Consider the following 57671-nt stretch of genomic DNA (forward strand, 5'->3'; position numbering starts at 1 on the left):
GGGGAAACTGGACGTTGTCAGGCGAAACTTCCCCTGACAACGTCCGGTTTCCCCGGATATCCGGGGAAACCTGCGCGCGGCGGCCCTACTTCAGCAACCGACTCATCCGCCGGTCGGCGAGCGGCTTGCCACCGGTCTGACACGTGGCGCAGTACTGCAGGGACGAGTCGGCGAAGCTGACCTCGCGCACGACGTCGCCGCAGACCGGACACGTCTCGCCGGTGCGGCCGTGGACGGCGAGGTTCGACTTCTTCTCGCCCTTCAGCTCGCTGGCGGCAAGGCCGCGGGACCGCTCGACGGCGGCGCCGAGGGTCTCGCGCAGGGCGGTGTAGAGCAGCGCGACCTCGTCGTCGCTCAGCCCGTCGGACGGCTTGAACGGCGACATCCGCGCGGCGTGGAGGATCTCGTCGGAGTACGCGTTGCCGATGCCCGCGATCGTGCCCTGGTGGCGCAGCACGCCCTTGAGCTGCTTGCGGCCCTCGGCGCGCAGGATCGCGGCGAACCGCTCGAGGGTGAAGTCGTCGGTGAGCGGGTCGGGGCCGAGCGAGGCGATGCCGGGGACGTCCTGCGGGTCGCGGACGACGTACGCGGCGAGGCTCTTGCGGGTGCCGGCCTCGGTGACGTCGAGCCCGGCCTGGTCGTCGAGCACCACCCGCAGCGCGAGGGTCGACTTGGTCGAGGGCTTCGGCGGGATCGCCGGCACCTCGTCGCGCCACCGCACCCAGCCGGCCCGCGCGAGGTGCAGGACGAGGTGCAGGCCGGCCGCCTGGACGTCGAGGAACTTGCCGTGCCGGCTGACGCCCTCGACGAGCCCGCCCTCGAGCGCCGAGAGGGGCGGGTCGAAGGTCTTGAGCGCGCTGAACGCGGCGACATGCACCTTCACGAGGGCACGTCCGTCGAGCCGACCGCCGAGATCCAGGGCCAGCGCCTCCACCTCGGGCAGCTCGGGCACGGCGCCATCGTAGGAGCCCGGGGGAGCGCCGCCACGCCCGTTCGGGGCGCGCCAGCCCGATCGCCTTCTCTGCGTGTCTCTAACAAGAAGGCTAGAGAGCCCGATAGCGTCCGATCATGGACCCGATCCGCAACCCGTACGCCCCCGGCGCGGGCCAGCGTCCGCCCGAGCTCGCCGGGCGTGACGACGAGCTGGCGGCCTTCGACGTCGTGCTCGAGCGGGTCGCGCGCGGACGTCCTGAGCGCTCGCTGGTGCTCACCGGGCTGCGCGGCGTCGGCAAGACGGTGCTGCTCAACGCGCTGCGCTCGGCCGCGGTCCGCAAGGGCTGGGGCACCGGCAAGCTCGAGGCGCGGCCCGACCAGTCGCTGCGGCGGCCGCTCGGCAGCGCGCTGCACCAGGCGCTGCGCGAGCTCGCCCACCCCGAGGAGGAGCAGCGGGCGCACGTGCTCGGCGTCCTGCGCTCCTTCGCCGAGCGCGACGCGGGGGCGGGAGCGCGGCTCAAGGACCGCTGGAGCGTGGGCATCGACGTCCCCGCCGTGCGCGGGCGCGCCGACTCCGGCGACATCGAGATCGACCTGGTCGAGCTGCTCTCGGACGTCGGGGGGCTGGCCGCCGACGTCGGCCGCGGCGTCGCGGTCTTCCTTGACGAGATGCAGGACCTCGGCCCCGCCGACGTCTCCGCCCTCTGCGCGGCCTGCCACGAGCTGAGCCAGAGCGGCCTGCCGGTGATCGTCGTCGGCGCCGGCCTGCCGCACCTGCCGGCGGTGCTCTCGGCGAGCAAGTCCTACTCCGAGCGGCTCTTCTCCTACCGCCGCATCGACCGGCTCTCCCGCGAGGCCGCCGACCGCGCGCTGGCGGCCCCGGCGGCCGAGGAGGACGCCGCGTTCACCGAGTCCGCGCTGGCCGCGATGCACGAGGTCACCGGCGGCTACCCGTACTTCATCCAGGCCTACGGCAAGGCGGTCTGGGACCTCGCGCCGCGCTCGCCGATCACCGCGGACGACGTCGCGGTGGCCGTCCCGGAGGCCCAGCGCGAGCTCGCGGTCGGCTTCTTCGGCTCCCGCTTCGAGCGCGCCACCCCGGCCGAGCGCGACTACCTGCGCGCCATGGCCGACGCCGCCGCCGAGCTCGGCAGCGACCCCGTCGGCGCCGTCGCCACCGCCGACGTCGCCGCCGTGCTGGGCAAGAAGCCGCAGTCGCTCTCGCCGGCCCGCGACGCGCTGCTCAAGAAGGGCCTCATCTACTCCGGGGAGCGCGGCCGGATCGCGTTCACCGTGCCCCACTTCGGGCGCTACCTGCGCGAGCACGCCGACTGACGCCGGCTCCGGGGCCGGTCGGATCAGAGGGCCAGCGTCAGGAACACGCTGTGCGGGTCCTCGACGTAGGCGCCGAACGGCCCGCACGGCACGAACCCGTGCCGGCGGTACAGCGCGCGGGCCGGCTCGAAGAACGCCGCGGCGCCGGTCTCGAGCGAGATCCGCTCGACGCCGCGTGCCCGGGCGTCGGCCAACGCGCGCCCCAGCAGCGCGGTGGCGACGCCGCGCCCTCGGAGGGCCGGCTCGGTGCGCATGCTCTTCAGCTCCTCGTGGCACGGCGGCAGGACGTCGGGCGCCGCGAGCGCCGCGGTCCCGACCAGCGCGCCGTCCAGGTGGGCGGTCCACAGCCGGACGTGCGGGGCGCGCAGGGCGTCGAGGTCCAGGGCGTGCCGGCTCTCGGTCGGGGCCGTGGGCGCGAGGTCGTCCAGGTGCGCCTGGAGGAAGACCGCCAGCGCGGGACCGTCGAGGTCGGCGCGCGTCACCATCGGGTAGGACATGGCGCCCAGCATCGCGGGTCACCGCCCCGGAGACCGCGGAAGCCGTCATGATGGTGCGCATGAGCGAGCCCGGCCCGGCCGCGCCGAGGGTGCGGCCCCAGGTCCTCGCGCACCGGGGCGCGAGCTTCGACCACGCCGAGCACACCCTCGGCGCCTACCTGGCCGCGCTCGACGACGGCGCCGAGGGCCTGGAGTGCGACGTCCGGCTCACCGCCGACGGGCACCTCGTGTGCGTCCACGACCGCGACCTGCGCCGCATCGCGTCCAACCGCGGCATCGTCTCGACGATGGAGCTGGCCGAGCTCGCCGAGCTCGACGTCGCCGCCTGGAAGCACCCGTGGGCCGACCTGGACGACGAGCGTCCCGACCGCGACGAGCAGCTCGACACGGTGCTGACGCTGCGCAAGCTCTGCGAGGTCGTCGCCGACTACGACCGGCGGGTCGAGATCGCGATCGAGACCAAGCACCCGACGCGCTACGGCGGCCTGGTCGAGCGCCGGGTCGTCGACCTGCTCGACGACTTCGGCTGGACGCATGCCGGCTCGCCCGCCCGCGTCATGAGCTTCTCCTACACCGCCCTGCAGCGGGTCGAGCGGATGGCGCCGGACCTGCGGCTGGTGATGCTGGTCGAGCACGCCCGCACCTGGCCGATGCTCAGCCGGGTGGTGGGCCGCGACTGGATCCTCGGCCCCGGCATCGCCGAGCTGCGCGAGCACCCGCGCTTCGCCGAGCGGCTGCGGCGCAGCGGCCACGACCTGCACGTGTGGACGGTCAACACCGCCGAGGACCTCGCGCTGTGCCAGGAGCTCGGCGTCCGGGCGGTCATCTCCGACCGCCCCGGCCATGTGCTCGGGCTGCTCGCCGCCCAGGGCTCGGGCGACGGGCACGCGGACGCGGGACCGGTGGGCAGCGTCCACTAGGGTCCGGGCCATGGCGAAGAAGTCCCGAGTCAAGGCCCGCGAGTCCGCCCCCGCCGCCGCCGGCGAGGTCGGCCCCCGGCAGCCCTGCCCCTGCGGCTCGGGCAAGCGCTACAAGGCCTGCCACGGCGCCCCCGGCGGAGCGTCCGCGGCGTTCGTCGCGCGTCCCTTCGAGGGTCTCCCGGGCGAGTGCGACCTCGTCGCGCTGCGCGAGTTCGTGCCCGCCGGCACCGCGACGCTGACCCTCGCCGAGGGCGTGGCCCCCGAGCGCGACGACCGCTCGGTGCTGCTGGCCTCGCTGCTGCCCGGCGCCGCCCCGGCGCTCGTGCGCGAGGACGGCTCGATCTGGCTCGGCCTCCAGGTGCAGCACGCCTTCGGCGACCCCGCCCGCGACCTCGGCGCCGTCCTCGAGCGGTCCCTGGCCCAGGCGGCGTCCGGCGAGCCCGGCACCGTCGGCCTGACGTCCGACCCCGGCCCGGGCGCGCGCCTGCAGGACCTCGTCGCCGACGAGCCGCTGAGCGTCACCGTGCACGACGGCTTCGCCTACTGGGTCTCCGACGTCGAGGAGAGCCCCGAGCTGGTCGCCGCGCTGCAGCAGGCCGACGAGTCGATCTACCCCACCGCCCGGCTCACCACGGTCGAGGCGGCCTACTGGACGAACGTCGGCAGCAAGGAGCACCTGCGCTGGGTGCGCCCCGAGCCCGAGGACGCCCTGCTCACCGCCCTGGCGCGGCTGCACGCGGCCGGTGCCGACCGGCTCGTGCCCGAGGGCCGGTTCGTCGGCATGTTCCGCGCCCGCGGCCTGCTGACGCCGGTGTGGGACCTGCCCGTCGGCACCGGCGCCGAGGCGCTCGAGGAGCCGGTGGCCGCGCTCGACGAGGCCCTGAACGAGGCGCTCGCCGACGAGTCGCCCCTCACGGCCGAGCAGCGCTCGGCGCGCAGCGGCCTGGCGACCCGTCAGGTCACGATCCGCTGACCCGCCGCACCACCCACGGCTCGAGCCGCGAGTAGCCCTTCACCGACACCCGCGGCACCCGCCGGAAGCGGTAGGGGCCGTCGCGGTGGTCCTCGGGCTCGCGCTCGTCGTCGGCCTCGTCCGACGCGCCGGCGTCGGCGTCGTCGGCGCCGCGGGCGCGGCGACGCGGGTCGAGCTCCTCGTGCGCGACCGCGTCGACCAGCACCGTGCCCGGCCGCGCCACCGAGGTGAGCCGGGCGGCGATGTTGACCGTCGGCCCGAACACGTCGCCGAGCCGGGTCACCACGTCGCCCAGCGCGATGCCGGCACGGACGGCGGGGAACGGGTCGTCCTCGTCGGCTCCTCGCGCGGTCATCGTCAGCGCGATCTCGACGGCGCCGGCGACGTCGCCGGCGACGAAGAGCACCTCGTCGCCGATCGTCTTGATCACCTGGCCGCCGTGGTCGAGCACCAGCCCGGACGCGGCGTCCTCGAACCCCTCGATCCAGTCGACCAGCTCGGCGTCGCCCAGCGCCTTGCTGCGGGAGGTGAAGCCGACGATGTCGACGAACCCGACCGCCAGCCGGTGGGTCGGCGCGGTGGGGTCGTCGATCGCGAGCAGCCGGTTCGCGGCGCTGGCCAGGTGCCGGCGCCAGGCGTAGGACTGCAGCTGCTCGACGCGGGGCACCACCTCGGCGGTCAGCAGCGCCAGCTGCTCGGCCGGGCTCGATCCCGGCACCTGCTCCGCCACCCGCGCCAGCAGCGCCGTCTGCCAGTCGGCGAGACGGGCGAACGCCCGACCCCAGGTGCGCACCAGCGCGGCCTGGGAGTCGTCGCTCAGGATGCCCAGCGCCATCAGGTCGTGCGCGAGGCGCAGCGCCTCGACGTCGGCGTCGGCGAACGCGACGTCGTCGTCGGCGGCGTGCGGGAAGCCGAGCTGGCGCCACAGCTCGGTGGCGGAGTCCAGCGGCACGCCCGCGGCGTCGGCCACCTGGGCGCGGGTGAGGTGCGGACGCTGCCCGAGCAGCAGCGACTCGACGCCGTCGGGCCGCTCGTCCGGCGCGGTCGACACCCCCGGATCGCTCACCGGCGCGTCACTGGTCGCCGAAGCGCTCCGCGGCGACGGCCTCGAGGGCCTCGGCGAACTTCGGCATCTCGATCGAGAGGCGGCGGATGGTCTCGTCGGTGAAGTGGATGAGCTCCAGCGGCGTCAGCGCGACGATGCTCGCGGTGCGCAGCGAGCGGCGCACCAGCGCGGCCTCGCCCATGATGTCGCCGGGGCCGAGCTGGGCGATCTCCTCGCCGTGGTGACGCACCGAGACGGTGCCCTTGAGGATGACGTACGCCTTGTCGGCCGGGGTGCTCTCCCAGATCGGCGACCAGCCCTCGGGGAGCGTCACGTTCGTGCCCGCCGAGCTGATCTTGGCGATCTCGGCGGTGGTGAACATGCTGAAGAACGATTCGGCCATCGGGGGCGCCTTCCATGGGGTGCGGACCGCCGGATCGGGCGGACCTGGGCGGAGTCTGGTCAATCGTGACGTGGCTGTAAAGCGATCGCACCCGTCAGTGGACGCGTGTCCCGCGACGGGCTCGCGCCGAGGCCGGGGGTCGGCCCGGGGATCGGCCCGGGATCACTCCGGCAGCGGGTCGCGGACGACCGGGCAGCTCATGCAGCGCGGCCCGCCGCGGCCGGAGCCGAGCTCGGAGCCGGCGATCCGGACGACCTCGATGCCGGCCGCCTCGAGCCGGTCGTTGGTGCCGTCGTTGCGCTCGTAGGCCACCGCGACGCGGGGCGCCAGCGCGAGGGTGTTGTTGCCGTCGTCCCACTGCTCGCGCTCGGCGGTGACGGGGTCGAGGCCGGTGTCGATGCGGCGCAGCGCGTCGATGCCCATGGCCCGCGCGGCGGCGACGAGGAACGGCTCGGCGGGCGCCACCTGCAGCACGAGGTCGGGGTCGCCGGGCTCGGACGCGCACGTCACCGCGTGCGCCTCGAGGGTGTCGGCGACGTTGGGGTACATGACGACGGCGTCGACGTCGACCAGCGTGCAGATCGTGTCGAGGTGCATGGTGGCCCGCTCCTGGGCGATCGGCACCGCGAGCACGGTGTGCGCCAGGCCCGCGTGGAAGACCTGCCGCGCGAACCGCTCGACGCCGGCGGGCGTCGTCCGCTCGCCGACGCCGACGGCCACCACGCCGGGGCCGAGCAGCAGGACGTCGCCGCCCTCGACGTGCTCGGAGGCCCAGCCGTGCAGCTGCCGGGTGCCGGCGAAGCGCGGGTGGTCGGTGTAGATGAGCTCGGTGAGCTGGGTCTCGCGGCGCCGCGCCGGCATGGCCAGGGAGGTGATCGCGACCCGGTCGCGCACCCACACGCTGGAGTCGCGGGTGAACAGCAGGTTCGGCAGCGGGTCGACGAGGAAGTCGTGCGGGTCGAGCAGCGAGGTGACCAGGCCGTGCCCGCCGCGCACCTCGTCGTTGCGGATGCCGGCCGTCAGGTGGGTGGTGAGCTCCTCGGGGCTCGCGTCGGCGAGGAACCGGGCCAGGTAGCCGCGCAGCGTGTCGCCCAGATGCAGGCCGGCCAGCGCGGTGGTGATCGCCCGCAGCCGCGCCTGCTCCGAGGCGAGGGTCTCGGTGAGCAGCTGCGTCAGGCAGAGCACCTCGACGTCGCGGTCGCGCAGCGCCTGCGCGAAGGCGTCGTGCTCCTCCTGGGCGCGCGCCACCCAGGGCAGGCCGTCGAAGAGCAGGCGGTCGTTGTTGCGGGGGGTGAGCCGCTTCAGCTCGTCGCCGGGCCGGTGCAGCATCACCGTCCGCAGGCGTCCGACCTCGCTGTCGGCGAAGTGCGCGGGCCCGGGGGTCGCGGTCGGGGTCGACATGGGCCGAGCCTAGGGGGCCGGGACGACGCCGGGGGCCGACCCACCCGCATCGGGCGGATCGACCCCCGGTGAGTCGGGAGCGGAGCCGTCAGTACGACTTCGGCAGGCCCAGGGAGTGCATGGCGACGAAGTTGAGGATCATCTCCCGGCTCACCGGCGCGATCCGTCCGACGCGGGTGGCCACCAGCAGCGAGGCCAGGCCGTACTCCTGGGACGCGCCGTTGCCGCCGTGCGTCTGGATGGCCCGGTCGACGGCGTCGCACGCGGCCTCGGCGGCGGCGTACTTGGCCATGTTGGCGGCCTCGCCGGCGGCCAGCTCGTCGCCGGCGTCGAAAAGCGCCGCGGCCTTCTGGTTCATCAGCCGGGCCATCTCGATCTCGATGTGGCTCTGCGCCAGCGGGTGCGCGATCGCCTGGTGGGCGCCGATGGGCGTGGAGAAGACCTGGCGCTCCTTGGCGTAGGCCACCGCCTTGTCGAGGGCGTAGCGGGCCAGGCCGAGGTTGAACGCCGCGGCCAGGATGCGCTCGGGGTTGAGGCCGGCGAACAGCTGCACGAGGCCGCCGTCCTCGTCGCCCACCAGCGCGTCGGCCGGCAGCCGGACGTCGTCGATGAACACCTGGAACTGCTTCTCGGGGCTCACCAGCTCCATCGGGATGGCCTTGGCCTCGAAGCCGGGGCTGTCGGTGGGCACCACGAACAGGCACGGCTTGAGCCGGCCGGTCTTGGCGTCCTCGGTGCGCGAGACGACCAGCACGTTGCTGGCCTCGTCGACGCCGGAGATCCAGATCTTGCGGCCGTTGAGCACCCAGCCGTCGCCGTCGCGGCGCGCGGTGGTGGTGATGTTGTGGGTGTTGGTGCCGGCGTCGGGCTCGGTGATGGCGAAGGCCATCGTGCCGGTGCCGTCGCAGATGCCGGGCAGCCAGCGCCTCTTCTGCTCCTCGGTGCCGTAGCGGCTGATGATCGTGCCGCAGATCGCCGGGCTGACGACCATCAGCAGCAGCGGGCAGCCCTGCGCGGCGAGCTCCTCGCAGACCGCGGCGACGTCGCCGATGCCGCCGCCCCCGCCGCCGTACTCCTCGGGCACGTTGACGCCGAGGAAGCCGTGCTGGGCGATGTCGAGCCACAGCTCGGTGGTCTTGCCCCCGCTGCGGGCCTGACCGTCGAAGTACTCGCGCCCGTACTTGGACGCCAGGGCCGTGACGGCCTTGCGGAGCTCCTGACGCTCCTCGGTCTCGGTGTAGGTGGTCATTCCCTCTCCTCCACGACGGCGAGCACCTCTCCGGCGGCGACCTGCGCGCCCGGCTCGACGTTGATCTCGGTGACGACGCCGTCGGTCGGCGCGCTCACGGTGTGCTGCATCTTCATCGCCTCCAGCACCAGCACGGGCTGGCCGGCGACGACCTCCTGGCCGGCCGCGACGCTGACGCCGACGACCGTGCCGGGCATGGGGGCCAGCAGCGAGCCGCTGGCGTGCTGGGCGGCGGGGTCGACGAACCGCGGCACCCGGACGAGGCGCACGTGCCCGCACGGACCGTCGACGTCGACCGTCTCGGCGCCGGTCAGCCCGTGGGCGGCCACCGCGTAGGTGCGGCGGACGCCGTCGAGCTCGAGCGTGACGGCCTCGGCGCCCGCCGCCACGACGCCCACCCCGGCCGGCTCGGCGACGAGGTACCCGTCGCGGCCGCCGTGCCAGGCGACCTCGACCTCCTCGCCCTCCGGCCCGCCGACCGCCAGCCGCGTGCGCTGCGGCTGGCTGACGACGTTGCGCCACGCCACGGGGATGCGGCGCTGGACGGTGCGGGCCGCACGCGCCCGCTCGGCCAGCGCGATCGCCGCGGCGACGTGCGCCCCGGCGTCGGCCTTCGGTGCGGGCAGGCCGGCGACGATCGCGGGCAGCCGGTCGGTGGCGACGTCCCCGGCCAGGAAGCCGGGGTCGCGCAGCACGTGGACGAGCAGGTCGCGGTTGGTCGTCAGGCCGTGGATGCGGGCCCGCGCCAGCACGCCGGCCAGCGTGCGGGCGGCGTCGGCGCGGGTCGGGCCCCAGGCGATCACCTTGGCCAGCATCGCGTCGTAGAACGTCGAGACCGTGCTGCCGGTGGCGAAGCCGGTGTCGACCCGCACGCCCGGCGCCGCCGGGATCTCGAAGGCCGTCAGCAGGCCGCTCTGCGGCTGGTAGTCGGCCGCGGGGTCCTCGGCGTAGAGGCGCACCTCGATCGCGTGGCCGTGCGGCGCCGCGGCCCCGGGCACCGGCGCGCCCTCGGCGGCCGCGATCTGCAGCCGCACCAGGTCGACGTCGTGCACGAGCTCGGTGACGGGGTGCTCCACCTGCAGGCGGGTGTTCATCTCGAGGAAGAAGAACCGCTCGGTGGCGGGGTCGTAGAGGAACTCCACGGTGCCGGCGCCGCGGTAGCCCACGGCCTCGGCGGCCCGGCGGGCGGCGTCGTGCAGGGCGGTGCGGACGGCGTCCGGCAGGCCGGGCGCGGGCGCCTCCTCGACGACCTTCTGGTGGCGGCGCTGCAGCGAGCAGTCGCGCTCCCCGAAGACCGTGGAGCCGACGACCTGCACCTCGACGTGGCGTCCGGACTCCACGTACGGCTCGACGAACACGGTGCCGTCGCCGAACGCGGACGCCGCCTCGGCCTCGGCGCGGGCGATCTCGTCGGCGAGGTCCTCCAGGCGCCGGACGACGCGCATGCCGCGTCCGCCGCCGCCGGCCGAGGCCTTCACCAGCAGCGGCAGGTCGGCCTCGGTGGGCTGCTCGGGCGCCTCCAGCACGGGCACGCCCGCGGCCTTCATCAGCCGCTTGGCCTCGATCTTGGAGCCCATCGCCTCGATCGACTCCGGGCTCGGGCCGATCCAGGCGAGCCCGGCCTCCTCGACCGCCCGGGCGAACGCGGCGTTCTCGGAGAGGAAGCCGTACCCGGGGTGGATCGCGTCGGCGCCGGCTCGGCGGGCGGCGTCGAGCACGAGGTCGGCGCGCAGGTACGTCTCGGCCGGGGTGCTGCCCGCGAGCCGGACGACGTGGTCGGCCTCCCCGACGTAGGGCAGCGCGGCGTCGGCGTCGGAGTGGATCGCGACGGTCTCGATGCCCAGCGCCCGGCAGGTGCGGAAGACGCGGCTGGCGATCTCGGCGCGGTTGGCGACGAGCAGGCGGGTGATCACGGTCGAAAGACTCCGAATCGGTCGGTGCCCTCGAAGGGCCGGTTCTCGATCACCGACAGGCAGATGCCGAGCACCGTGCGGGTGTCGCGGGGGTCGATGACGCCGTCGTCGTAGAGCATCCCGGAGAGGAAGTGCGGCAGCGACTGCTCCTCGACGGAGGCCTCGATGAAGGCGCGCATGCCGGCGTCCTGCTCCTCGTCGTAGACCTGGCCGCGACCCTCGGCGGCCGCGCGCGCGACGATCGAGAGCACGCCGGCCAGCTGCGCGGGACCCATGACGGCGGACTTCGCCGAGGGCCAGGTGAAGAGGAACCGCGGGTCGTACGCGCGGCCGTTCATGCCGTAGTTGCCGGCGCCGTAGGAGGCGCCGAGGATCACCGTCAGGTGCGGGACCGTGGAGTTGGAGATGGCGTTGATCATCATCGCGCCGTGCTTGATGATGCCGCCCTGCTCGTACTGCGCTCCGACCATGTAGCCGGTGGTGTTGTGCAGGAAGAGCAGCGGTGTGTCGGTCTGGTTGGCCAGCTGGACGAACTGCGTCGCCTTCTGCGCCTCCTCGCTGAACAGCACGCCCTGGGCGTTGGCCAGGATGCCGATCGGCCGACCGTGCAGGCGCGCCCAGCCGGTGACCAGCGAGGTGCCGTAGAGCGGCTTGAACTCGTCGAAGACCGCCGCGTTGCCGGCGCTGACGCCGTCGCAGATGCGGGCGATCACCTCGCGGGGGTCGAACGGCTCCTTGAGGTCGCTCGGGACGAGGTCGAGCAGGCCCTCGGGGTCGGCGTCCGGCTCGGCGTAGCCGCCGGGCTCGGGGGTGGCCTTGCGGTGGTTGAGCCGGGCGACGATGCGTCGGCCGATGCGGATCGCGTCGAGCTCGTCCTCGGCCAGGAAGTCGGCCAGGCCCGAGGTGCGCGCGTGCATCTCGGCGCCGCCCAGCGACTCGTCGTCCGACTCCTCGCCGGTGGCCATCTTGACCAGCGGCGGGCCGCCGAGGAACACCTTGGCCTGCTGCTTGACCATGACGACGTGGTCGCTCATGCCGGGCACGTACGCGCCGCCGGCGGTGGAGTTGCCGAAGACCAGCGCGATCGTCGGCTGCTTGGCGGCGGACGAGCGGGTGAGGTCGCGGAACAGCCTCCCGCCGGGGATGAAGATCTCCTTCTGCGTCGGCAGGTCGGCGCCGCCGGACTCCACCAGCGAGATCGTCGGCAGGCCGTTCTCGGCCGCGATCTGCGAGGCGCGGAAGATCTTCCGCACCGTCCACGGGTTCGACGCGCCGCCCTTGACCGTGGGGTCGTTGGCGGTGATCAGGCACTCGACGCCCTCGACCACGCCGATGCCGGTGACGACGCTCGCGCCGACGGTGAAGTCGGAGCCCCAGCCGGCCAGCGGCGAGAGCTCGAGGAACGCCGAGCCCTCGTCGATCAGCAGCTCGATGCGCTCGCGGGGCAGCAGCTTGCCGCGGGCGTGGTGCCGCGCGACCTGCTTCTCGCCGCCACCGGCCACGGCCTTGGCGTGCTCGGCGTCGAGCGCGGCCAGCTTCTCGAGCATGGCCTCGCGGTGCGTGGGGGTGGCCTCGGCGGTGCCGGCGGTCACGACGCGTACCCCAGCAGCTTGGCGGCGAGGTCGGCGAGCACCTCGGACGCGCCGCCGCCGATCGGCAGGATGCGCGCGTCGCGGTAGTGCCGCTCGACCTCGGTGCCGTGCATGTAGCCCATGCCGCCGTGCAGCTGCACCGCGCGGTCGACGACGTGGGTGGAGGTCTGGCAGGCGGTGTCCTTGGCCAGGCAGGCCTCGGCGATGACCGTCTCGCCGGCGTCGTGGCGCCGGGCCACCTCGTGGGTGTAGACCCGGGCGACCTCGATCTGCCGGCGCATCTCGACCAGCTGGTGGCGCACCACCTGGTTGGCGATCAGCGGCTTGCCGAACGTCTCGCGCTCGCGGCACCACTGCGCGGTGAGCTCCAGGCAGCGGGCGGCGATGCCGTAGGCGTGCACCGCGAGCGCGACCCGCTCGACCACGAACTGCTCGGCGATGGCGTAGAAGCCGGCGTTCTCGGCGCCGACGAGGTTCTCCACCGGCACCCGGACGTCGCGGTAGCCGAGCTCGGCGGTGTCGGAGCAGTGCCAGCCCATCTTCTCCAGCTTGCGGTCGACGGTGAAGCCGGGCGTCCCCTTCTCGACGACGAGCAGCGAGACGCCGCCGTGGCCCGGACCGCCGGTGCGCACCGCGGTGGTGACGAAGTCGGCCCGCACGCCGGAGGTGATGTAGGTCTTCGCGCCGTTGACGACGTAGTGGTCGCCCTCGCGCACGGCCGTGGTGCGGATGTTCGCGACGTCGGAGCCGCCGCCCGGCTCGGTGACCGCGAGCGAGCCGATCAGCTCGCCGGCCAGCGTCGGGCGCACGAACCGGTCGATCAGCGAGGCGTCGCCGCTGGAGACGATGTGCGGCAGCGCGATGCCGTGGGTGAAGAGCCCCGCCATCAGGCCGCTGGACGCGCCGGCCTCGTACATCGCCTCCTGCAGGACGACGGTGTCGAGGACGCTGCCGCCCTCGCCGCCGACCTCGGTCGGGAAGCCGACGCCGAGCAGGCCCTGCCGGGCCGCGGCGACGTGCAGGTCGCGCGGGATCTCCCGCTCGTCCTCCCACCGCTGCAGGTGCGGGGCGATCTCCCGCTCGACGAAGGTGCGGCCGAGCTCGCGCAGGGCGTCGTGGTCGACGGCGTCGGCGGCGTCGGCGGGTCGGTCGGTCGTGAGGGTCACAGCAGGTCCTCCTGGATCGGGACGGTGCGCGAGCGCACCCACTCCCCGAGACCCTTGGCCTGGGGGTCGAAGCGGGTCGAGGCGGCCACGCCGAGCCCGAGCAGGCCGTGGACGACGACGTTGACGGCGCCGAGCGAGGGCAGCGGGTGCACCTCGATCTCGAGGTCGGCGGCCTCGGGCACCAGGGCCCGGACGCGCTCGGGTGTGATCGTGCGCAGCAGCCAGGCCACCCGCGCGTCGCGGCGCGGGTCGCCGTCGTGGGCGACCCACAGGCCGATGTTCGCGTCGCCGCCCTTGTCGCCGGAGCGGGCGTGTACGAAGGTGCCGAGCGGCACCCGGCGGACGCGGTGATCGAGCCTGTCGAGATCCCGTGAGGCGCCCTGCGTCGGTGCGGGGGTCTCGACAGGCTCGACCACCGGGGACAGCTCGACCACCGGTGTCGGCTCGACCGCCGTCGGGTCGGGCACGACCTCGCGGCGTCCGTCGGAGTGCACGACGACGTGCTCGACGCGGGCGCGTGCCACGTAGGCGGGCCGGTAGACGCCGTAGGGGCTGGGCGATCCGGGCGGGCCGGTCATGGTGAAGCCGGGGTAGGAGGCGAGCGCGAGCTCGACGGCGGGGCCGGTGAAGCCCTTGCCGACCGGACCGGCCTCGGGGTCGAGCACGGTGCAGCGCAGCAGCACCGAGGCCGACTCCTCGGTGTCGGCGTCGAGCGCGGGTGCGCGCACCTCGCTCCAGTGGACGGTGGCTGCGGTCAGCGCGGGCGTCAGCTGGGCCCGCACCCACTCGGCCTTCGCCTCGACGTCGAGCCCGGTGAGCACCAGCTCCAGGCTGTTGCGCCAGCCGCCGAGCTCGTTGACGCACACCTTCAGCGTCGGCGGCGCGGGCTCGCCGACCACCCCGTGCACGCGCACGCGGTCGGGGCCGTCGGCGTCCAGGCGCACGGTGTCGAGCCGGGTCGTGACGTCGGGGTGCAGGTAGCGCTGCGACTGGATCTCGTAGACCAGCTGCGCGGTGACGGTGTCGACCGTCACCGCCCCGCCGGTGCCGGGGTGCTTGGTGACCACGCACGAGCCGTCGGCGTGCAGCTCGGCCAGCGGGAAGCCGAGCGGACGCGTGGGGTCCATGCCGGCGCGCACCAGGTCGCGGAAGCCGCTGAAGTTGCCGCCCGTGGCCTGGGTGCCGCACTCGAGGACGTGGCCGGCGACCACCGCGCCGGCGAGCGCGTCGAGGTCGTCGGGCGTCCAGCCGAAGTGCGCGACGCCGGGGCCGACGACCAGCGAGGCGTCGGCGACGCGCCCGGTGACGACGACGTCCGCGCCCGCGGCGAGGGCCGCGGCGATGCCGGAGCCGCCGAGGTAGGCGTTGACGGTGAGGGCGGCCGGACCGAGACCCAGCTCGGCGGCGAGCTCGGCGGACCGCGGACGCAGGTCGTCGCCCTCGACGTGCGCCACCGCGACGTCGAGCCCGAGGCCGGCGGCCACCTCGCGCACCCGCGCGGCCAGGCCGGCGGGGTTCAGCCCACCGGCGTTGGAGACGATCCGCACGCCGCGCTCGAGCGCCGTGCCGAGGCACTCCTCGAGCTGGCGCACGTGGGTGCGGGCGTAGCCGAGCGAGGCGTCCTTGAGCTGGTCGCGGCCGAGGATGAGCATCGTCAGCTCGGCCAGGTAGTCGCCGGTGAGCACGTCGAGCGGGCCGCCGTCGAGCATCTCGCGCATCGCGGAGAGCCGGTCGCCGTAGAAGCCCGAGCAGTTGCCGACGCGCAGCACCGCCGCGTCCGAGCCGATTCCGGTTCGAGCGGCGCTCATCGGGCGTCCCGTCCGGCGCCGGCGGGACCGGCGAAGCACTGGGCGATGCCGAGCCAGGCCTCGGCGTCGGGACCCTCGGCGACGAGGTCGGTGTCGGCGCGGTGCACGCGCTGGGTGGCCAGCAGGCACAGGTCCCAGGCGGAGCCGGTGACGCGCTGGGCGGCGTCCTCGGGTCCGTAGGCCCAGGTGTCGCCGGACGGCGCGCGCAGCTCGACGCGGAACGGCTCGGCCGGCGCGGGGCGTCCGTGCACGCCGAAGGCGAAGTCGCGGGTGCGGACGGCCAGGTGCGCGACGTGCCGGAGGCGGTCGTCGGCAGCGGCGCGGCTCTGCGCGGGGGTCTCGCCGAGCGCCTCGGCGACGTCGAGCGCGTGCGCCCAGGTCTCCATGAACCGGGCGGTGGCCATCGAGGTCGGCGACATCGGCGGGCCGAACCACGGCATCCGCTGGCCCGCGGGCACCTCCCGCAGCGCCTCGGCCAGGGCCGGACGCGCGGCGTCCCAGCGAGCCAGGAGGGCGGCCGGGGACTCCGCGCCGATCCGCAGCGCCTCGGCGTCGACGAACCCCTCGGGGTCCTCGAAGGCCTGCAGGACGACGGCGTCCCACGCCTCCTTGCCCTCGGGCGTGTGGGCGCGGGCGGCGAGCGCGGCGACCTCGTCGGTCCAGAGCAGGTGCGCGACCTGGGTGGCGACGTCCCAGCCGGCCGCCGGCGTCGGGGTGCGCCAGGCGGCCTCGCCGAGCGCGGCCACGCGCTCGCGCAGGCGGGCGCCCTCCGCGGCGAGGTCGACGAGCAGGGGCTCGAGCAGGTCGCTCACGCGGGGTCCTCCGGGTGCTGGTCCGTGCCGGTGTCGGCGGGGTCGGCGGGGTCGGCGAGCGCGGCGTCGAGGGTGCGCGCCCACTGGTCGAGGATCCGGCGGCGCCGGCGGGCGTCGTCGGAGATGGTGTTGGCCAGCCCGAGACCGCGGACGAGGTCGAGCGTGGCCTGGATGAGCTCGCGGTGGCCCGGGCGCGACTCGTCGACGCCGAGCAGCTCGACGGTGAGCCGGTGCGCGTCGCGGCCGACCCGCTGCTCCAGCGGGCCGACGGCGGCCAGCAGCTCGGCGTCGGTGCGGGCGGCCACCCACAGCTCGAGCGCGGCGGTGAAGACCGGCGAGGAGAAGTGCTCGCCGAGCATCTCCAGCACGGCCCGCGTGCGGTGCGAGCCGCGCGGCAGCGCCTCGGCGGCGGCCGCGAGGTCGGCGCCGCGCACCAGCGTCAGGTGCTCGACGGCGGCCACGACGAGATCGGCCTTGGTCGGGAAGTGGTGCAGCTGCGCGCCCCGGCTGACCCCGGCGCGCTCCGACACCAGCGTCGTCGACGTGCCCGCGTACCCGCGCTCGATCAGCACCTCGACGCAGGCCTCCAGCAGCCGGGCCCGCATGACGCGGGTGCGCTCCTCCTGCGGCACCCGGGCGGTCGGCGTGGCGGCGGTCACGCGCCCAGCATGGGGGCGTCAGTAACAAACAGTCAAGACTGACTTTTTCTCGCACGGGCCCGGGCCCAGGCCCGGATCGGGCGGATCCCACCCCCCGGACGCAAGCGTGCCCGGACCCCAGTGGGGCCCGGGCACGCGGGTGCGACGGGAGCGGCCTCAGCGGGCCGGCGCCGGACCGAAGATCACGGGGCGGCGCTCACCTCCGTGGCCACGATCGTCGGCGAGACCGCGCCCTCGTAGTCGACCAGGCCCAGGTAGCGGCCCGGCGTCAGGCCCGACCAGGTCAGGTCGTACGACGTCGGCGTGCCGGTGGTCACCGGCAGCGGGTTCGGCGTCGCGGCGAGGCCGCCCTGGGTGGAGGTGCCGTCGACGACGTACTGGTCGAGGCGGTACGGGATCGGCGAGCCGGACGCGCCGGCGGCGTAGCCGGCGACCTCGACCAGATAGGTGCCGGCGTCGGGGGCGAGCAGGTCGACCCGCTCGTCCCCGGTCGGTCCGGCGGACTGGCCGACCAGGGCCGTCGGGGTGGCGTCGCACGACGGCGCGGCGTAGACCGCGAGGTCCAGGTCGGCGTCGGCGTCGGTGGCCGCCAGGTCGAGCCGGGCCAGGCGGGCGCCTGCGGGCACGGTGAGGCAGGTGACCGCCGACTTCCCCTCCGCGACGGACGCCGTGGTGGTGTCGGCCCGGGCGAAGCCCGCCACGTCGAGCGCGAGGTCCCCGGTGACGCCGGGCGTCACGTCGACGGTCGTGCTGCCGGCGCCGGTGGCGTCCGAGGTGCCCGAGACGCCGCGCGGGGCGGCCACGGAGACCGGACGCAGGGCCACCGGGAGCCGCAGCGCGGTCGGGCCGGTGAGCGAGACGTAGCCGCGGGCGTACTGCCCGAGCCGCGCGGTGGTGCGGGTGAAGGTGAACCGGACGGTCACCAGATCGCCCTTGCGCTTGCTGACGATCCGCGTCGGCGAGGTGCGCAGGCTGAACCCGCGCACCCGCGAGCTGACGTCCCAGGTGCCGGCGCGCTGGGCCGAGAAGGTGCGGGTGAAGACGATCGGACCCGTGCCCTCGCCCTCGGCGAACGCCGGCGTGTTGATCTCGTTGGCGTCGATCGGCCGCGCGCCCGTCGGGTAGCCCTGCTGGGCCAGGAAGCCGCGCCACTCCGTGGGCCGCGAGACGACCAGCAGGCCGGGGTCGAGCATCGAGGCCGGCGAGACCTCGCCGGCGCCGTGGGCGAAGACGTCGTCGCTCGGGAAGCCGCCGGGCGTGCGCAGCGGCCGGGCCGTCGTCATCATCGCCGACTTCACCGCCATCGGGCCCCACGTCGGGTGCACGCCCATGAGCAGCGCCGCGAGGCCCGCGATGTGCGGGGAGGCCATCGAGGTGCCGTCGTAGAAGTCGTAGGCGCGCCCCTCGTTCGACGGCGGGGCGACCGCGGCCAGCACCCCGACGCCCGGCGCCGCGATGTCGGGCTTGAGGACGTCTCCCTCGGCCACCTCGGTGGCGCCGCGGGAGGAGAAGTCCGCGATCTGCGGCACGGCGGTGCGTCCGACCAGGTTGCCCAGGCGGATCTCCGCGGTGGCCTTCGTGCCGGCCTTCGCGAGGTAGGCCAGCACCTTCTCGCCGTCGGCGACGTCGAGGTGCACCGTGGGCACCGTGTGGAGGTCGGGCTCGAGGTCGTCGGTGGCCTTCGAGACGTTGATCAGCAGCATGCCGACGCCGCCGGCCCGCTTCACCTCCGCGCTCTTGGCGACGCGGTCGACGACGCCGCGGCGGCAGACCACGATCGTCCCCTTGGCCTTGACGTTCGAGAGGGTGCCGGGGCCGCACAGCGCGGCGTCCTCGCGCTTGACGCCGGCGGCCGCGACGGCGGTGGAGTCGACCAGCGGCGAGCGGGGCACGGCCTTCGAGGCGCGCGAGACGCCGGCCAGACGGGTGCGGTCGCCGAGGACGGCGGTGTTCTCGACGGCGTAGGACGTGGCCGCGCCGACGGTGGTGATCCACGGCGAGGCGTTGTCGAGCGTCGTGGCGCCCGGGCCGGAGTTGCCCGCGGAGGCCGCGACGAAGACGCCGGCCTCGGCGGCGGCCTCGAAGGCCACGTCCGTCGGGTTGAGCTCGGGGCTCGCCGGGCCGCCGATCGAGTAGTTGATGACGTCGGCGCCGTCGGCGATGACGTCGTCGATCGCCGCGAGGCTGTCGCTGGTGGTGCACGCGTCGTCGTCGGGGTTCTTCGCGCTCCAGCAGACCTTGTAGACCGCGATCGACGCGGCGGGCGCCATACCCGAGAGGTCCTTGTAGGTGGTGCCGGCCAGCCGGGTCGAGACGCCGGAGTCGCCGGCCGCCGTGCTGGCGGTGTGCGAGCCGTGGCCCGAGCCGTCACGGGCGGAGAGGAACTCGGTGTCGGAGAGCTTGTCGGCCCCGCCGATGGCCTCGAGGTAGCCCTTCGAGTACGCCCGCGCGCTGACGATCTTCGTGCTGCAGGTCGTGGACGGGAACTCCGGCCCGGCCTGGCACTCGCCGGTGAACAGGCCGCCGTCGCGCTTCTCCATGCGCGTGGTGGTGCCGCTCTGCGAGGCGTCCCACGGTCCCTGCGGCTTCGAGGTCAGCCGGGTGCCCGCGAAGGACGGCGCCTCGGGCCAGATGCCGGAGTCGATCATCGCGACCACGACGCCGGACCCGGCCCGGCGGACGCCGCCCGTGCGCTGCCAGACGCCGCGTCCGCCGGTGAGGCCGAGGGTGTCGGGGGTGGTGCGGTAGCCCTGCGGCTTGAGCAGGCGGTCGGGGGCGACCATGAGGACGCGCTTGTCGCGCGAGAGGCTGGTGGCCTGCGCGCCGGAGAGCCGGGCGCTGAAGCCGTTGAGGCCGATGGTGAACCGCTGCTCGGGCCGCACGCCGTACTCGTCGGCGAGCGAGCTCTGCTGGCTGCGCAGCAGGGTCGTGTACCGCTGGGTCGTGGCGGCCCGCGGGCTGAACGGCAGGCCGGTGGTGGACGGCGAGGTCGGCGCCAGGCCGGCGGTGCCGCCCTTGTAGGCCGCGGCGCCGGGCTGCCGCAGGACGACGACGTAGCGCCCCGCGGTGAGCGGGCCGGACGTCGGCCCGGCGGCGGCGCCCGCCGCGGCGCCGGAGCCGGTGGGGGCGTCGGCCGCCTGGGAGCCGGACGCTCCGACGGCGAGGCCGCCCAGCCCGGTGGCCAGGGCGGTGACCAGCACCGCGCCGGCAGCGCGGCGTCGGCGGGGCCGGGGGGCCGATCGCGATGATCGGGGGGACAGCGACAGCACGAGTGGTTCTCCCTCCACTGGGCCGCGTCCTCCGAGCGACGCGACCGCGAGGGACCCATCCGAGCCCGCCTCCGCCGGGGGCGTCAAGCACCTCAGACGAACTGCTCGGTTGCGATCCGGTGACGGCGCTCGCCCGGCGCAGCCCGACCTGGGATGCCGCGGCACCACGTGGGACGCCAGGGCGCCGCGTCCCGGCGGTTCCTAGGCTCTGGGCCCATGACCTTCCGCCGCACCGTCCTGATCACCGGCGCCTCGTCCGGCCTCGGCGCCGAGATGGCCCGTCAGCTCGCCGCGCTCGGCCACGACCTGGCGCTGTGCGCCCGGCGCACCGAGCGGCTGGAGGAGCTGCGGGCCGAGATCCTCGGCCGCCACGACGTCCGGGTGGCGATCGCGCCGCTCGACGTCACCGACGACGACGCCGTGTTCGCGGCCTTCCGGGCCTTCCGCGACGAGCTCGGCAGCCTCGACCGGGTGGTCGTCAACGCCGGTCTCGGCAAGGGCGCCCCGCTCGGCACCGGGCGCTTCGACGCCAACCGGCAGACCGCGATGACGAACTTCGTCGCCGCGCTCGCCCAGACCGAGGCCGCGATGGAGGCGTTCCGCGCCCAGGGGTCGGGACACCTGGTGATGGTCTCGTCGATGTCGGCCATGCGCGGCCTGCCCAAGACCCTCACCACCTACGCGGCCACCAAGGCCGGCGTCGCCCACCTCGCCGAGGGCCTGCGCACCGAGCTGCACGGCACCACGCTCGGCCGCAGCGTCAAGGTCACCGTGCTCTACCCCGGCTACATCGCCTCGGAGATGAACGACCAGGTCGCGCAGGGCACCCCGCTGATGGCCTCGACCGAGAAGGGGGTGCGGGCCATGGTGGCGGCGATCGAGAAGGAGGTCGACGACGCCTGCGTCCCCGCCCTTCCCTGGGCGCCGCTGTCGGTCGTCATGCGGCATGCGCCGCTGCCGGTGTTGAAGCGGCTGATCTGAGCGGCGGCCGCGCCGGTTTCATCGGTTGACCGATGAAACCGGCACTTGCACGCTGAAGTTTCATCGTCCAAGTGCCAGTTTCGTCGGCTGACCGACGAAACCGCGCGCGCCCCCGTGGCGACGCCCCTCAGCGGTACGTCAGCGTCGCCCCGCCGAGGTGCTCGTGGGCGTTGAACGTCAGCAGCCGGACGCCCGAGGCGCCGACGACGAGCGACGTGACGCCGGTGTTGACGCAGACCGCGTTGAGCCGCTGCCACACGGGACCGACCGGATCGGCCGGGGCAGGGGACGCGGCGAGGTCGACGTCGAGCACCAGCGCGGAGGCGAGCGCCGCGATCACGCCGCCGGAGGTGACGGCGACGACGGTGCGTCCCGGGCCGGCCTGCGCGGCGAGGTCGGCGAGCGCGGCCTGCACCCGGTCGCGGAAGGCGAGGAACGACTCCCCCGCTGCCGCGTCCGCCCCGCCCGCCCGGACCGGACCGCCCGCGCCGCCCGCCACCGGGTCGGAGCCGGCCATCCACAGCGCCGTGGCCTCCTCGAACAGCGCCTGGAACGAGCGACGGTCGAGGTCGGCGCCGCGGGCCGCGAACTCGGGGTGCGAGGCGACGACCGCGAGGTGGTCGAACTCGTCGAGCCGCGCGTCCTCCTCGGCCGCGAGGGTCCAGCCCGCCCCCTCCCCCACGGCGTCGAGCGTCTCCCGGTGCCGCCGCAGCGCGCCCCGCACCAGCAGGTCGGGACGGACGCCGAGCCGGGCCAGGTGGGCGCCGAGCAGGCGTCCCTGCTCCCACCCGACGTCGGAGAGCACGTCGTAGTCGGCCGCGCCGAAGGACGCCTGGCCGTGCCGCACCAGCAGGACGCGCCCCATCAGGCCCCCGCGCCGGAGCCGGACGTCGGGCCGGACGTCGGGCCGGATCCCAGCCCCGCCAGCCGGCGGCACCGCTGCTCCAGGTAGGCCACCACCTGCCCCATGACGGCGTACGACTCGTTGGTGGTCTGCCGGTGGACGTAGCGGTACCAGATCTGCTGGGCGATCACGGCGAGGCGGAACAGCCCGAAGACCTCGAGGAACAGCGCGTGCTCGGGCGTCACGACGCGTCCGGTGGCGGCGGCGTAGCGGTCGACGAGCTCGGCGCGCGTCCACATGCCCGGCAGGTGGGTGGGCTGGCGGCGGAAGAGCTGGAAGAGCTCGTCGTCGTCGCCCTGCACCCAGTAGGCGAGCGTGGAGGAGAGGTCCATCAGCGGGTCGCCGACGGTGGCCAGCTCCCAGTCGAGCACCGCGCGCACCTGCAGGTCCGGCGTCGCGGCGTCGAGCACGAGGTTGTCGAACCGGAAGTCGTTGTGGACGACGACCTGCGTGACGTCGTCGGGCTGGTGCGCGCGCACCCAGGCCAGCACGTCGGACCAGTCGCCGGTGTCGTCGGTGCGGGCGCCGTCGAGGCGCGAGATCCAGCCCGACACCTGGCGCTCGACGTACCCCGGCCCCCGGGACAGCGCCGCGAGGTCGGGAGCCGAGGCCACGTCGACGCCGTGCAGCGCCACCAGCACGTCGAGCGCCTCCTGGCACAGCGCGTCGGCCCGCTCGGGCGTGGCGGGGCCGAGCTCGTCGGGCTCGCCGGGCCACTCGGCGCGCAGGATCACGCCGGGCACGCGCTCCATGACGTAGAACTCCGAGCCGAGCACCGAGGCGTCCGCGCAGTGCCCGACCTGCGGCGCGATCGGCCCGAACACCGGCGCCAGCGCGGCCTGGATGCGGTGCTCGCGACCCATGTCGTGGGCCCCGGCCGCCTTCCGGCCCGCGGGCGGTCGGCGCAGGATCAGCGAGCGGGGACCGGTGGCGGTCGTCGCCTCGAGCGCGTAGGTCAGGTTGGACGCGCCGCCGCGGAACTGGCGCACGTCGTCGATGCGCACGTCGGCGTCGTCGAGCGCCGTGGCGAGCCAGGCCGTCAGGGTGGCGACGTCGAAGGCGTCCTCGTCGCGGACGCGTCCGGCGGGGTTGAGGTCGAGGCTCATGCGCGGCCCTCCAGCTTCGCGGCCTGGGCGCGCAGGAGCGCGTCGTAGGCGGATCGGTCGTCGCGCTTGAGCGCCACGGCGGCGCGGGCCGCGTCGTCGGGGACGATCAGCTCCTCACCGCGGTCGAGTCCGTCGAGCACCGCCGCGGCGATCTCCTCCGCGCCCAGCGGCGCCCGCTCGACCAGGTGCGTCATCACCGAGGCGAGGGCCGTGTCGGCGCCGCGCAGCGAGCTCATCAGGTTGGTGCGGAAGTACGACGGGCACACCGCATGGGCGGTGACGCCGTGGGCGGCCAGCTCGTGGCCGGCGGTCTCGGTGAGCGCGACCACCGCGGCCTTCACCGCGTTGTACGACGCCATGCCGGCGGGGTGGACGAGCCCGGCGAGCGAGGCGACGTTGACGACCCGCCCCGAGCCCTGGGCCTTGAGCAGCGGGACGAACGCGCGCAGCCCGCGCACCGCGCCGAGCAGGTTGACGTCGAGGATCCAGCGCCACTCCTCGAGCTCGGCGACGTCGAGCCGCCCCCCGCCGGCCACGCCGGCGTTGTTCACCAGCACGTCCAGCCCGCCCCAGGTCTCCTCGACCCACGCGCGGGCCGCGGCCCAGTCGTCCTCGGAGGTGATGTCGAGCCGCAGGCGGCGTCCGTCGGGGCCGTCTGCCGAACCGACGGTGCCGGCGTCGAAGGAGACGTCGGTGCGCAGCACGTCGTCCCCGCGCCGCGCGAAGGCGTCCGCCAGCGCGGCTCCGAGGCCGGAGGCGGCGCCGGTGATCAGCACCCGCCGCGGCGCGCTCATCGCCGCGCCCCGTGCTTGCCGAGCTCGAGGCGGGCCACCACGCCGCGGTGCACCTCGTCCGGCCCGTCGGCCAGCCGCAGCGCGCGGGCGGACGTCCAGGCGCCGGCCAGCGGGAAGTCGTCGGAGAGCCCGCCCCCGCCGTGCAGCTGGATGGCCATGTCGATGACGTCCTGCGCCATCCGCGGCACCGCGACCTTGATCTGCGCGACCTCGGAGAGGGCGTTGAGCGGGCCGCCGACGTCGAGCCGCCAGGCGGCGTTGAGCACCAGCAGGCGGGCGGAGTCGATGGCGATGCGGGCCTCGGCGATGCGCTCGCGGTTGCCGCCGAGGTTGACCAGCGGCTTGCCGAACGCCGTGCGCGCCAAGCCGCGGGTGCAGGCCAGCTCCAGCGCCTTCTCGGCCAGGCCGATCAGCCGCATGCAGTGGTGCACGCGCCCCGGCCCGAGGCGTCCCTGCGCGATCGCGAACGCCTCGCCGGGGCCGGAGAGGATGTTCTCGACCGGCACCCGCACGTCGGTGAAGCTCACCTCGCCGTGGCCGAGGGGCTCGTCGTAGAGGCCCATGACCGGCAGCAGCCGCTCGACCCGGACGCCCGGCGCGTCGCGGGGCACCAGCAGCATCGTGTGCCGGTGGTGCCGGTCGATCGCGTCGTCCGCCGCGAGCGCCTCGGGGGTGTCGCGCAGGCCCATGAACACGAACACCGCGCAGTCGGGGTGGCCCACGCCGGTGCTCCACCACTTGCGACCGTTGACGACGACCTCGTCGCCGTCGACCACCGCGGTGGCCTCCATCGTCGTGGCGTCGGAGGACGCGACGCCGGGCTCGGTCATGCCGAACGCCGAGCGGATGCGTCCCTCCAGGAGCGGCTCGAGCCACCGCTCGCGCTGCGCCTCGGTGCCGTAGCGCAGCAGCACCTCCATGTTGCCGGTGTCGGGGGCGTTGCAGTTGAACACCAGCGGGGCGATCGCGGAGGCGCCCATCGCCTCGGCCACCGGCGCGTAGTCGACGTTCGTCAGCCCCACCCCGCCGTCGACGCCGAACCGCGCGGCGTAGGCGTCGCCGTGCTCGGCCGGCAGGAAGAGGTTCCACAGGCCCTGCGCGCGGGCCTTGGCCTTGAGCTCCTCGAGCACCGGCTGCGGCTCCCACGGGCTGGGCACGGACGGGTCGCCCGCCGCGGCCCGTCGCCGCGCCAGCTCGGCGTGGTACGCCGGCTCGATCGGATCGATCTCCTCGGCCACGAAGGCCCGCACGCGGGCGGTGAGATCGGCGGCCCGGGGCGACGGCGCGAAGTCCATGGCCGCGACCCTAGCCCCGGGTCGCGTGCGCGGCGCGGGGCGACCGGCGTCCGCCTCGATCGCAGCGGTCGCGGCATCAGGACAGGCGAAGCCGATCGATGACAGGCAAAACTTCGCCCGTCATCGATCGGTTTCCCCGGTCGACCGGGGAAACCGACGGAGCCCGGCGACCCTCAGCCCGCCGACACCTCCAGCGGCGCGACGTCCACCGAGACCCGCAGGGTGGAGGTCGTCGCCTCGGTGAAGATCACGCCCTTCACCGGCGGCACGTCGCCGTAGTCGCGGCCCCAGGCCAGGGTGACGTAGCGCTCGCCCGCGACCTGGTCGTTGGTGGGGTCGATCGCCAGCCACCCGCCGGAGAGCGGCAGCCACACCGCCACCCAGGCGTGGGAGGCGTCGGCGCCGACGATCCGCTCGCGGCCGGGCGGCGGATCGGTGGCGAGGTAGCCGCTGACGTAGCGCGCCGCGAGCCCGTGGGCGCGCAGGCAGGCGAGCGTGAGGTGGGCGAAGTCCTGGCACACCCCGGCCCGCTTCTCCAGCGTGTCGGCCACGGTCGAGGTGACGGTGGTGGCGGTCTTGTCGTACTCGAAGTCGCGGTGGATGCGGTGCATCAGGTCGAGCACCGCCTCGCCGAGCGGACGCCGGCGGGTCAGCGACTGCGCCCCGTAGGCCGCCGCCCCCCGCGTGGGCTCGGCCAGGCCGGACGGCAGGGCGAAGTCGGTGACCTCCCACGCGTCCGGCAGGTCGGGGTGCACCAGCGGACGCGCCCGCTCCCACGGCATCGCCAGCGCCGCGGCGTCGTGCTCGAGCTCGGCCACGTCGACCTCGCTGACGGCGTCGATCACCAGCCGCCGGTGGGGCGTGGTCACCTGGAACCAGGTCGTGGTGTTGCCGTAGCAGTCGACGTCGTCGCGCGCGTCGGCCGGCACGGGCGCCACCTCGACGCGCGCGGCGCGCACCTCCTGCCAGGGCAGCGAGCGCGGCGTCAGGTAGGCGACGCCGTAGGAGTCGGTGACGTCGTCGTCGTAGCCGTAGGCCGTGCGGTGGGTGACCCGGTAGCGCCTCATCGCGCCTCCCCCTCGGGGTCGTCGGGCCGCTCGGCAGCGGCAGCGCCCTCGTCACCGGCGACGGCAGCGTCAGCGGCGTCCTCGGCCCGCGCCGGCACCAGCTCGGGGCCCTCGGGACGCCCGGGGTCGCCGGGCACCAGCGTGGCGGCGCCGAGCAGGCGCGGGGCGGGACCGGAGGCGAAGTGCACCTCGGCGATCGCGTCGGAGAGCCGGGCCACCGAGGCGGTCATGCGCTCGAGGAACGCCTCGAGGTTGGGCCGGCCGACGCCGCCGATCGCCACCAGCGTCGCGACGTCCTGGGCCCGCACCTGCTCCAGCAGGTCGGCCACGAGCCGCTCGGGACGCGACGAGCCGGTCGAGGCCGGCAGCGCCGCGAGGTGCGCGGCGACCTCGCCGAGGGAGAACGCCAGGGAGCGCGGGTTGTCGGCGTCGAGCACGAGCAGCTCGAAGACGCTGGCCGGACGCACGTAGCCCCGGTAGCGCCGCCGGTGGGTGACGGCGCTCTCCGCGGCCTGCAGCACGCAGCCGAGCACGGTGCGGTCGACGTCGAGCCCGCGTCGCTCGGTGACGGTGGCTCGCAGCAGGTGGCACACCTGCAGTGCGCGCTCGATCGAGCGGCCGGCGCCGATCATGTGCCAGCCGGGGTCGCGCATCATGCTCGCGGTGACGCCCTGGAGGGAGAGGATGCCGGTGAGCGCGCGCCCGGCCGACTCCGCGATCTGGTGGCTGTGGGGGTCGGCGCGCAGGGCGTCGGCGGCGCGGTCGGTGGCGCCGAAGACCCGCCAGATGTCGGGCGAGAGCTGGTCGCGCACCCCGGCGAGCGCCTCCCACATGCCGCCGAGGGCGTGGGCCAGCGAGCCGGAGCGCTCGCCGTCGAGCAGCAGGGAGCGGAACTCGGCGTCGACGTCGTCCTCGTGCCGGCGGCCCGCCAGCCGGGCGGACGCGCCGAGCAGCACCCCGAGGCTGACGGCGCCGGTGGTGCCCGGGCGGGTCTTGTAGTCCTCGGCCACCGCGTGCGTGGTGAGCACCAGCCGGACGAGGTCTTCGGCGCGCTCGGCGTAGCGGCCGAACCAGAACATGTCCTCGAGGATGCGCGGCACCGTCACCGACACCGAGCGGGCGCTGGTGGTGGCGAGCACCTCGGCGAGGTTCTGGTCGGGCTCGCCGGGGGTGCCCTTGAGCACCCAGACGTCCTTGGTCGTGCGGCCGACGGGGTCGTGGAGGTCCTCGCCGTGCACCGTCGCGAGACCGCCGACGAGCGGACGGTACGACGAGCCGTAGCGCAGCGTGAACGCCCGCAGGGTGAGCGAGCGCGGCCGCACCCGCCCGCCGGCCCCGCCGGCGCCCCGGCCGCGCCCCGGGGCCGTGCGCTCCCACGTGGGCGCCTGGGAGAGCGGCAGCCGCTCCTGCCCGACGTAGCGGTGCGGCGCGGCGAGCAGGCGGGCGGTGAGCTCCTCGCGTCCCAGGCCGCGCAGCGCGTCGGCGGCGCCGTCGATCGGCCGGACGCTCAGCTCGGGCAGCCGGTCGAGCACCTGCTCCAGGCCGTCCGGCTCGCCGCACCACCAGGTGTCGACGCTCGGCAGCCGCAGCGGCTCGCCGAGCAGGGCCTCGCAGGCCGCGGGCAGGTAGGGCAGCAGCCCGGGGCTCTCCAGCACGCCCGCGCCCAGGCCGTTGACGACGCGCACCCGCCCGCGTCGCACCGCCTCGGTGAGCCCGACGACGCCGAGCTGCGACTCCCCGCGCAGCTCCAGCGGATCGCTCCAGGCGGCGTCGACGCGGCGCAGGATGACGTCGACCCGCTCGAGGCGTCCGGGCACCCGCAGGTGCACCCAGCCGTCGCGCACCACCAGGTCGCTGCCCTGGACGAGCGGGAAGCCGAGGATCGAGGCGATGAACGCCTGGTCGTAGGCGGTCTCGGAGTGCGTGCCCGGCGAGAGCACGACGACGCGGGGGTCGGCGAGGTCGCCGTTGGCGCTCTGCAGCAGCGCCGAGCGCATGGCCCAGAAGTACGGCTCCATGCGGTGCAGGCCGGCCTCCCGGTACAGCTCCGGCATGACCCGGGAGACGACGCGGCGGTTCTCCATCGCGTAGCCGAGGCCGGACGGGGCCTGCGCGCGGTCCGCCAGCACCCGCCACCGGCCCTGCGCGTCGCGGCCGAGGTCGGCGGCGGCGAAGACCAGCGGACGCCGGTCGACCGCGCCCTCGCGGGCCACCACCCGCACGAAGCCCGGGTGCCCCCGCACCACGGCGGCCGGGACGATCCGCTCGCGCAGCAGCCGCTGCTCGCCGTAGAGGTCGACCAGCACGGCGTTGAGCAGCTCGGCCCGCTGCGCCAGGCCCACCTCGAGCGGCGCCCAGCCGGCGGCGTCGACGATCAGCGGCACGGGGTCGAGGCGCCACGGCTCGGTGCGGCGTCCGGGGGGCGCGTAGGTGACGCCGTCGTCCTCCAGCACGCGGGCGATGTCGCGGTCGACCCGCGCGAGGTCGGCGGGGGTCAGCCCGACGGCGAGCTCGGCCAGGCCCTTCCAGGCCGCCCGCAGCCCGCCGTCGGGCGCGACGACCTCGTCGTACCGCGCCGGCTCGGCGCCGCCCGCGAGGGTCGGCTGGGCGAGGCCGGCGACGTAGTCGCGCAGCGCGGTCACCGGCGGATCACGTCCGGGGCGGGCGCGCCGGCACCCGGCGCAGGTCGAGCGTGCGGGGGTGCTCCGGGCTGGCGGCGCGCAGCGCGGCCTCGCGCAGCGCGGCGACGTCGACGCGTCCGGACGTGTGGCCGTGCGCCTCGAACCGCCGGGCACGCCGCGCCTCGGCCTCGGCGGCGTTGACCGGCGCGGTCGCGTAGGCCCGGCCGCCGGGATGCGTCACGTGGTAGGTCGCGCCGCCGAGGCTGACGCCGGCGTGGACGTCGACCACCTCGAGGTGCAGCGGCGCGTGCACCGCGATCGAGGGGTGCAGCGCCGACCACGGCTGCCACGCGCGGTACCGGACGCCGGCGTAGTGCTCGCCGGGTCGGTCGGTGGCGGTCAGGGGCACCGGCACACCCTGACACGTGACGAGGTGCTGCCGCGGGTCGATCCCACGCACCGTGACCTGCAGCCGCTCGACCGAGGAGTCGACGTAGCGGGCGGTGCCGCCCGCGGTCGCCTCCTCGCCCAGCACGAGCCACGGCTCGATGCCCGCGCGCAGCTCCAGCTCGACGTCGGCGGCCGGCACGCGGGCGACCCCGAGCCGCGGGAACCGGAACTCCAGGAACGGCTCGAGCCAGGCGTCCTCCAGCGCCAGCCCCGCCGAGCGCAGCTCGTCGAGCACCGCCCGGGCGTCGCGGCGGACGCCCTCGTGCAGCAGCAGGTCGTCGTGCAGCCGGGTGCCCCAGCGGACGAGCGGGGCGCGCTCCCCGCGCTCGGCCCGCTCCCAGGTCAGCGCCACCAGCGCGCGGACGAGCAGGGCCTGCACCAGGGCCATCCGCGGGTGCGGCGGCATCTCGAAGCCGCGCAGCTCCAGGAGCCCGAGGCGGCCGCGGCCGGAGTCGGGGGAGTACAGCTTGTCGATGCACAGCTCGCTGCGGTGGGTGTTGCCGGTCAGGTCGGTGAGCAGGTGGCGCAGCGCGCGGTCGACCAGCCAGGGCCGCGGCTCGAGGCCGTCGGCGTCCAGCGCGGCGGTGATGCGATCGATCTCGGCCAGCGCGATCTCCATCTCGCCGACCGCCTCGGGGCGGCCCTCGTCGAAGCGCGGCGCCTGGCTGGTCGGGCCGACGAACCGGCCGGAGAACAGGTACGACAGGCTCGGGTGCCGCTGCCAGGTCGCCACGAGGCCGGCGAGCAGGGCCGGACGCCGCAGCAGCGGGGAGTCGGCCGGCGTCGGGCCGCCGAGCGTCAGGTGGTTGCCGCCGCCGGTGCCGGTGTGGGTGCCGTCGAGGTCGAACTTCTCGGTGGTCAGGCGGGCCAGCCGCGCCTCCTCGTACAGGCCCTCGGCGAGCTCGCGCAGTTCGGCCCAGGAGCCGCTGGGCTGCACGTTGACCTCGACGACGCCGGGGTCGGGGGTCACCGAGAGCACGCGCAGTCGCGGGTCCGGCGGCGGCTGGTAGCCCTCGAGCACCACCGGGACGCCGGCCCGCGCCGCGGCCCGCTCGACCAGGCGCACCAGCGCGACGTAGTCCTCCAGGCGCGCCACCGGCGGCAGGAACACGTGCACGTGTCCGTCGCGGGCCTCGACGGCCACGGCGGTGCGGGCGACGTCGTCCGCCGCGGCCTCGGCGACCGGGGGCGGCTCGGGCGGCTCGGCGCGGAGCGGGGCCGGGGCCAGGGTCGTCGGCTGCGCCTCGGCGGGCGGCGGCGTCCAGGCGATCGCGTCCAGCGGCAGCCGCAGGCCCACGGCGCTGGTGCCCGGCGTCAGCACCAGGCGACCCCGGCGGAACCGCCAGCGCGGCGCCGTCCAGCCCTCCTCGCCGGTGGTGAGCGGCAGGACGTACCCCGCGGGGTCGTGGCCGGCCTGCTGGGCGGCGTCGAGCTCGGCGACCCGCGCCGCGTCGGCGCCCTCGTCGTCGTGCGGGTCCGGCCGCGCGCCGACGGGGCGACGGACCTCCTCGACCAGCGCGGCCAGGGGGTCCTCGTGCGCGGCGAGCAGGTGCTCCTCGGGCAGGTCGAGCTCGGCGAGCAGGGCGACGCCGACGGCGTGCGCGTCGGCGGTCGTGCGGACGCCGTCGGGCGACCACGGGTCGGCCAGCAGACCGGGGTCCTCCCACAGGGGGACGCCGTCCGCGCGCCACTGCAGGGCGATGCTCCAGCGCGGCAGCGGCTCGCCGGGGTACCACTTGCCCTGGCCGCGGTGCACCAGGCCGCCCGTGGCGTGGCGCTCGAAGAGGCGCTGCGCGAGGCGTCCGGCCAGCTCCCGCTTCTGCGCGCCGTCGGCGTCGGTGGCCCACTGCGCGGCGGCGGGATCGGCGGGGTCGACCGGACGGTCCAGCGCCACGAAGGTCGGCTCGCCGCCCATCGTCAGCCGGACGTCGCCGGCCGCGAGCCGGGCGTCGACCGCCTCGCCGACCGCGTCGATGCGCGCCCACTGCTCGTCGGTGTAGGGCAGCGTGACGCGGGGGTCCTCGTGGACGCGGCGCACCTCGTTGCTGAAGGAGAAGGTCACCTCGACCGGCTCGGTGGCGCCCTCGATCGGCGCGGCCGCGCTCGGGTGCGGGGTCGCCGAGAGCGGCAGGTGGCCCTCGCCGGCGAACAGCGCGCTGGTGGGGTCGAGCCCGACCCAGCCCGCGCCGGGCACGAAGACCTCGCACCAGGCGTGCAGGTCGGTGAAGTCCTCGGCCGGCCCGCTCGGCCCGTCCAGCGACTCCTGGTCGGCGGCCAGCTGCACCAGGTAGCCGGAGACGAACCGCGCCGCCAGGCCCAGCTGGCGCAGCAGCGCGACGAGCAGCCACGCGGAGTCGCGGCACGAGCCGACGGCCAGGCGCAGGGTCTCGTCGGGGGTCTGGACGCCCGGCTCCATCCGGACGCTGTAGGCCACCGCCTCGTGCACGGCCCGGTTGACGTCGGCGAGCAGCTGCACGGTCGGCAGGCCGTCGTCCGGCAGGGTGCGCAGGACGGCCAGGCCCTCCCGGAACGCGGCGGCGTCCTCGGCGTCCTCGACCGGGCGCAGGTAGGGGGCGAGGTCGGCGGCGAGCGCCTCGTCGTAGTCGAAGGGGAACCGCTCGGCCGACTCCTCGACGAAGAAGTCGAACGGGTTGATCACCATCAGGTCGGCCACGAGGCCCACCGTGATCTCGAGCCGGTCCGTCGGCTTCGGGAAGACCAGGCGGGCCTGCCAGTTGCCGAACGGGTCCTGCTGCCAGTTCACGAAGTGCTCGGCCGGCTCGACGTGCAGCGCGTACGCCTCGATCGGCGTCCGGCAGTGCGGCGCCGGCCGCAGGCGCACCACGTGGGGCGCCACCGCCACCGGCTCGGCGAACGCGTAGGTGGTGCGGTGCTCGAGGGCCACCTTGATCGACATGCGCCCCAGGGTGGCCGACCCGTGTTGCGGGGAGGTGAAGCGGGTGGGTCCCCCGGTCTCGTCGGTGTGACGTGTCGGGTGGCCCGCACGGCATGTAACGCGGGGTTCGCCGCATCTGTGCACCCTCAATATGGGGCGCACAGAGTGGCTGAACCCCGCGTTACATGCGGCGAGCGGCCCGCACCAGCGCCCCGAGCCCCAGCGCGACCAGCCCGAGCGCCACGCCCAGGCCGGCGCCGGTGGCGTTGTCGATCACGTCCGTGACGTCGCACGCGCGGTCGAGCCGGGCCAGCTCCAGCTGGGTGAGCTCGATGCCCGCGGAGTACACGACCAGCACCACCAGCCCCAGGGGCGCCACGGCCCAGGCCAGCAGCCGCGGCCGCAGGCGTCCGCTCCGTCCGGCGCGCTCGGCCAGCGCCCCTGCCAGCAGGACGACGAGCACGCCGGACGGCACGAACAGCGCCGTGTTCAGCGCCCGCTGGCCGGAGCCGAAGATCCAGAACCCCTGCGGTGCCGGCCCGCCCACGTCGAAGGAGCAGCCGGGCAGGCGCGCGTCCGCGTAGACGACGCCGGGCGCGCCCTGCGCCGGGATCAGGGTCACCAGGCCGACGACCACCAGGCTCCACGCGAGCGCCGCGAGCACGATCGCCAGCGTCGGGCCCAGCCGACGCCGCGCGAGCACGGCGAGCGCCGCCAGCAGGAGCCCCGAGAGGGCCGCCCCGAGCAGCATGACGGGGACGCCACCGACCGGGAACACCCGGGCGAGGCTACGCGAGCACGACCTCCCCGCCGGGCACCCGGGGGAGGTCCCGCCCGAGGGTGACGTCGAGCGGGTTGGTCAGGCACCGGATCGAGCCGCCGCCCAGGTGCAGCTCCGAGACGTCGACCAGCACCACGTCGAAGCCCCACTCCTCGAGCCGGGCGCGCACCCGGTCGGGGCACGCCGGCATGACGACGGTCGCCCGGTCGCCGGGACGCGCGGCGGGGACGACCACGGAGTTGGCGCAGAACGTCGTCAGCGCCTCCTCCTCGGTGAGCACCAGCGGCTCGGGGACGAGGTCGAGCAGCGCGCGGGCCGAGGCGTCGTCGAGCGCGGAGGGGCAGACGAGCGCGCGCCGCTCGTCGAGGGGGCAGAAGGCGAGGTCGAGGTGGTACATGCCGGGGTGGGTGATCCGCAGCCCCCGCACCCGGACGTCGAGGGCCCGCGCGAGCGGCTCGAGGGCGCGCAGCTCGGTGCGCGGTCCGTGCCCGACGACGAGCGCGTCGCCGAAGGCGAACGCGTCGCCGGCCTCCAGGTGGGGCCCGACGCCGTCGCGCCCGAGCTCGTCGCAGTGCCAGCCGGCGGCGCCGAACCAGGCCCGCGCGGAGTCGGTCTCGTGCCGGCGCTCGGCGTAGCGCATGTGCGAGAGCAGCAGACGCGCCTCGCCGTCGGCCCGGCCGCGGTCGACCAGCCCGAGCCCGAGGTTCATCGCGTAGACCATGTCGGGGGAGTCCGAGCGCTGGGGCAGGACGTCGACCCGCGCGCCGAGCCCGCGCAGGGTCGCGACCAGCCGGTGCCACTGCTCGAGGGTGCGCCCCGGGTCGGGCTGCCGGGCGGGGTCCATGAACGGGTTGATGACGTACTCGATGCGGAAGTGCCGCGGCTCGACCATCGCGTAGTGGCGGCCCCAGGCCAGCGGCTCGACGTGCTCCGGCGCCGCGCTCGACGGTGACGGCGTCGGCCTGATGGGCGTGGTGGTCATGACGGGCTCCCTCCGGCAGGTGGCGCCCCGCGGATCGCGCGGATTGCCAGATTGTCCGACAATCCTACAACGGTAGGCTTCGTCCGGTGACCCCCGCCCCCGATGTCTTCGCCGGCCTGCAGGTCGACCTCTCCACGACGGTCGACCGCGTCGCCGAGGAGCTGCGCCGCGCGATCTTCGACGGCGAGCTCGAGTCGGGGACGGCCCTGCGCGAGGTGGCGCTCGCCGGCAGCCTCGGCGTCTCCCGCTCGACGGTCCGCGAGGCGCTGGCCCTGCTCGTCGCCGAGGGCCTGGCGGTCCGCGAGCCCAACCGCGGCGTCAGCGTGGCGATCCCCGACGCCGAGGCCGTCTCCGACCTCTGCCACGCCCGCCTGGTGCTCGAGGGCGCCGGGGTGCGCGCCTGGGCGCAGGCGGACGAGGCCGCGCGGGCCCACGTCCGGGAGCGCCTGGCGGCCTACACCGGCGCGGTCGCGGACGGCGCCGGCTACCGCGAGCTCAACGCCCGGCACCTGGCCTTCCACGTCGCGCTCGTCGAGCTCACCGGCTCGCCCCGCCTGGTCGCGATGCAGGAGAGCCTCGTCCGCGAGCTGCGCCTGGCGCTCGCGCAGGTCGAGCGCATCCGCCGCAACGCCCACGACCAGGCCGACACCCACGCCGAGCTCGTCGCGCTGCTCGACGCCGGCCGCCTCGACGACGCGCTGACCTTCCTCGACGCGCACCTGGCCGGCGCCGAGACCGCGATCCTCGCGGCTCTCGCCCTCGGCGCCTGACGGCGGCCCGGGGAGACCGACGGGGCGCCGGCCCACCCGCCCCTACGGCAGGATCACCCCATGACCCGCCTCGTGTCCCGCTTCGTGCCCACCGTCGTCGCCCTCGCGGTGGCGGCCTGGCTGGTGGCCGGCATCCGCTTCTCCGGCCCGTCGAGCGGCTCGGCGGAGATCGAGCACAAGATCGTCCCGCTGCTGGTCGTGGCGGCGATCCTCACCGTCGTCACCTCCTTCGTGAAGCCGGTGCTGACGCTGCTCTCGATCCCCTTCATCGTCCTCAGCCTCGGGCTGTTCCTGCTGGTCATCAACGCGGCGATGCTGCTGCTCACCTCGGCGGTAGCCGACGCGCTCGACATCGGCTTCCGCGTCGACGGGTTCGGCGCCGCGCTGATCGGGTCGATCCTGATCACGATCGTCACCTGGATCGTCGACGGCTTCGTCGGCGAGGACTGAGCGGTGCCGTCGCCCCTGACGCTCCCCGCCCCGCGCACCCCGGGCCGCTACCGCATCGCGATGGTCTGCCTGGGCAACATCTGCCGCAGCCCGATGGCCGACGTCGTCCTGGCCGAGATGCTCGACGACGCCGGCCTCGCCGCCCGCGTCCAGGTGCGCAGCGGCGGCACCGGCGGCTGGCACGCGGGCGACCCGATGGACCGCCGCGCGGCCGCGACGCTGATCGCCGCGGACCACGATCCCTCGGCGCACCGCGCGCAGCAGGTGCGGCCCGCGTGGCTGGCCGAGGACGACCTCGTGCTGGCCATGGACGCCGACAACCTCGCCGACCTCACCGCCCTGCCGGGCGGCGAGCAGGCCCGCGCCGAGGGCCGGCTGCGGGCCTACCGCGACGCCGACCCGCTCGGCCCCGGCGACGTCCCCGACCCCTACTACGGCGGGCCCGAGGGCTTCGAGCAGGTGCTCGCGATGGTCGAGCGCACCTCGGCCGCGCTGGTCGCGGCGCTCGAGCGGCTCGACCTCGACGCGGTCTGAGCCGAGCGGCACGGGCGCGACTCTCAGACGTCTCAGACGCCGCTCAGTCCCGCCTGGCAGCATGGCCCGCGTGAGTGGTCCCACGTCCGGCGCCCCCGCCGCCAAGCCGCGCGTGCTCGTCGTCGACGACGACCGCGCGGTGCGCGAGTCCCTGCGCCGCTCCCTGGAGTTCAACGGCTACGAGGTCGCGATGGCCTCCGACGGCGCCGAGGCGCTCGCCCGGCTGGGCGCCGGCGGGCAGCACCCCGACGTCGTGATCATGGACGTGATGATGCCGCGGCTCGACGGCATCGAGACCACCAAGGCCCTGCGCCAGGCCGGCCACGACCTGCCGATCCTGGTGCTCACCGCCCGCGACGCCGTCGGCGACCGGGTCGAGGGCCTCGACGCCGGCGCCGACGACTACCTCACCAAGCCCTTCGCGCTGCAGGAGCTGCTGGCCCGGCTGCGCGCCCTGCTGCGTCGCGTCGCGCCGTCGACCGAGGACCCCTCCGAGGTGCTCTCCTTCGCCGACCTCTCCATGGACCTCGCCAGCCGCGAGGTGCATCGCGGCGAGCGGCTGATCGAGCTGACCCGCACCGAGTTCGCGCTGCTCGAGATGTTCCTGCGCCGCCCGCGCCGGGTGCTGGAGCGCTCGTTCATCCTCGAGGAGGTCTGGGGCTACGACTTCCCGACCACCGCCAACTCCCTCGAGGTCTACGTCGGCTACCTGCGCCGCAAGACCGAGGCCGAGGGCGAGGCCCGGCTGCTGCACACGGTGCGCGGCGTCGGGTACGTCCTCAAGGAGACGTGACCCCCGCGCAGGCGGCGCCCGCCGCCCTGGCCCGAGGACGCGCGTGGTGGCGGCGCCGCAGCGACCGCCGGCTCGAGCGCCGCACCCTGGCCGGGCGGGTGATCCTCCTGACCACCGTCGCGGTCGGCTTCGCGGTGACGATCGTCGTCGCCGCCACGTACGCCACCGCCCGCGTGCAGATGTACAACACGCTGGACGACTCGCTGCTCGAGCGCACCCAGGCGGCGGCGTCGGCCGGCTTCGTCGGGGAGTACTCCGTCACCCAGAAGCTGCCGTCGTGGGCGCTGGGCGCGGCCGACGTGCAGATCATCTTCCTCAAGGTCAACGGCAACCGGCTCAACGCCTACAGCGTGGGCGACGGCTCGCCGCTGCCGCAGCCCGACCTGCCGGAGTACCGCGTCGCGATGCGGCAGACGGGGCCGAGCATCCGCACGATCACCGTCGACGGCATCGACTACCGGGTGGCCACGGTGGCCGGCAACCAGGTCGGCCAGGCGCTGATGGTCGCCCAGCCGATGACCGCCACCGAGCGCACGCTGGCCAAGCTCGGCATCGTCGCGCTGGTCGTCGGCGCGCTGGGCGTGCTGGTGGCCGCCGCGGCCGGCTGGGGCGTGGCCCGCAACGGCCTGCGTCCGGTGCGGCTGCTGACGGCCAAGGCCGAGGAGGTCGCCCGCACCGAGGACCTCACGCCGATCCCCGTGCAGGGCGACGACGAGATCGCCCGGCTCTCCGGCGCCTTCAACCAGATGCTGCTCTCGCTGGGCGCCTCCCGCGACCGGCAGCGGCGCCTGGTGGCCGACGCGGGGCACGAGCTGCGCACCCCGCTGACCTCCCTGCGCACCAACCTCGACCTGCTCGACCAGGCCCGCGGCTCGGGCATGACGCTGCCGGAGGAGGCCCGCACCGAGCTGCTCGACGACGTCCGCGCGCAGGTCGAGGAGCTCAGCACGCTGGTCGGCGATCTCGTCGAGCTGGCCCGCGACGAGCCGCTCGCGCAGGTGATCGAGTCGGTGGAGCTCACCGAGGTGCTCGACAGCGCCGTGGCCCGCGTCCGCCGCCGCACGCCGCCCGGCGTCGAGATCGAGGTGCGCTCCGAGCCCTGGGTGGTCGTCGGCGACCCCGCCGCGATCGAGCGCGCGTACACCAACGTGCTCGACAACGCGGTGAAGTGGAGCCCGCCGGAGGCCACCGTGCGGGTCGAGCTGGCCCGCGGCGTCCTCACGGTCGACGACGAGGGCCCGGGCATCGCCGAGGCCGACCGTCAGCGGGTCTTCGAGCGGTTCTGGCGCGCGGAGGAGTCGCGCTCGATGCCCGGCTCGGGGCTGGGCCTCTCGATCGTCGCGCAGACCGCCGCCCGGCACTCCGGCAGCGTCCGGGCCGACCGCTCGCCCGCGGGCGGCGCGCGGCTCGTGCTGGCCCTGCCCGGCGATCCGGCGGAGCCCGGCGAGCGCTAGCCTGCGCCGGTGCCCACCTCCCTCGCCCGGCAGCCCGACGACGCCCAGGCGGGCGAGCCCTTCGCCTTCTTCGCCCCGGACGAGGCCGGCTACCGGCCGCTGTGGCTGGCGCAGAGCAGCTGGAGCGCCGAGCAGGCGCACGGCGTCGCGGTCAGCGGCCTGCTCGCGCACGCCGCCGAGCAGGCGGTGGTCGTCCACGGCCGACGCGAGGAGCTGCGCCCGGCCCGGTGGAGCGTCGACCTGTTCCGTCCCGTCCGCATGACGCCGTGCACCACCCGCGCCGAGGTGCTGCGCTCCGGCGGCCGGCTGCTGCTCGTCGACGTCGTGCTCGAGCAGGACGGCGAGCCGGTGGCCCGCGCCTCGGCGACCTTCCTCAAGCCCACCGAGAACGCGCCCGGACGCACCTGGGCGCCCGACCTCGAGCGTCCCGCCGCGCCGCCGGTCGAGGTGGCCCCGCCGACGACCGACCCGCACGTCCCGTTCTTCCGCAGCGGCGGGGAGTGGAGCCAGCGGTTCAAGGAGCACCAGAACGCCGGCCAGCACAGCCAGTGGACCACCGTGCCCACGGTCGTCGACGGGCAGCCGCGCACGCCGTTCGTCGCCGCCGCAGCCGCCGCCGACGGCGCCAACCTGGTGGCCAACTGGGGCGCCGACGGCGTGCAGCACATCAACGCCGACCTCACCCTCACCCTCGTCCGCGAGCCCGAGGGGGTCTCGCTGGGCCTCACGGTCATCGACCGGCTCGAGGTCGACGGCGTCGTCGTGGCGACCGTGGCTGTCTGCGACCGCCGGGGGCCGCTGGGCAGCGTGGTCGTGACGGGACTGTCGAACCTGCGTCGGGCCATCGACTTCGCGGGCGTGCGCGTCGGCGAGGAGGGGCGCACCGAGCCTGGGGCCTGAGCGCCGGGTCAGAAGCGCAGCGACAGCGCCGAGGCGGCCGCGGCCCAGGCGGGCAGCGAGCCGAGCGCGGCGATCGTCAGGGTCGCCCGGGTGAGCCGGCCCGACGCCGACCAGGCGAGCACGCCGCAGCCGAGGGCGCCGAGCACGGCGCCGGAGCCGAAGAGCGGCAGGTCGTCGCGCACCCGCTCCAGCAGCACCGGCGAGACGCCGATGCCGGTGAGCAGCAGCACCGCGAGCACGACCCACGCCACGCCGACCAGGCCGAGCAGGCCGGCCGAGGCCGCGAGCGAGCGCGCGCGGTCGTCCCGCCGACCACCCGGCAGAACGGGCGGGGTCGGCAGGGTCGAGGCAGCCGCCCCGGCGGGAGCACCGGGACGGCGGGCGGGGAGGAGGGACGACCGCGCGCTCACGTCCCGTTCAACGACGTCCGCCCGCCGAGGTCACGCCCCGCCCGCGATCGCTACTGGGCCATCAGGTTCGGGTCGCGCCACGACCGCTCGAACGGCAGCCGCCAGGCGTGCGGCGCGATCAGCTGGTGGATCGCGTTCGGCCCCCACGAGCCCGGCTGGTAGCTGCGCACCGGCGGCGGGTGCTCGAGCAGCGGCATCGACTTCTCCCACAGCGCCTCGATGCCGGCGGCGCTGACGAACAGCGTGTGGTCGCCGCGCATCGCGTCGTGGATGAGCCGCTCGTAGGCCTCGAGCACCTGCCCGGCGTCCGCGGTGTCGTGGGTCGCGAACTGCATCGACAGCTTGTCGAGCCGCATGCCGGGGCCGGGCCGCTTGCCGTAGAACGACAGCGACATCTTCGACTGGTCGGCGAGGTCGAAGGTGAGGTGGTCGGGCCCCTGCGTGCCGACGTTCGACCCCTTGGGGAACATCGTCAGCGGGGGCTCCTTGAACGCGATGGAGATGATCCGCGCGCCCTCGGCGAGCTTCTTGCCGGTGCGCAGGAAGAACGGGACACCGGCCCAGCGCCAGTTGTCGATCTCGACCTTCAGCGCCACGAACGTCTCGGTGTCGGAGTGGTCGGAGACCGCCTCCTTGCCGCGGTAGCCGGTGTACTGGCCGCGCACCACGTTGCCCGGCTCGAGGGGTCGCATCGAGCGGAAGACCTTGAGCTTCTCGTCGCTGATCGGGCCGGGCGTCAGCGAGGTCGGCGGCTCCATCGCCATGAACGCGAGCACCTGCATGAGGTGCGTGACGACCATGTCGCGGTAGGCGCCGGTGGCCTCGTAGAAGACCGTGCGGCCCTCGAGCCCGAGGGTCTCGGGGACGTCGATCTGCACGTGGTCGATGAAGTTGCGGTTCCAGATCGGCTCGAAGAGGCCGTTGGCGAACCGGAACGCCAGGATGTTCTGCGCCGCCTCCTTGCCGAGGAAGTGGTCGATGCGGAAGACCTGCGACTCGTCGAACACCTCGTGCACGGCGGCGTTGAGCCGGATCGCGGAGGCGAGGTCGGTGCCGAACGGCTTCTCCATGATGATCCGGCTGCGCTCGACCAGCCCGGCCTCGTCGAGCTGGCGGACGACGTCGAGCGCGGCCTTGGGCGGCACGCTCAGGTAGTGCAGGCGGCGCTTGTCGTCCAGGGCGCCCGGCAGCTGCTCCTCGACCCGGCGCACCTCGTCGGCCAGCGCGCCCGGCCCCGCGGCCTGCGGCACGTAGGTGAGCATCTCGCTGAACGCCGCCCAGCCGGCCTCGGTGAGCGCGCCCTTGCCGAACTCCTCGATCGCCGCGCGGGCGATCTTCACGAACGCCTCGGTGTCGACGTCCTCCAGCGAGGTGCCGACGATGCGCGCGTCGTTGAGCAGGCCGGCCTCGTGCAGCCGGAACAGGCCGGGCAGCAGCTTGCGGCGGGCCAGGTCGCCGGTGGCGCCGAAGAGCACGACGACGTGGGGCTTCTCCTCCATGCCGCTCACCGTAGACCGCCGATGTTGCGGCGTGGTGACGCCCGAGGGGAGGGGCGCGGGTCAGGCGTCCGGATCAGGCGTCGTCGAGCACCCGCAGCACGCGGGCGGCCTTGAGCAGCGCCTCGGCGTGCTCGTCGGCGACCTCGGAGAGCACCGTGACGCCCCCGCCCGTCCCGACCTGCCAGGTGCCGTCGCCCGCGGTGGTGAGGCTGCGGATGACCACGCCGAGGTCGGCCCGGCCGTCGGCGCCGATCCAGCCGAAGGCGCCGGAGTAGACGCCGCGGGGGTCGGCCTCGACCTCGGCGATGACGCTCATCGTCCGCAGCTTCGGGGCGCCGGTCATGGAGCCGGCCGGGAAGAGCGCCCGCAGCGCCGCGACGGTCGGGACGTCGCGACGCAGGCGGCCGCGCACGGTGCTGACCAGCTGGTGCACGGTCGCGTAGGTCTCGACCTGCATCAGCGCCGGCACCTCCACGGTGCCGGGCTCGCAGACCAGGGACAGGTCGTTGCGCAGCAGGTCGACGATCATGAGGTTCTCGGCGCGGAACCGCGGTGCGGAGCGCAGCCGCTCCCGCTGCGAGGCGTCCGCGTCGGGCTCGGCGAGCCGGGGCAGGGTGCCCTTGATCGGCTTGGTCTCGAGCCGGCGGGGGCCGTCGGGGGCGGCGGGGTCCTCGGGTCCGATCAGCGCGTACCGCTCGGGGCTGCTGCTGAGCAGCCAGCCGGTGGCGCCCGGCACGGGCGAGCGGTGCTGGAGGAAGCCGGCGTACGGCGCCGGGTTGAGCGCTCGCAGCCGCAGGTAGGCGGAGGCCGGGTCGAGGTCCGCGGCCGCCCGCAGCCGCATCGTCAGGTTCACCTCGTAGGTGTCGCCGGCGTGGAGCCGCTCCTGCACCTGCGCGAACGCCCGCCGGTAGCCCGCCGGGGGAGCCTCGTGCGCGGACCCCGGTGGCGCGGGCTTCGGTCGCGCCGGCTCTGGCGGGACGGCGCGCTGCTCGTCGGGGAGGTGGTCGACTAACCGCAGGTGGGACGGGCGCATCCACACCGCGTCGGGCACGTGCGCGGCGTCCTCGGAGGTCGGGACTCGCGCCGGCAGGTCGGGACGGGACGCGTAGCCGAACCACCCGAGCCAGTGGGCGTCGCGCGGGCCGGCGTCCAGCTCGGCCTGCAGGACGACGAAGGGGTCGTCGCCGACGACCTCGGCGCGCCCGTCCCGATGGCGCAGCACCTCGCGGCGGCCGGCGTCGTAGGTCAGCGAGACGTCGTCGGGCTCGCACCAGGCGAGGATCGAGCGGCGTCCGGACCAGTCGCGGGCGCCGCCGCCGTCGAGCCAGGCGCAGCGGTCGTGGCGGGCCGCGACGTCGGCGAAGGTCCGGGCGAGCGCGTCGGCGTCGAGCCTCACGGCGCCGTCCCGGTGCCGAAGGCGGGGTCGAGGAAGGCCGCGACGATCCGCGCGCCGTGCTCGGAGAGGATCGACTCGGGATGGAACTGCACGCCCGCGATCGGCAGCGTGCGGTGGCGCACGGCCATGGTGAGGCCGGTGAGCCGGTCGACGGCGGTGCGCTCCAGGCAGGACGGCAGGCTCAGCGCGGCGAGCGAGTGGTAGCGGACGGCCGCGAACCCCTGCGGCAGCCCGGCGAACAGGCCGCGGGCGTCGTGCTCGATCTCGGCGAGCACCCCGTGTCCGGGCGCGACCCGTCCGACGGCGCCGCCGAACGTCGTCACGATGCCCTGGAGGCCCAGGCAGACGCCGAGCACCGGACGCGCGCCGGCCTCGAGCACGGCGCGGCCGACGCCGAAGTCGGCGGGGTCGTCGGGCCGGCCCGGTCCGGGGGAGAGCACGACGTGGTCGTGGGCGAGCACCGTCGCGGGGTCGACCTCGTCGTGCTGCACCACCGTCGGGACGACGCCGGTGACGCCGGCGATCAGGTGCACGAGGTTCCAGGTGTAGGAGTCGTGGTGGTCGACCACCACCACGTCCGGCACGTCCGGCCCGGCGCCCCCCACGTCCGCCCCGCGCCGGCTCAGGCGAGCAGGCGCGCGACGATCGCGTGCAGCAGCTCGTCGCCCCGCTCGGTGAGGATCGACTCGGCGTGGAACTGGATGCCGGTGTAGTGCGGGCCGCGCAGCACGTGGACGTCGCCGGTGTCGGGGTCGGCGTCGACCTCGACGCCGTCGGGCAGCCCGCCCTCGCCGACCCGACCGACGAAGGTGTTGTAGAAGCCGACGCGCTCGCGGCGGCCCTCGACGCTCAGCGTCGCCTGGGTGCCCTGGAAGACGATGTCCTTGTAGTGCAGCGGCAGGCCGAGCCGCTCGCAGAGGGTCTGGTGGCCCAGGCAGACGGCCAGGAACGGGGTGCCGGCGGCCAGCAGGGCGTCGACGGCCCGCCGGACGGTGGCGATCTTGGCGTCCTCGCCGTCGCGCGGGTCGCCCGGGCCGGGGCCGACGATCACCAGGTCGTAGCCGTCGAGCACGCCGTCGCGGTAGTCCTCGTGCCGCACGACGTCGGTGGCCAGGCCGAGCACGCCGAGCACGTGGCGCAGCATGTTCACGAAGTCGTCCTCGTTGTCGAGGATCACCACCCGCTTGCCGGCCAGGCGCGGGTCGGGGTCGCCGCCCTCCTGGTCGGTGAGCCAGAAGGTCGAGAGCCGCCGGTTGCGGGCGGCCAGGGCGAGCAGGACGTCCTCGTCGGCGGCGAGCCGCGCGACGTCGGCGGCCGGCACGGTGGGCGCGTCGACCAGGCCGAGGGCGCTGAGGATGCCGCCGGCCTTCGCGTGGGTCTCGGCGACCTCGTAGGCGGGGTCGGAGTCACGCACCAGCGTCGCCCCGGCCGTCACCTTCAGCCGACCGTCGAGGTCGACGTCGGCCGAGCGGATGACGATCGGCGAGTCGACGACGGCGCCGCCCTCGGCGTCGCGCCCCAGCACCGCGAGCGCGGCGCCGTAGTAGCCGCGTCCCTCGGTCTCGTAGCGCTTGATCAGGCGGCAGGCGTTCTCGACCGGGGAGCCGGTGACGGTGGCCGCGAACATCGTGTCGCGCAGCACGGCGCGGGGGTCGCGGTCGGTGCGGCCCGCGAGCAGGTACTCGGTGTGCATGAGGTGGGTCATCGGCTTGAGGAACGGGCCGAGCACCTGGCCGCCCTCGGAGCAGATGTCGCACATCATCTTGAGCTCCTCGTCGACCACCATGAAGAGCTCGTAGACCTCCTTCTCGTCCGCGAGGAACTCCAGGAGGCGGGCCTTGACCTCGGCCTCGGACGGTGCCGGCGCCCCCGCGGCGGCGCGCGGGATGCGGAAGGTGCCGCTGATCGGGTTCATCCGCACGTCGCCCTCGTGGATCGACACGTGCCGCTCGGGGCTGGCGCCGATGAGGTAGCGGTCGCCGGTGAAGAGGACGTAGGTCCAGTACGCGCCGCGCTCGCGCTGGAGCAGCCGGCGCAGCACGGTGAGCGCGACGTCGGCGCTCCAGTCGGCCACCTGCGCGCGGTAGTGCCGGCCGACGACGAGGTTCGCGCCCTCGCCCTGGCCGATCTCGTCGCGGATGATCCGCTCGACGACCTGCGCGTACTCCTCGTCGGAGGTCTCGAACCCGCCGCGGTCGACGAACTCCACCGGCACCGGCTCGATGGCCGCGATGACGTCCTCGACGCTGCACTCGATCTCGACGTCGACGTCGACGACCACCAGCGGCGCGCCGTCGTCGTGCGCCTCGAAGCCCCGCTCGCGCACCTGCCGGAACGGCACCGCCAGCAGCCGGTCGGCCACGCGTCCGGGCTCGGGCGGGCCCTCCTCCAGCGGCACGTCCAGCAGCGACTCGACCACGCTGCGGCGTCCGCCCAGCAGCCCGACGGTGTCGCGATCGCCGGCGCGGGTCGAGCGGCGGATGATCGCCCACGCCTCCTGACCCCGGATCGCCTCGATTCCGTCGCGGGCGCGGGTCACGGGGTCGGTCATGGGGCGCAGCCTAGTGGGGCGCGTGGGTGGCGAGTTTCGTCGGTCAGCCGACGAAACTGTCGCTTGGACGATGAAACTTCACCGTGCAGGCGACAGTTTCATCGGTCAGCCGATGAAACTGCGCGCTCCGCCCCTCCGCTCACCCCACCACGCTCAGCACCTGCGTGGCTCGCGTGAGCACGACGTAGAGCGTGGCGCGTCCGGTGGCGGACTCGTCCTCGATCTCCTGGGGACGCACGACGACGACGCCGTCGAACTCCAGGCCCTTGGTGTCGAGGCCGGTGAGCACGACCACCCGGTCGTCGCCGGACGGCGCGCCGCTGGCGGCGATCGACTCCCGGGCGTGCGGGGCGTCGTCGGCCAGCTCGGGCCACGACGCGAGCCAGGCGTTGGCCTCGGCCCGGCGCGCCACCGGCACGACGACGCCGACGGTGCCCTCGACCCGGCCGGCCAGGTCGACCACCGCGGCCCGGACGGCCGACTCGAGGTCGGGCTCGTCGCTCAGCTCGAGGGGCTCGACGCCGGTGGAACGCACGGCCGTGGGCAGATCGGCGTCCAGCCCGACCCGGCGCGCGTAGGCGGCGGCGTAGGCGTAGATCTCCGAGGAGTTGCGGTAGTTGGTGGAGAGGTGGAAGGCGTGGACGACCTTCTTCTCCAGTGCCTCTGCGCGGGCGGCCTCGGCCTCGGCGGGCACCGGCCAGGACGACTGCGCGGGGTCGCCGACGATCGTCCAGGTGGCGGTGCGGCCGCGGCGACCGACCATCCGCCACTGCATCGGCGTGAGGTCCTGCGCCTCGTCGATGAGGACGTGGGCGAACGGGTCGTCGTCGATCCGGTAGGTCGGCGGGGTCCAGCCGCGCCCCGAGGAGAACTCGCGGTCGGCCGCGGTCATCAGCTCGCTGACGTCGCGGCCGCCGTCGAGCAGGCCGGTGTCGTCGAGCGCGGTGTCGTCCTCCGCGCGCGAGGGCACGTCGCCGAGCGCGTAGCGCAGCTCGTCGAGCAGCGGCACGTCCTCGACCGAGAGGTCGACGTGGCCCTGCTCCCACGACTTCAGCAGCAGCCGCTGCTCCTCGGCGGTCAGGACGCCGTCGGCGACCCGGGCGAGCAGCTCGGGCTCACGGAGCCAGTCGAGCACCTCCCGCGCCTCCAGCGCCGGCCACCAGGCGGCGGCGAACGCGAGGAACCGCTCGTCGGAGCGCAGGTCCTCGTCGAACGCCGCCCGCCCCCGCTCGCGGCCGCGCTCGCTGCGCACCTGCCGCCACAGCTGGTCGAGCAGCGCCTGCGGGACGCGCGGCAGCTGGCGATTGCGGCGCCCCTGCGACATCAGGCTGCGGCGGACGCGGCCGAGCGTGCCGCGGTCGAGCCGCAGCACGTCGTCGCGGTAGAAGACGCGGAACTCGTCGGGGCTGCCGGGGGCCTGCTGGCGGGCGACCCGACGCATGACCTCGGCCATCCGCGCCGAGCCCTTGACGTCGGCGACCGCGGGCTCGTCGCGGCGCACCGCGCGGACGCCGTCGACGACCTCGCCGAGCGAGCGCAGCGCCACCGCCGTCTCGCCGAGCGAGGGCAGCACGCGCTCGATGTAGCGCATGAAGACGCCCGAGGGACCCACGACGAGCACGCCGCCGGACTCGTAGCGTCGCCGGTCGCTGTAGAGCAGGTAGGCGACGCGGTGCAGCGCCACCACGGTCTTGCCGGTGCCCGGGCCGCCCGAGATGGCGACGACGCCCTTCGCGGGCGCGCGGATGGCGCGGTCCTGCTCGGCCTGGATCGTCGCGACGATCGAGTGCATGGAGCGGTCGCGGGCGCGGGAGAGCTGGGCCATCAGCGCGCCCTCGCCGACGATCGGCAGGTCCAGCCCGGACGCCTCCAGCGCCTCGGCGTCGAGCAGCTCGTCCTCGACGCCGAGCACGGTGCGGCCCTTGCTGCGCAGCACCCGGCGGCGCAGCACGCCGTGCGGCTCGGCGGCCGTCGCCTGGTAGAACACCGCGGCCGCGGGCGCGCGCCAATCGATGAGCAGCGAGTCGCGCTCGTCGTCGCGCAGGCCGATGCGACCGATGTAGCGCGGCTCGCCGTCGAGCTCGGGCCGCAGGTCGAGCCGGCCGAACACCAGGCCCTCGTGGGCGGCGTCGAGCTGGGCGATGCGCTTGGCGGCCTGGAAGACCATGGCGTCGCGCTCGACGAGGCCGCCCTCGTGTCCGAGCCGGCCGCGCTCGTGGCCCTCCCGCGCGAGCTGCTGCGCCTGCTGGGTCGACGCCGTCAGCTGGGCGTGCACCCGGTCGACGAACGCCTGCTCGCGGGCGGTCTCCGCCGCCGCCACGTCCTCGGTCATGCCGTGCTGCCTTCCGTGCCCCGTGCGGGTGCCCGCCGGGACGCAGCGCCCCGGCCGGACCGCCCACGACCGCGCGTCGCGGGCACCCGAGATTACGCCGTCGCGCCGCTGTCGGCGCGGCCGGGTGCCGGTGGGCCGCCGGTTTCCCCGGATATCAGGGAGAACTGGACGTTGTCAGGGGAAACTTCGCCTGACAACGTCCGGTTTCCCCGGACATCCGGGGAAACCTGCACACTTGCGGGACGCCCGGGACGCCCGGGACGCCCGGGACGCCCGGGACGGATGGGACTCACCGCCCCCGCGTGAGGAATGCGGTCATCGCGGCCTTGGCCTCGTCGGAGGCGAAGAGTCGGGCGGAGAGGGCGGCGAGGTCGGCGCCGCGAGCGTCGAGGTCGGCGACGATCTCGCGCACCAGCAGCGCCTTGGTCTCGCGCAGGCCCTGGAGCGCGCCGGCGGCGAGGGTCGCGACGACGGCCGCCACCCGCGCGTCGAGCTCGGCGTCGGGCACCACCTCGGTCACCAGGCCCATGGCGGCGGCCTCGCGGGCGCCGAACGGCTCGCCGCCCAGGGCGGTGAGCGCGGCGGCGCGCGAGGTCATCCGCGGCAGGACCGTCAGCGAGATCGCCGCGGGGGCGAGGCCGAGCCGCACCTCGGTGAGCGCGAAGGTCGCCCGCTCGGCGGCGATCGCGACGTCGGCGGCGGCGACGATGCCGGTGCCCCCGGCGCGCACGGCCCCCTGGAGCCGGCACACCACCGGCTTGCCGAGGGTGAGGATCTGCCGCTGCAGGTCGACGATCGCCTGCGCGCCCTCCTCCATCGAGCCCGCGCCGGCCTCGCTCAGGTCGGCCCCGGAGCAGAACACCGAGCCGGTGGCCGCGATCACCACGACCCGGACGGCGTCGTCGGCGTCCGCGCGGCGCAGCGCGTCGACCAGACCGCCGACCAGCGCCCGCGAGAGGGCGTTGCGGTTGTGGGGGGAGTCGAGGGTGACGGTCGCGACCGCGCCGGCCACCTCGTAGTGCACCCGGACGGCGGGCGGGGGGCTGTCGACGGAGGTCTCGTTCACGGGGCCGATCCTGCCGCGTGCGGGCCCCGAGCAGGTGGTCCGCCTCACCCCGGAGGTCGACATCGTCGTCGGACGGGGCCCACCCCATCCGATCGCCCCGTCGGCGGCGAACACCCTGCATGACGTCACGAGACCCCGCACCCGGCACCACCCCGGCAACCGACACCACCCGTGGCGGTCGCGTGCTCGGACGGCTCGGCTTGGGCCTCGCCGGCGTCCTGGCGACGCTGGTCGGCATGGCCGCCGGTCACCTGGTCGCGAGCCTGCTGATCCCGGCGTCCTCGCCGGTGCTGGCGGTCGGCTCCGCGGTCATCGACGCTACGCCCACGCCGATGAAGGAGTGGGCGATCCGCAACTTCGGCAGCAACGACAAGGTGATCCTGATCGGCTCGGTCATGGTCGTCGTGCTGCTGGTCTCCTCGCTCGCCGGCTTCCTGGCGCGCCGCCGCCTCGCCTACGGCGCGGGCTTCCTGGTGCTGCTGGTGGCCGTGGCGGCCACCGCGGCCCTCACCCGCCCGACCGCGGGCCTCGAGGACGCCGTCCCGAGCCTGGTCGCCGCGATCGCGGGCGTCCTGGCGCTCGGCGTCCTGATCCGCGCCGGCCAAGGGCTGCCCGTCCTCCCGCGTCGCTCGCCCGCCCCGAAGCCCGCCGTCTCGCCCGAGGTCGCCCGCGGACTGCGCGCGCCCGACGAGCCGGCCCCGCAGCCGGCCGGTGCCAGCCGACGCGGCGTGCTCATCGCCGGCGGCGTGCTCGCCGTGCTCGCCGGCGCCATGGGCGGCGTCGGCCGGTTCATCAACTCCTACCGCTCGCGGCCCGAGGACATCGCGCTGCCCACGCCGTCCAGCCCCGCGCCCCCGCTGCCGACCGGCCTGGAGAGCAAGATCAAGGGCATCACGCCCCTGCGCATCGCCAACGCCGACTTCTACCGGGTCGACACCCGGCTCGACACGCCCGTGCTCTCGGCCGGCGACTGGACGCTCACCATCGACGGCGACGTCCGCAACCAGCTGGAGCTCACCTTCGACGACCTGCTCGGCATGGAGCTGATCGAGCGCGACATCACCATGACCTGCGTCTCGAACAGCGTCGGCGGCCCGTACGTCGGCGCCGCCCGCTGGCTCGGCGTCCGGCTCACCGACCTGCTCGACATGGCCGGCGTCGGCGACCAGGCCGACCAGATCCTCTCCACCGACTTCGACGGCATGAAGATCAGCACGCCGCTCGACCTCGCCACCGACGGCCGCGACGCGATGATCGCCATCGGCATGAACGGCACCGCCCTGCCGCGCGAGCACGGCTTCCCGGCGCGGATGATCGTCCCCGGTCTCTACGGCTTCATCTCCGGCACCAAGTGGGTCACCAAGCTCACGCTGACGACCTACGCCGCCGAGACCGCCTACTGGACCGACCGCAAGTGGGCCACCGACGCCCCGATCAAGATCTCCACCCGCATCGACCTGCCCCGCGCGCTGCAGATGCTCCAGCCCGGCAAGCAGACGGTCGGCGGAGTGGCCTGGGCCCAGCAGCGCGGCGGCATCGAGAAGGTGCAGGTGCGCATCGACGGCGGCGCCTGGGAGGACGCCACCATGGGCCCCGACGTCAACAGCGACTACTGGCGTCAGTGGTACTACGAGTGGGACGCCACCTCCGGCCAGCACTCGGTCTCGGCCCGCGCGATCAGCGGCAACGGCGAGGAGCAGTCGGCCGTGCAGATGCTGCCGTTCCCGGAGGGCTCCAGCGGCATCCAGAACATCCTCGTCAACGTCAGCTGACGACGGCACCCTCCCCGCGTCTGCAGCGTCCCGCGAGGCACACAGCGGCGCAGCGACGGCGCAGCGGCCCGTCCCCCGGCACCGGGGACGGGCCGTTGTCGCGTCCGCAGGTAAAAACCCACCCCTTCGACCAATCCGTCCTTGGGGCGGTGGCGAAGACCAGATGTCAGTCCCCGGGATCACTCCCGATCGAAAGCCACACGGAAGGCAAGCCCCATGAAGAGCACCACCCTCCGCCGTACCGGCGCCATCGCCGCCTCCACCGCCGTCCTCGCCCTCGGCCTCGTGGCCTGCGGCAGCGACGACAACGCGTCCGACACCGCCGCCGGTGGCGAGACCTCCGCCGCCGCGTCGCCGTCGGAGTCGGCCGCCGCCGAGGGCGCCGGCGCCCAGGTCTTCGGCCCCGCCTGCTCGGCCGTCCCGACCTCGGGCAAGGGCTCGTTCGACGGCATGGTCAACGACCCGGTCGCGACCGCCGCCAGCAACAACCCGCTGCTCAAGACGCTGGTCAAGGCTGTCGGCATCGCCGGCCTGGGCGACACCCTCAACGGCCTCGAGGCCGCCACCGTGTTCGCGCCCACCGACGACGCGTTCGCCGCCGTCCCCTCGGCCACCCTGAACGCCGTCCTCAAGGACAAGGCGCTCCTCACCAAGGTCCTCACGCACCACGTGCTCCCCGAGAACCTGAACCCGCAGGACGTCATCGGCACCCAGAAGACCGTCAACGGCGACGAGCTCACCGTCGCGGGCGACACCTCGGCCGGCGTGACCGTGAAGGACGCCAAGGTCACCGCCAAGGTCCTCTGCGGCAACATCCCCACCAAGAACGCCACGGTCTACGTCATCGACAAGGTGCTCGTCGGCGCCAAGTGACGTTTGCCTGATCGAGGCAGACCCTAAGAGGATTCAGTCCATGACCGAACCTCGGCAGTCCGTGGCCGGCGTCTCCCCGGAGACGCCGGCCACGGCCCCCGCCGACTCCCACGCCGAGCTCGCCGAGCACCTGCAGCGCTCCGCCCGGGGCGACCAGCAGGCCTTCGGCCGGCTCTACGAGGCGATGTCGGCACGCGTGTACGGCCTGGCCGTGCGCGTGGTCCGCGATCCGGCCCAGGCCGAGGAGGTCGCCCAGGAGGCGTTCCTCGAGATCTGGCGGATGGCCGGCCGGTTCGACCCCGAGCGGGGCAGCCCGCTCGCCTGGATGCTCACCATCGTCCACCGCAAGGCGGTAGACCGGGTGCGCTCCGCCGAGGCCGCGACCCGTCGCGACACCTCGTACCACCAGCACAACCAGCCGGTGGCGCACGACGCCACCGCCGAGGCGGCCCACGCCGGCCTCGAGGCCCGGCGCGTCCGCGCCGCCCTGAACACCCTGACCCCGGTCCAGCGCGAGGCGCTCGAGCTGGCCTACTTCGGGGGATACACGCACACCGAGGTCGCCAGCCTGCTGGGGCTCCCGGTGGGCACCGCCAAGACCCGCATCCGCGATGGACTCATCCGGCTGCGCGACACGATGGGAGTGGGAGGCTGATGAGCGACATCCACGCGCTCTCCGGCGCCTACGCAGTGGACGCGCTCGACGACGTCGAGCGAGCCGGCTTCGAGCGACACCTCGCGACCTGCCCGACCTGCCGCGACGAGGTCGCCTCGCTGGAGGAGGCCGCCAGCCTGCTCATCGAGTCGGCCTCCCCGCTCTCCGCGCCCGACACGCTCCGCGAGCGCGTCATGGCCGAGATCGCCCTCTTCCGTCCGCTCCCGCCGCTCACCGGCCAGGCCGCTCCGGCGCCCGTGGTCCGCGGCGACCACGGCCACGCGGCACCCGAGGCCCGCGACCTCGCGCCCGTCGTCCCGCTCCGCCGTCGCCGCGTGCCGGCGCTGGCCGCCGCCGCGGCCGTCGTCGCCGCCCTCGGGCTGGGCGCGACGGTCGTGCAGCCGCTGGTCGACCGCGGTCGCGACGGCCAGCCGGTCATCACCGAGTCCGGCGTCCAGCGCGTGCTGCAGGCTCCCGACGCCCGCACCCAGACGTACACGATCAAGGGCGGCGCGCGCGCCGTCGTCACCGTGTCCCGCGAGCTCGGCCAGGCCGTGCTCCGCGCCGAGGGCCTCGGCGACCTGCCTCCCGGCATGGTCTACGAGCTGTGGCTCCAGCACGACGAGCGGATGGTCGCCGCCGGGTTCCTGCCCGCCGGCGCCGACGCCACCGTGCTGCTCACCGGCGACGCCTCCACGGCCACCGCCATCGGCATCACCACCGAGCCCGAGGGCGGCTCGCCGCAGCCCAGCCTCGACACCGCCATCCGATTCCCGCTGACCAAGGTCTGATCCCATGTCCTCCGCCCCCACCGGACGACGCGTCGCGGTGGTCGGCTCCGGCGTGGCCGGACTGACCGCCGCCTACGTCGCCTCACGCACCGCGCACGTCACGCTCTACGAGGCCGACGACCGCCTCGGCGGCCACGCCGACACCCATCGCGTGCCCGACCCGTCGGGTCGCGAGCTGCGCATCGACACCGGGTTCATCGTCCACAACCGGCGCACCTACCCCGTGCTGCTGCGGCTCTTCCGCGAGCTCGGCGTGGCCACCCAGCAGTCCGAGATGTCGATGTCGATCAGCGACGACGAGACCGGCCTGGAGTGGGCCGGCGCGCTCGGCCGGGCGGGCGTCTTCCCGACCCGCCGCCACCTGCGCGACCGCGACTACCTGCGCATGCTCACCGAGGTGCCGCGCTTCCACCGTCAGGCCAAGGCGCTCCTCGCCGTGCCGGGCGACGACGTCACCCTCGGTGACTTCCTCGACCAGCACAGGTTCACCCCGTACTTCCGGCGCCACTTCATGGAGCCGCTGGTCGCGGCCGTGTGGTCGTGCGACCCCGACGTCGCGCTGCAGTACCCCGCGCGGTACCTCTTCGCCTTCCTGCAGCACCACGGCATGCTCGCCGTCTTCGGCTCGCCGACCTGGCGCACGGTCAGCAACGGCTCGCACAGCTACGTCGACGCCGTGGCCGCGCACCTGCACGAGATCCGCACCGGCTCCAAGGTCACCTCGGTGCTCGAGACCGCCGACGGCGTCGAGATCACCGACGGCAACGGCCGCACCGACCGGTTCGACGCGGTGGTCATCGCCGCGCACCCCAGCCAGGCGCTGAGCATGCTCGCCGAGCCGACGCCGCTGCACCGCGAGCTGCTCGGCGCGATGCCGTACTCGCCCAACACCGCGCTGCTCCACACCGACCTCTCGCTGCTGCCCCGCCACCGCAGCACCTGGGCGTCGTGGAACTTTCGCCGGGTCGCGGGCGAGCGCGGCGGCGTCACCGTCACCTACGACCTCACCCGCCTGCAGCGCCTCGACACCGACGTGCACTATCTGGTCACCCTCGGCGGGGAGGACCTCGTCGACCCCGCCACGGTGATCGACCGGATGGAGTACGAGCACCCGCTCTACACCCCCACGTCGGTCGCCGCCCAGGCGCGTCTGCGCGAGCTCGACACCGACCGCGTGGTCTTCGCCGGCGCGTACCACGGCTGGGGCTTCCACGAGGACGGCGCGCGCTCCGGCCTCGCCGCCGCCGAGCGGCTCGGGCTGCCCTGGAGCGAGCCGACGGTCGTCGTCGACGCCCCGGCCCCGGCCGACGTCACCGGCGTGTACGCCACCACGATCCGGCACACGCGGCGGCGCCCGTGGACCCGCTCCTTCGAGCACACGTCCCACACCTGGGTCGTCGACCTCGACGACCTGCCCGACCACCGTCCGCTCGGCCTCGTGCGCGGCACCTTCGAGGCCCGCGACCACCTCGGCAGCCCCGACCGGACGATCCGCGCCAACGTCGAGGCGTTCCTCGCCGCCCACGACATCACCGCCGACGGCCTGATCCTGATGTGCGCCCAGCCGCGAGCGTTCGGCTACTGCTTCAACCCGATCTCGGTGTTCTGGTGCCACGACGCCGCCGGCCGTCGGGTCGCCACCGTCGTCGAGGTGCACAACACCTACGGCGACCGCCACGCCTACCTCGTCCAGCCCGACGAGCAGGGCCGGGCCAGCACGCCGAAGGCCATGTACGTCTCGCCGTTCCACGGCACCGACGGCTCCTACGACCTCGTCGCGCCGACCCCGGCCGACGACGCGCTCACGGTCGCTGTCACCCTGACCACCGACGACGGCGCGCGGTTCTCCGCCTCGATGCACGGACGGCGCGTCACCCACGCGCCGCCGGTGCGTCGGGCCGCGCTCGCGGCGCTGCGCGGATCGCTGCTGATCCGCGCCCACGGCATCTGGCTGTGGCTGCGTCGCCTGCCGGTGCAGTCGCGCCCGTCCCACGCCCAGCCACACGTCCAGGAGAACCGATGACCACCTCACCCGATCGCGACGTCGTCGCGGCCGCCCGTCCGGAGGCGATGCGCTGGGCCGGGCTCGACGTTGTCCCGTCCGGCCCGAAGGCCCGCCTCGGCGGCCCCGTCGCCCGGCGCCTCTTCCTCGGCGCGGTCTCCCGCCTCGACGTCACCGTCGAGTGCGAGGGCCGCACCTACGGCAAGGGCGGCCCGGTGATGCGCATCCACCGGCCCGACGAGTTCTTCGCCCGCATCGGCAGCGACCAGCTGATCGGCTTCGGCGAGGCCTACCTCACCGGCGTCTGGGACACCCCGACGCCGTCGGGCCTCGGCGACTTCCTCGGCGTGCTCGCCGGCGAGATCTCCGACCTCGTCCCGCAGTGGATGCAGCGGCTGCGCGGCGTGGTCGCGAAGCGGCCCCCGAAGCGCCAGGTGTCGAGCAAGCGCAACTCCCGCGCCAACATCGCGCACCACTACGACCTGTCCAACGAGCTCTTCCAGCTCTTCCTCGACCCCACGCTCAGCTACTCCTCGGCCCTCTTCGACGGCATCCCCTCGCCGCTGGACGCCGACGAGCCGCTCGCCGAGGCGCAGGCTCGCAAGATCGAGCGGCTGCTCGACGTCGCCGGCGTGGCCGAGGGCAGCCGGGTGCTCGAGATCGGCTCCGGCTGGGGCGAGCTGGCGATGCGCGCGGCGAAGCGCGGCGCGCAGGTCCTGACCATCACGCTGTCGACCGAGCAGCAGGCGCTGGCCCGCCAGCGCATCGCCGAGGCCGGCCTCACCCACCTCGTCGACGTCGAGCTGTGCGACTACCGCGACGTGCAGGGCAGCTTCGACGCCATCGTCTCCGTCGAGATGATCGAGGCCGTCGGCTACGACTACTGGGACACCTACTTCCAGACCATCGACCGCGTGCTCGCACCCGGCGGCAAGGTCGGCATCCAGGCGATCACCATGCCGCACGACCGCATGCTCGCCACCCGCAACACGTGGACCTGGATCCACAAGTACATCTTCCCGGGGGGGTTCCTGCCCTCCGTCGAGGTGATCGACCAGATCACCCGCGAGCGCACCAGCCTGCGCGTCACCGACCGGCTGCCCTTCGGCAGCCACTACGCCGAGACGCTGCGCCGCTGGGACGCCGCGTTCCTCGGCAACACCGAGAAGGTCCTCGAGCTCGGCTTCGACGAGACCTTCATCCGGATGTGGCACTTCTACCTGGAGTACAGCCGCGCCGGCTTCGCGTCGGGCTACATCGACGTCAACCAGATCCTGCTGACCCGTGAGGACGTCTCGTGAGCTCCGTCACCGCCACCCGCACCCCGTCCGGCCCGTCCACCGACCGTCCGGTCGCCCCCGCGCTCGCCGAGGCCCTGCGGCCCTTCGTCGCCGGCGACCTGCCGGTGCGGCTGATCGCCTGGGACGGCTCGGTCGCGGGCCCCGAGGACGCCCCCGTCGTCGAGCTGCGCAGCCCCGACGCGCTGCGCCGCCTGCTGTGGCACCCGGGCGAGCTCGGGGCCGCGCAGGCCTACGTCACCGGCGAGCTCGACGTGCCGGGCGACCTCGACGCCGCGCTCACCTACGCCTTCGCGGTCGCGAAGGAGCGCGGTCTCTCCGGCCGCCGCCCCTCGCCGCAGGCGATGATCTCCGCGGTGCGCACCGCGCTCGAGCTCGGCGAGGGCCGCCTCGGGCTGCTGGGCCGTCCGCCGGCACCGCCGGCCTCCCAGGCCCGCATCCGCGGACGCCTGCACTCCAAGCTGCGCGACATCCGCTCGATCAGCCACCACTACGACCTCTCCAACGAGTTCTACTCGCTGATCCTCGACCCCTCGATGGCCTACTCGTGCGGCTACCACGCCAGCCCCGACCAGCCGCTCGAGGACGCCCAGTTCGCCAAGCTCTCGCTCATCTGCCGCAAGCTCGGCCTCCAGCCGGGCATGCGCCTGCTCGACGTCGGCTGCGGCTGGGGCTCGCTCTCGCTGCACGCCGCCGAGCACTTCGGCGCGCAGGTCACGGGGGTCACGATCGCGGCCGAGCAGAAGAAGTTCATCGACGCCCGGATCGCCGAGCGCGGCCTGCAGGACCGCGTCACGATCCGGCTCCTCGACTACCGCGACGCCGTGCCGGCCGCCGGCCAGGAGTACGACGCCGTGTCGTCCATCGAGATGGGCGAGCACGTCGGCCAGGACAACTACCCGACCTACGCCACGGTGCTGCACGACTCCGTGCGCCCCGGCGGACGCGTGCTGGTGCAGCAGATGTCGCGCACCGGCAAGTGGCCCGGCGGCGGCCCCTTCATCGAGTCGTTCATCGCGCCCGACATGTACATGCGCCCCGTCGGCGAGACCGTGGCGTTCCTCGAGCGCGGCGGCCTGGAGGTCCGCGACGTCCACGCCCTGCGCGAGCACTACGTGCTGACGGTGGCGGGCTGGATCGAGCGGTTCGAGGCCAACGTCGAGCGGCTCACCGAGCTGGTCGGCGAGGAGGTCGTCCGGGTGTGGCGCCTCTACCTCGTCGGTGGCTCCATGGCCTTCCGCGACGGCCGCATGGGGGTCGACCAGATCCTCATGGTGAAGCCGGGCGCGCCGCACAGCCTGCCGGCCGTGCGGGACTTCTGACCGGTCCGGGACGTCCCGGACCGAACCCCCGAGGAGAAGGAGCGACCCCCATGATCGCCGATCTCGCGCTGGTCTCCGGCGCTGCGCTCGTCACCGCGGCCGTGGTGATGACCCTGGCAGCGCTGCGGGCCCGGCAGCTGGATCGGGTCGCGGTGGTCGACGTCGCCTGGGGACTGGGCTTCGTCGCGGTGGCCGTCGTCTCGACGGCAGTGGGTATCGCGGCGGAGGGTGACGGGCCCCGGCGGTGGTTGGTGCTGGTGATGGTCGGTGCGTGGGGCCTGCGCCTCGCCTGGCACATCCGCCGCCGGGCGCTCGGCGCCCACGCGGGCAAGGAGGACCCCCGGTACGAGCAGCTGCTCGGTGGGCCCCTGCACGAGGTGGGCCTGGGCCTGGCCGTGCGCAAGGTCTTCCTGGTCCAGGGCTTCGCGGTCTGGCTGATCTCGCTGCCGATCCAGGTGGGCGCGGTCTCCGACGTCGCCGCGTGGCCGGTCGTCGTGCTCGGCGTCGTCGTCTGGGCCGTCGGCCTGGTCTTCGAGTCGGTCGGCGACGCCCAGCTGTCCGCCTACAAGGCCGACCCCGACCGCGGTCCGGTGATGGACCGCGGCCTGTGGGCCTGGACGCGCCACCCGAACTACTTCGGCGACGCCTGCATCTGGTGGGGCGTCTTCCTGGTCGGCGGCGCGGCGTCCGGCTGGGGCGGCCTGCTGACGATCGTCAGCCCGCTCGCCATGACCTACTTCCTCGCCTTCGCGACCGGCGCGCGCCTCCTGGAGCGCACGATGATGCAGCGCGAGGGCTACCCCGAGTACGCCGAGCGCACGTCGATGTTCGTGCCGCTGCCCCCGAAGCGGCGCTGACGCGTCCCGTCGTGCCGGCTACTCGCCGGAGCGGCGGCGCAGCCGGGATCGGTACTCCTCCAGCCGCGTGGGCGCGGCGGGGTCCTCGGCGAGC

48 protein-coding genes (1 of these 48 running past the window's edge) are annotated in these 57671 nt (G+C 74.8%); 18 read left to right on the plus strand and 30 right to left on the minus strand.

The features are described 5' to 3' along the window. Positions 1-85 precede the first annotated feature (85 nt). Positions 86-952, minus strand: coding sequence for an Fpg/Nei family DNA glycosylase (locus K8Z61_RS15805; protein ID WP_224130911.1), 867 nt, complete (start codon positions 950-952; stop codon positions 86-88). Positions 953-1068: 116 nt separating this feature from the next. Between K8Z61_RS15805 and K8Z61_RS15810 the strand changes: the two genes are divergently transcribed. Further along, on the plus strand, positions 1069-2268 hold the full coding sequence (locus tag K8Z61_RS15810; RefSeq protein ID WP_224130913.1) for an ATP-binding protein: 1200 nt from the start codon (positions 1069-1071) through the stop codon (positions 2266-2268). Between the two features lie 23 nt (positions 2269-2291). Here K8Z61_RS15810 and K8Z61_RS15815 read toward each other — a convergent pair whose 3' ends face one another. Next, positions 2292-2765 carry a GNAT family N-acetyltransferase gene (locus tag K8Z61_RS15815; RefSeq protein WP_224130915.1) on the minus strand — a complete coding sequence of 158 codons (474 nt, stop codon included), beginning with the start codon at positions 2763-2765 and terminating at the stop codon, positions 2292-2294. 59 nt (positions 2766-2824) lie between these two features. Between K8Z61_RS15815 and K8Z61_RS15820 the strand changes: the two genes are divergently transcribed. After that, positions 2825-3685 carry a glycerophosphodiester phosphodiesterase family protein gene (locus K8Z61_RS15820; protein WP_224130917.1) on the plus strand — a complete coding sequence of 287 codons (861 nt, stop codon included), beginning with the start codon at positions 2825-2827 and terminating at the stop codon, positions 3683-3685. A gap of 10 nt (positions 3686-3695) precedes the next feature. Continuing rightward, the gene (locus tag K8Z61_RS15825; protein ID WP_224130919.1) at positions 3696-4658 is read left to right on the plus strand and encodes a DUF5926 family protein; all 963 of its coding nucleotides are present in this window, start codon (positions 3696-3698) and stop codon (positions 4656-4658) included. Here the strand turns inward: K8Z61_RS15825 and K8Z61_RS15830 are convergent. The 11 genes from K8Z61_RS15830 to K8Z61_RS15880 all read right to left on the minus strand — a co-directional run bounded on the left by K8Z61_RS15830 (position 4645) and on the right by K8Z61_RS15880 (position 19906). Then, complete coding sequence (locus K8Z61_RS15830) at positions 4645-5724, minus strand: adenylate/guanylate cyclase domain-containing protein (RefSeq protein ID WP_224130921.1); 1080 nt, start codon at positions 5722-5724, stop codon at positions 4645-4647. The two genes, K8Z61_RS15825 and K8Z61_RS15830, sit on opposite strands and share 14 nt — an antisense overlap. A 7-nt stretch (positions 5725-5731) precedes the next feature. Beyond that, positions 5732-6106, minus strand: a complete 375-nt coding sequence (locus K8Z61_RS15835) for a Crp/Fnr family transcriptional regulator (RefSeq protein ID WP_224130923.1) — start codon at positions 6104-6106, stop codon at positions 5732-5734. Positions 6107-6268: 162 nt separating this feature from the next. Further along, on the minus strand, positions 6269-7507 hold the full coding sequence (locus tag K8Z61_RS15840; protein WP_224130925.1) for an arginine deiminase: 1239 nt from the start codon (positions 7505-7507) through the stop codon (positions 6269-6271). Between the two features lie 88 nt (positions 7508-7595). Beyond that, the gene (locus tag K8Z61_RS15845) at positions 7596-8756 is read right to left on the minus strand and encodes an acyl-CoA dehydrogenase family protein (RefSeq protein WP_224130926.1); all 1161 of its coding nucleotides are present in this window, start codon (positions 8754-8756) and stop codon (positions 7596-7598) included. Further along, the gene (locus K8Z61_RS15850; RefSeq protein WP_224130927.1) at positions 8753-10669 is read right to left on the minus strand and encodes a biotin carboxylase N-terminal domain-containing protein; all 1917 of its coding nucleotides are present in this window, start codon (positions 10667-10669) and stop codon (positions 8753-8755) included. Before K8Z61_RS15850 ends, K8Z61_RS15845 begins: the two co-directional genes overlap by 4 nt. After that, the gene (locus K8Z61_RS15855; RefSeq protein WP_224131092.1) at positions 10666-12216 is read right to left on the minus strand and encodes an acyl-CoA carboxylase subunit beta; all 1551 of its coding nucleotides are present in this window, start codon (positions 12214-12216) and stop codon (positions 10666-10668) included. The genes K8Z61_RS15850 and K8Z61_RS15855 overlap by 4 nt, the downstream gene beginning before the upstream one ends. Positions 12217-12257: 41 nt before the next feature. Continuing rightward, positions 12258-13427, minus strand: coding sequence for an acyl-CoA dehydrogenase family protein (locus K8Z61_RS15860; RefSeq protein WP_224130928.1), 1170 nt, complete (start codon positions 13425-13427; stop codon positions 12258-12260). Next, positions 13424-15235 carry an acyclic terpene utilization AtuA family protein gene (locus tag K8Z61_RS15865; protein ID WP_224130930.1) on the minus strand — a complete coding sequence of 604 codons (1812 nt, stop codon included), beginning with the start codon at positions 15233-15235 and terminating at the stop codon, positions 13424-13426. Before K8Z61_RS15865 ends, K8Z61_RS15860 begins: the two co-directional genes overlap by 4 nt. Continuing rightward, the gene (locus K8Z61_RS15870; protein ID WP_224130931.1) at positions 15232-16047 is read right to left on the minus strand and encodes a TIGR03084 family metal-binding protein; all 816 of its coding nucleotides are present in this window, start codon (positions 16045-16047) and stop codon (positions 15232-15234) included. Before K8Z61_RS15870 ends, K8Z61_RS15865 begins: the two co-directional genes overlap by 4 nt. Beyond that, positions 16044-16706 carry a TetR/AcrR family transcriptional regulator gene (locus K8Z61_RS15875; protein ID WP_308116791.1) on the minus strand — a complete coding sequence of 221 codons (663 nt, stop codon included), beginning with the start codon at positions 16704-16706 and terminating at the stop codon, positions 16044-16046. The genes K8Z61_RS15870 and K8Z61_RS15875 overlap by 4 nt, the downstream gene beginning before the upstream one ends. A gap of 182 nt (positions 16707-16888) precedes the next feature. Next, complete coding sequence (locus K8Z61_RS15880; RefSeq protein ID WP_224130932.1) at positions 16889-19906, minus strand: S8 family serine peptidase; 3018 nt, start codon at positions 19904-19906, stop codon at positions 16889-16891. 285 nt (positions 19907-20191) lie between these two features. Between K8Z61_RS15880 and K8Z61_RS15885 the strand changes: the two genes are divergently transcribed. After that, positions 20192-20956 carry an SDR family oxidoreductase gene (locus K8Z61_RS15885; protein WP_224130934.1) on the plus strand — a complete coding sequence of 255 codons (765 nt, stop codon included), beginning with the start codon at positions 20192-20194 and terminating at the stop codon, positions 20954-20956. Between the two features lie 127 nt (positions 20957-21083). On the opposite strand, the gene K8Z61_RS15890 is transcribed toward K8Z61_RS15885, so the two are convergent. From K8Z61_RS15890 to K8Z61_RS15930, 9 genes are all read right to left on the minus strand, one after another. Continuing rightward, on the minus strand, positions 21084-21821 hold the full coding sequence (locus K8Z61_RS15890; protein WP_224130935.1) for a histidine phosphatase family protein: 738 nt from the start codon (positions 21819-21821) through the stop codon (positions 21084-21086). Continuing rightward, complete coding sequence (locus K8Z61_RS15895; protein ID WP_224130936.1) at positions 21821-22966, minus strand: phosphotransferase family protein; 1146 nt, start codon at positions 22964-22966, stop codon at positions 21821-21823. The genes K8Z61_RS15890 and K8Z61_RS15895 overlap by 1 nt, the downstream gene beginning before the upstream one ends. Then, entirely contained in the window at positions 22963-23760 is a 798-nt protein-coding gene (locus tag K8Z61_RS15900) for an SDR family NAD(P)-dependent oxidoreductase (RefSeq protein WP_224130938.1), read from the minus strand. The genes K8Z61_RS15895 and K8Z61_RS15900 overlap by 4 nt, the downstream gene beginning before the upstream one ends. Continuing rightward, positions 23757-25055, minus strand: a complete 1299-nt coding sequence (locus tag K8Z61_RS15905; RefSeq protein WP_224130939.1) for an acyl-CoA dehydrogenase family protein — start codon at positions 25053-25055, stop codon at positions 23757-23759. Before K8Z61_RS15905 ends, K8Z61_RS15900 begins: the two co-directional genes overlap by 4 nt. A gap of 173 nt (positions 25056-25228) precedes the next feature. Continuing rightward, positions 25229-26122: a transglutaminase family protein gene (locus tag K8Z61_RS15910; protein ID WP_224130940.1), complete on the minus strand. Its 894-nt coding sequence runs from the start codon at positions 26120-26122 to the stop codon at positions 25229-25231. Continuing rightward, entirely contained in the window at positions 26119-28764 is a 2646-nt protein-coding gene (locus K8Z61_RS15915) for a circularly permuted type 2 ATP-grasp protein (RefSeq protein WP_224130942.1), read from the minus strand. Before K8Z61_RS15915 ends, K8Z61_RS15910 begins: the two co-directional genes overlap by 4 nt. 7 nt (positions 28765-28771) lie before the next feature. Then, entirely contained in the window at positions 28772-32110 is a 3339-nt protein-coding gene (locus K8Z61_RS15920) for a DUF2126 domain-containing protein (protein WP_224130943.1), read from the minus strand. A gap of 160 nt (positions 32111-32270) precedes the next feature. Beyond that, complete coding sequence (locus K8Z61_RS15925) at positions 32271-32867, minus strand: VanZ family protein (protein ID WP_224130944.1); 597 nt, start codon at positions 32865-32867, stop codon at positions 32271-32273. Positions 32868-32877: 10 nt separating this feature from the next. Further along, positions 32878-33852, minus strand: a complete 975-nt coding sequence (locus K8Z61_RS15930; RefSeq protein WP_224130945.1) for a dimethylarginine dimethylaminohydrolase family protein — start codon at positions 33850-33852, stop codon at positions 32878-32880. A gap of 86 nt (positions 33853-33938) precedes the next feature. Between K8Z61_RS15930 and K8Z61_RS15935 the strand changes: the two genes are divergently transcribed. The 6 genes from K8Z61_RS15935 (at position 33939) to K8Z61_RS15960 (ending at position 38753) form a co-directional block, all read left to right on the plus strand. Next, on the plus strand, positions 33939-34622 hold the full coding sequence (locus K8Z61_RS15935; RefSeq protein WP_224130947.1) for a GntR family transcriptional regulator: 684 nt from the start codon (positions 33939-33941) through the stop codon (positions 34620-34622). Positions 34623-34682: 60 nt separating this feature from the next. Further along, positions 34683-35072 carry a phage holin family protein gene (locus K8Z61_RS15940; protein WP_224130948.1) on the plus strand — a complete coding sequence of 130 codons (390 nt, stop codon included), beginning with the start codon at positions 34683-34685 and terminating at the stop codon, positions 35070-35072. Between the two features lie 3 nt (positions 35073-35075). Further along, positions 35076-35606 (plus strand): low molecular weight protein-tyrosine-phosphatase, encoded by a 531-nt coding sequence (locus K8Z61_RS15945; protein ID WP_224130950.1) that lies wholly within the window; start codon positions 35076-35078, stop codon positions 35604-35606. Positions 35607-35676: 70 nt separating this feature from the next. Continuing rightward, positions 35677-36399, plus strand: coding sequence for a response regulator transcription factor (locus tag K8Z61_RS15950; protein WP_224130951.1), 723 nt, complete (start codon positions 35677-35679; stop codon positions 36397-36399). Next, entirely contained in the window at positions 36396-37853 is a 1458-nt protein-coding gene (locus K8Z61_RS15955) for a HAMP domain-containing sensor histidine kinase (RefSeq protein WP_224130953.1), read from the plus strand. The genes K8Z61_RS15950 and K8Z61_RS15955 overlap by 4 nt, the downstream gene beginning before the upstream one ends. 9 nt (positions 37854-37862) lie before the next feature. Continuing rightward, positions 37863-38753 carry an acyl-CoA thioesterase domain-containing protein gene (locus K8Z61_RS15960; RefSeq protein WP_224130954.1) on the plus strand — a complete coding sequence of 297 codons (891 nt, stop codon included), beginning with the start codon at positions 37863-37865 and terminating at the stop codon, positions 38751-38753. A gap of 8 nt (positions 38754-38761) precedes the next feature. Here K8Z61_RS15960 and K8Z61_RS15965 read toward each other — a convergent pair whose 3' ends face one another. The 7 genes from K8Z61_RS15965 to K8Z61_RS15995 all read right to left on the minus strand — a co-directional run bounded on the left by K8Z61_RS15965 (position 38762) and on the right by K8Z61_RS15995 (position 48007). After that, on the minus strand, positions 38762-39163 hold the full coding sequence (locus K8Z61_RS15965; protein WP_224130956.1) for a hypothetical protein: 402 nt from the start codon (positions 39161-39163) through the stop codon (positions 38762-38764). A 50-nt stretch (positions 39164-39213) separates the two neighbouring features. Further along, positions 39214-40662 carry a glucose-6-phosphate dehydrogenase gene (gene zwf, locus K8Z61_RS15970; RefSeq protein ID WP_224130958.1) on the minus strand — a complete coding sequence of 483 codons (1449 nt, stop codon included), beginning with the start codon at positions 40660-40662 and terminating at the stop codon, positions 39214-39216. Between the two features lie 73 nt (positions 40663-40735). After that, positions 40736-42058 (minus strand): anthranilate synthase component I family protein, encoded by a 1323-nt coding sequence (locus tag K8Z61_RS15975; protein ID WP_224130959.1) that lies wholly within the window; start codon positions 42056-42058, stop codon positions 40736-40738. Beyond that, positions 42055-42633, minus strand: coding sequence for an aminodeoxychorismate/anthranilate synthase component II (locus K8Z61_RS15980; protein ID WP_224130960.1), 579 nt, complete (start codon positions 42631-42633; stop codon positions 42055-42057). The genes K8Z61_RS15975 and K8Z61_RS15980 overlap by 4 nt, the downstream gene beginning before the upstream one ends. Before the next feature lie 47 nt (positions 42634-42680). Further along, a complete protein-coding gene (locus K8Z61_RS15985; RefSeq protein ID WP_224130962.1) occupies positions 42681-44609 on the minus strand; it encodes an anthranilate synthase family protein in 1929 nt (642 codons plus the stop codon). Between the two features lie 139 nt (positions 44610-44748). Continuing rightward, positions 44749-46941, minus strand: a complete 2193-nt coding sequence (locus K8Z61_RS15990) for a UvrD-helicase domain-containing protein (RefSeq protein WP_224130963.1) — start codon at positions 46939-46941, stop codon at positions 44749-44751. A gap of 289 nt (positions 46942-47230) precedes the next feature. Continuing rightward, a complete protein-coding gene (locus tag K8Z61_RS15995) occupies positions 47231-48007 on the minus strand; it encodes an enoyl-CoA hydratase-related protein (protein ID WP_224130965.1) in 777 nt (258 codons plus the stop codon). 119 nt (positions 48008-48126) lie between these two features. Between K8Z61_RS15995 and K8Z61_RS16000 the strand changes: the two genes are divergently transcribed. From K8Z61_RS16000 to K8Z61_RS16035, 8 genes are all read left to right on the plus strand, one after another. After that, on the plus strand, positions 48127-49779 hold the full coding sequence (locus K8Z61_RS16000; protein ID WP_224130966.1) for a molybdopterin-dependent oxidoreductase: 1653 nt from the start codon (positions 48127-48129) through the stop codon (positions 49777-49779). 216 nt (positions 49780-49995) lie between these two features. After that, positions 49996-50652 (plus strand): fasciclin domain-containing protein, encoded by a 657-nt coding sequence (locus K8Z61_RS16005; protein ID WP_224130967.1) that lies wholly within the window; start codon positions 49996-49998, stop codon positions 50650-50652. A gap of 40 nt (positions 50653-50692) precedes the next feature. Continuing rightward, entirely contained in the window at positions 50693-51307 is a 615-nt protein-coding gene (gene sigK, locus K8Z61_RS16010; RefSeq protein WP_224130969.1) for an ECF RNA polymerase sigma factor SigK, read from the plus strand. Further along, positions 51307-52098, plus strand: coding sequence for an anti-sigma factor domain-containing protein (locus tag K8Z61_RS16015; protein ID WP_224130971.1), 792 nt, complete (start codon positions 51307-51309; stop codon positions 52096-52098). Before sigK ends, K8Z61_RS16015 begins: the two co-directional genes overlap by 1 nt. A gap of 4 nt (positions 52099-52102) precedes the next feature. Then, positions 52103-54121 carry an FAD-dependent oxidoreductase gene (locus K8Z61_RS16020; RefSeq protein ID WP_224130973.1) on the plus strand — a complete coding sequence of 673 codons (2019 nt, stop codon included), beginning with the start codon at positions 52103-52105 and terminating at the stop codon, positions 54119-54121. Next, the gene (locus K8Z61_RS16025; RefSeq protein ID WP_224130975.1) at positions 54118-55401 is read left to right on the plus strand and encodes a cyclopropane-fatty-acyl-phospholipid synthase family protein; all 1284 of its coding nucleotides are present in this window, start codon (positions 54118-54120) and stop codon (positions 55399-55401) included. The genes K8Z61_RS16020 and K8Z61_RS16025 overlap by 4 nt, the downstream gene beginning before the upstream one ends. Beyond that, entirely contained in the window at positions 55398-56720 is a 1323-nt protein-coding gene (locus K8Z61_RS16030) for a cyclopropane-fatty-acyl-phospholipid synthase family protein (protein WP_224130977.1), read from the plus strand. The genes K8Z61_RS16025 and K8Z61_RS16030 overlap by 4 nt, the downstream gene beginning before the upstream one ends. Positions 56721-56770: 50 nt before the next feature. After that, positions 56771-57577: a DUF1295 domain-containing protein gene (locus K8Z61_RS16035; protein WP_224130979.1), complete on the plus strand. Its 807-nt coding sequence runs from the start codon at positions 56771-56773 to the stop codon at positions 57575-57577. A gap of 18 nt (positions 57578-57595) precedes the next feature. Here K8Z61_RS16035 and K8Z61_RS16040 read toward each other — a convergent pair whose 3' ends face one another. After that, positions 57596-57671, minus strand: partial view of a YihY/virulence factor BrkB family protein gene (locus tag K8Z61_RS16040; RefSeq protein ID WP_224130980.1) — the end only. It continues 989 nt past the right edge of the window; the window shows 76 of its 1065 coding nt (coding positions 990-1065); its start codon lies beyond the right edge, outside the window; its stop codon occupies positions 57596-57598.

This window comes from Nocardioides sp. TRM66260-LWL, assembly GCF_020075545.1.
Lineage (GTDB): Bacteria > Actinomycetota > Actinomycetes > Propionibacteriales > Nocardioidaceae > Nocardioides.

Bases quoted from the DNA above. Each gene is read 5' to 3' on its own strand.
- K8Z61_RS15890 (WP_224130935.1), bottom strand. From the start codon at position 21,821: ATGGGGCGCGTCCTGCTGGTGCGGCACGGCCAGGCGTCCTTCGGCGCG.
- K8Z61_RS15905 (WP_224130939.1), bottom strand. From the start codon at position 25,055: ATGGACTTCGCGCCGTCGCCCCGGGCCGCCGATCTCACCGCCCGCGTG.
- K8Z61_RS16000 (WP_224130966.1), top strand. From the start codon at position 48,127: ATGACGTCACGAGACCCCGCACCCGGCACCACCCCGGCAACCGACACC.
- K8Z61_RS16025 (WP_224130975.1), top strand. From the start codon at position 54,118: ATGACCACCTCACCCGATCGCGACGTCGTCGCGGCCGCCCGTCCGGAG.
- K8Z61_RS15985 (WP_224130962.1), bottom strand. From the start codon at position 44,609: ATGACCGACCCCGTGACCCGCGCCCGCGACGGAATCGAGGCGATCCGG.
- K8Z61_RS15825 (WP_224130919.1), top strand. From the start codon at position 3,696: ATGGCGAAGAAGTCCCGAGTCAAGGCCCGCGAGTCCGCCCCCGCCGCC.
- K8Z61_RS15910 (WP_224130940.1), bottom strand. From the start codon at position 26,122: ATGAGGCGCTACCGGGTCACCCACCGCACGGCCTACGGCTACGACGAC.
- K8Z61_RS16020 (WP_224130973.1), top strand. From the start codon at position 52,103: ATGTCCTCCGCCCCCACCGGACGACGCGTCGCGGTGGTCGGCTCCGGC.
- K8Z61_RS16015 (WP_224130971.1), top strand. From the start codon at position 51,307: ATGAGCGACATCCACGCGCTCTCCGGCGCCTACGCAGTGGACGCGCTC.
- K8Z61_RS15810 (WP_224130913.1), top strand. From the start codon at position 1,069: ATGGACCCGATCCGCAACCCGTACGCCCCCGGCGCGGGCCAGCGTCCG.
- K8Z61_RS15885 (WP_224130934.1), top strand. From the start codon at position 20,192: ATGACCTTCCGCCGCACCGTCCTGATCACCGGCGCCTCGTCCGGCCTC.
- K8Z61_RS16035 (WP_224130979.1), top strand. From the start codon at position 56,771: ATGATCGCCGATCTCGCGCTGGTCTCCGGCGCTGCGCTCGTCACCGCG.
- K8Z61_RS15840 (WP_224130925.1), bottom strand. From the start codon at position 7,507: ATGTCGACCCCGACCGCGACCCCCGGGCCCGCGCACTTCGCCGACAGC.
- K8Z61_RS15855 (WP_224131092.1), bottom strand. From the start codon at position 12,216: ATGCTCGAGAAGCTGGCCGCGCTCGACGCCGAGCACGCCAAGGCCGTG.
- K8Z61_RS15940 (WP_224130948.1), top strand. From the start codon at position 34,683: ATGACCCGCCTCGTGTCCCGCTTCGTGCCCACCGTCGTCGCCCTCGCG.
- K8Z61_RS15920 (WP_224130943.1), bottom strand. From the start codon at position 32,110: ATGTCGATCAAGGTGGCCCTCGAGCACCGCACCACCTACGCGTTCGCC.
- sigK (WP_224130969.1), top strand. From the start codon at position 50,693: ATGACCGAACCTCGGCAGTCCGTGGCCGGCGTCTCCCCGGAGACGCCG.
- K8Z61_RS15900 (WP_224130938.1), bottom strand. From the start codon at position 23,760: ATGAGCGCGCCGCGGCGGGTGCTGATCACCGGCGCCGCCTCCGGCCTC.
- K8Z61_RS15835 (WP_224130923.1), bottom strand. From the start codon at position 6,106: ATGGCCGAATCGTTCTTCAGCATGTTCACCACCGCCGAGATCGCCAAG.
- K8Z61_RS15815 (WP_224130915.1), bottom strand. From the start codon at position 2,765: ATGTCCTACCCGATGGTGACGCGCGCCGACCTCGACGGTCCCGCGCTG.
- K8Z61_RS15930 (WP_224130945.1), bottom strand. From the start codon at position 33,852: ATGACCACCACGCCCATCAGGCCGACGCCGTCACCGTCGAGCGCGGCG.
- K8Z61_RS15820 (WP_224130917.1), top strand. From the start codon at position 2,825: ATGAGCGAGCCCGGCCCGGCCGCGCCGAGGGTGCGGCCCCAGGTCCTC.
- K8Z61_RS15865 (WP_224130930.1), bottom strand. From the start codon at position 15,235: ATGAGCGCCGCTCGAACCGGAATCGGCTCGGACGCGGCGGTGCTGCGC.
- zwf (WP_224130958.1), bottom strand. From the start codon at position 40,662: ATGGAGGAGAAGCCCCACGTCGTCGTGCTCTTCGGCGCCACCGGCGAC.
- K8Z61_RS15990 (WP_224130963.1), bottom strand. From the start codon at position 46,941: ATGACCGAGGACGTGGCGGCGGCGGAGACCGCCCGCGAGCAGGCGTTC.
- K8Z61_RS15895 (WP_224130936.1), bottom strand. From the start codon at position 22,966: ATGAGCCTCGACCTCAACCCCGCCGGACGCGTCCGCGACGAGGACGCC.
- K8Z61_RS16005 (WP_224130967.1), top strand. From the start codon at position 49,996: ATGAAGAGCACCACCCTCCGCCGTACCGGCGCCATCGCCGCCTCCACC.
- K8Z61_RS15845 (WP_224130926.1), bottom strand. From the start codon at position 8,756: ATGACCACCTACACCGAGACCGAGGAGCGTCAGGAGCTCCGCAAGGCC.